We start from the raw sequence: 48090 nt of genomic DNA, 5'->3' as shown, positions 1-48090 counted from the left end.
ACTTCGTTCAGTTACGTATTGCTAAGGTTAAAGAACGACTTCCATACTCGTGTGACAGCCTGGAGAAGCTCGGCGCCCGTCGCGATCGCATCATCGCCGCTGTCCGGGCCGTGCATTAACCAGAATCGTTACGAGGTCGGACCGGACTTCGAAGCAGCCCTACTCGATGGTTGCGCTGACAGCAGCCGCTTTTTGGCGCGCGCTGAACCAAATTCAAAGGCACACTTCGATCTGCCCGGCTTTGTTGTATCGCAACTCGATAAACTCGGGCTCGCTCAAATCGAACGCCAGAGCCCATGCACCTACGTCAACAGAATCGCAGATTTTTCAGCTTTAGGCGTTCTCAGCACCGTTCCGAGGGTGATTACGGCCGTCAAATCTCCGCCATTGTCGTGACCTAATTGCATAATCCACAGTGGCGTTCTCCGTTTCTCCTAGGGTTTGGCGCTTCAATCGACGAATGCTCGGATTCGATCTGGACGCGCTGAAAGTGACTGGTTAGACAGATCTTAGAGGGGTACCGGTCATTAAGGAGTTCAAGGTCGCAAAGTTGGTACGTCGGCCGCCGGAACACACAGCGAGTACTCAACGGGGGAGCGTCACCGTGACGACCTTTGATGCTGCTGCGGCTTGGCATTCAAAAAAGCCAATTACGTCTTGGCGCTGATCGCCCAGGATGGGCGGCCGTTCTGGCCTGGCCGGCTGTGAAACGGCAAATCCGCTGACTTCGCTTTTCGGATCTTCCGGAGGCGAAGCACCAACAGCGTCGGTCGCGAGCCCGCCGCCGATGGCGATGTCGCGATCCGCTCAGTTCGCCGTCGCGCCCGTGATCGGTCCGCCCGAGAGCGTGTCGAGCGACTTGCGCAATCAGCTGATCGCCGATCTCGAACGGCGCAATATCCGCGTTGCAAAAAGCGCCGGATGAGAGAAGAGCCAGGAATATACGCTCCGCGGCCATGTTGTCTCTTCGATCGAGAAGGGCAACAAATCCAAGATTTCCTATATCTGGGACGTCGCCGACGCGAACAGCAAGGCTGTTCACCGTGTCAGCGGCGAGGAAACGGCGCCGAGCGGCAAGAGCAAGGATCCGTGGAACTCGGTCTCGCCAAACGTTGTGCAGACCATCACCAGCAAGACGGTGACGTCGATTTCCGGTTGGATGCCGGGCGCGATGGTAGCCGGAACTGCGGGTGGCATGGTCCAGCAGGCTTCTGCGACCGCCGGCTCCTACGCCCAGCCGACAGCAAACTGCCGTGACCGGCAGCATCGCAGCGGCCGGACCGGTTCGCGCTACGGTGCCGGCTGTAACCGGTGCTCCGGGCGATGGCAGCACGGCACTGCGCACGGCGATCCAGCGTGAGCTGACCCGCAGCGGTGTGGCTCTGTCCGATGCACGGGTGCCGGGCACCTATGCCGTGGAAGGCCCGGGTTGTCATGGGTGCAGCCAATGGCGGCAAGCAGCCGATCAGCATCGACTGGACCGTAGTTGACCCGAACGGCAAGCTGGGCGCTGTCTCCGCCGAGAAGATCAGGTTCCGCAGGGCTCGCTCGACGGCGCCTGGGGCCAGACGGCTGATGCGGCGGCTGCGGCAGCGGCGCAGGGGATCGTTAAGCTTCTTCCGCAGCCAAACCAGCGGACAAGCTCGAGCTAACCTGACGCAAACGCTTGCCGCGTCAAAATTTCGACACACTGGCGGGCCCTCGCCGGATGCACGCGAGGGGCCCTCTTGTTAGAAGCGCCCGCGAACGGCTGTGGAGGCGTATATGCCCTTCGATCCGCGACCTGACGGCCGCAGGCTTGCTGACGATGAAGATTGTTGCCGGGAACTCGAACCGCCCTCTTGCGGAAGCGATCTGCTCACACCTGAAGCTCCCTCTCACCGAGGGGCAGGTGAAGCGTTTTGCCGACATGGAGATCTTTGTCGAGGTTCAGGAGAACGTCCGCGGTCAGGACGTGTTCGTGATCCAGTCGACCTCCTTCCCGGCAAACGACAATCTGATGGAACTTCTGGTTCTCATCGATGCCCTGAAGCGCGCCTCGGCTGCACGCATCACGGCTGTCGTGCCCTATTACGGCTATGCGCGGCAGGACCGGAAGCCCGGCGCGCGCACGCCCATCACGGCCAAGCTGGTGGCCAACCTGATCGAGCGCGCAGGCGCCGACCGTGTGATGACTCTCGATCTGCACGCAGGGCGGATTCAGGGCTTCTTCGACATCCCTACTGACAACCTGTTTGCCGCTCCGGTCATCGTGCGCGACATCCAGGAACACAGCAAAGGCAACAGCCTGATGGATGTGTCGCCCCGACGTCGGCGGTGTGGTGCGTGCCCGTGCACTGGCCAAGCGCATGGATGTGCCGATTGCCATCTGCGACAAGCGCCGCGATCGCCCCGGTGAGTCCGAAGTGATGCACGTGATCGGCGACGTTGCCGGCAAGCGCTGCATCCTGCTGGACGACATCGTCGATTCCGGCGGCACGCTAGTGAACGCCGCCGAAGCGCTGCTGAAGCACGGCGCCATTGAAGTGATGGCCTACATCACCCACGGTGTACTTTCCGGCGGTGCTGTGAGCCGCATTCAGGCGTCGAAGCTGAAGTCGCTGGTCATCACCGATTCAATTCAGCCGACCGCTGCGGTGCTGGCGGCCAAGAACATCCGCGTCGTTTCAATTGCGCCGCTGATCGGCGAAGCGATCCTGCGCACTGCGCGCGAGGAAAGCGTGTCGAGCCTGTTCTGCTAGGCGGACTCCGGCGCAGCCGCCGTGCGATGCGCAATCGATGAATCAAAGAAGGCCGGTGCAGCGAACTGCCCGGCCTTCTTCTTGCTGCAGGTGGGTAGTCAGGAATAGTTGGTTTTGAAATTCGTGCCTTGGTTGAAACTGATAGGTCAGTTGAAACTGATGACACCGAAGGCGCGCACCGATGCGCCCGGCAGATAAACCTCTTCGCGCCGCTTGAACGAACTGTGGTTCAGGATGTCCTGATCGGCCAGGTTCTCGCCGCGCACGCCAACGTGAGCTTTCGTTGCTCCCCTCGCCGACACATCGATCGTCGTCGTGTAACTAATCTCGGCGTTGACCAGCGTATATCCCGGTGTCTCGATCTCGTTCAGGCCGATCTCGTTCTGATCGAACGCATGCAGCAGGCCAACGCGGGCAAACCAGTTCGCGTCGTGATAGTAGACGCCGCCGCCGAGACGATGCGGAGCAATGCGCGGCACGTTCTCTCCGCCCGCAAAGCGCGCACGGACGAAATCATACTGGCCATCGACACCCCAGATGCCGTTCCAGATCGGCGCAACGTCGTACTGCAACGCCAGTTCGGCGCCATAGAACGTCGCGTCGCGCTGCTGGAAATAGACCAGGTCCGACATGTGTTCGCCGTGACCGTGGTCGTCATCGTCGTGATGATGACCGCCGCCGCCACCGCTCGCCACGCAGTTGAACTCGCCACCGCTCATCACCGGATCGCACTGCAACCCCTGCAACGCGCGATAAGATGAAGCCATTATAACGCGTGTAGTAGGCCGAGGCGTCGAAGCGGAATGCACCCGTTGCCTTCTTCAAACCGATTTCAGCGGTGGTTGCCTTTTTCGAGATCGAGAAACGGATTTGCCGACCTCGAACGGCCCGCGTCGCTTCATGCATGCCCTTCGAGAACAGCTCTGCAGCATCGGGTGCGCGCTCGACATACGATCCGGTCAGCCGCGCAACGGTGTCGAACGGCAGCTTGTAGAGCATGCCGAGCACTGCGCGCAGACCGGGCGCGCACTCACGCTCGCCCGAGAACGTGTGCGCATGGAGCAATGACCGTGGTCACCGTGCAGATGACCGTGGAACTCTTCCCCCAGCCAAGGTTGCCATCAACGGTTGTTTGCTCGATGCGTGCAGCCGCCTGCAGGTAAGCTGCCGCCCGTGACAGCCAGTTCTTCTTCGAACTCCGGGCGCAGCCACACTGGTCGTGTGCACCGGCTCCAGCAGCGATTCACCTTCAAAGCTAGTGCCACGGGTGCGCCGGTTATCGACGTGGATGCCGATTGCGCCGAGAATTCACCCAGCGCACTGACGAACGGCAGGTGCTGCACCTCGATGCGCCCTTCCTGCTGTCGGTTGAGGAAGCGCGAACCAAGCGAAAATGGCGTCACGCCATCTTCGTCGTGATCGTCATGGTGGTCGTGGCCATGATCGTCGTCATCATGGTCGTGGTCATCGTCATGCGCGTGGCGGGCGAACTCGGAGTGCTTGTAGTCGGACGCACCGAACCAGAAGCGTACAGTGTCGATGCCGGAATTTCGTACGCGCCATTCGCCCTTCGCCATGAACTTGTTCTGTTCCATGTCGATGCGCGGATCGACACCTTCATCGGCTTCCATCCGGGCACACCGTAAACACTGGCGAAGTGCGTATGTGAAACGCCGAAGAAGCCATCGGTGCCGACAAGCGAGGCACCGACCGATGCGCCCTCCATCTCAACGAAGCTGTTGTGCACGCGTCCGCGCGGCGATGAATAGTCCTGCGCCGACCGTTTGAAGCCATCAGCATGGATCACGACGCCAGCGGTGCCCGCCGTTACGCTCACCGCACCATCCGCGCCTTCATCCACGGATGAAACACCGCCAATAATGCGCGTTTTCAGGCCTCCCTGAAGCATATACGGTGAAGAATGCGCTCGTTCTCGGCGGCAACAACACCGCCAATCGCCTGACTGCCATAGCGCAGCGTTGCTGGCCCACGCACCACCTCGACGCGGTCAACGCCGAGCGGGTCGATCGGGATCGCGTGATCTTCGGAGATGGCCGCCACATCATGCGTGCCGATGCCGTTTTCCTGCGTACGCACGCGATAACTGTCGAGGCCGCGAATGATCGGACGGTTGGCACCGGGTGCGAACGTGCTGCCGGCGACGCCTGGCTTATGCTGAAGCGTGTCGGTGATCGTGGCGCCACCAACGGCTTCAAACTCTCGCGCAGTCGCAACGCTGATGGACGCAAACGTTTCGGCATCGACAATGGAGCCGGGCAACGGCTGGAATTCCGGCGCCGCTATTTCTTCGACCGGCGCCTGCGCAGCGCTCGACGGTGTTGATGCGGAGCTCTTGCGCTTCGCCTTTGGCTTGGCTTTCACAACCGGACTGGCAGTGGTGACTGTAACAGCAGGCAGATCGAATGACGCCTCGCCGCCTGCCGCCGTCTCTTCGGTGCCCGCTGACTGCGCCATGGCAGACACAGCACCGCTCACAAGCATCGCCGCAGCGACGCTCCACGCAACGCATACTCTCACAACAAACGCCCCCAATACGCCTACTGGTGGATGTTATATTATCCAGAATTAACCCTCGTCAAGCGCGGCCTCTCAGGGTGCGAGATACCCAGCGCATTGAAACGAGGAAGCGGTGCGCATTTGCATCACCGACGTTTGGGCGCAGGCCCCGTCGTGCTGGCAGATACTGTAGGTCCTGATGCTTTGACGCGATCTGCACACGGCGGGAAGTCGGCCGAACCGGGCGTGGCGCATATATGTATCGCAATGCGATGCGTCGAGGCCAAGCCAGAAGCGGCCGCACGGGCCGCATTACGTACATAAAAGAAATCAGCGGTCGTGCGCCGAGCGACGTCATCCGCCGGCACAGAAACAAGCGCAAAGTCGCGATTATTGGCTGGCTTATTTGGCTGGCTAACGCCGAGGTTTCAGCTCGGCGCCCGCGCGGTGCATTCGCGGCAACGTCCACGCAACTCCAGCGTCATGCGCTCAATGGCGAACTTGGCCTTTCGCGCCCACCCGGACAGACGCTCAACAGCGGCCGGTTCGTCAAACTCCGTGACGGTGCCGCAATCGCTGCAAATGGCAAAGACGGCCGTGCCCTCATGGCTGGGATGGCGGCAGGCAACGAACGCGTTGATCGATTCCAGCCGGTGGACCCGCCCATCCGCGATCAGCCGATCCAGGGCGCGATAGACCGTCTGAGGCGCCAGGCTGGCCTTGTCACGCAGTTCGTCGATCAGCTCATAGGCGCTGACCAGGCGGCCAACATCGCGCAGGGCGTCGGAGATCAGCTTGTCCTGTTCGGTGGCAGAGCGCCGCTTGACGACTTTGCGGGTCATTTAAAAATCCCAGTTGCGGAAGGCCGCCCCAAGGCGGATCAGCCGGCTTCCTCTTGCGGGGGCAGCCAAGCGGCTGACAAAGCAAAAACTCCTGCTTTCCATACCACAGGTGGGAGCATTTTGCAGCCGCGGCAAGGCGGGTGGCATCCATGCACATCCTGCGCTGGCTCAGGCTGGCCGAACGTGACAGAACCTGCAAAACGGCACCCGATCGGCCTCGCGAGCCGGCTGGAGCCATCATGGTTAACGATGTTCAAGTTGCCGTCCGGTGTCGGGTGGCCTTCGCCTGCCATCGCCGATACGGGTTGCAGCGACCGCCATCAGGCCCAACCGCCGCGCTGCCGGCGTCCAGTGCATTGCCAATCCGCCCCGCCGCAGCTATAAACCGCGCCATCTCAAGCATTAAAGCGTGAGACGGCGCCCGGCACCCTTGGAGGCCGCGCCGCATTATGGGCCGCAAGGCCCTATTCTTATTTGGAGACACGTCCATGGCAGTCATCGAGATGAAAGCCACGGCGCGCCCACGTGCAGGCAAGGGGGCCGCACGTCAAGCTCGTCGTGATGGTAATGTACCAGCAGTAATCTACGGCGCTGGCGAAGCGCCTGACACCATTTCCCTCGACTTCAACGAACTGTGGAAGCAGATCCAGAAGGGCCACTTCACTTCGACGGTCCTTGAGATCGATTGCGAAGGCAAGAAGTCGCTCGTCATTCCGCGCGATCTGCAGCTCGATCCGGTCAAGGATATCCCGCTGCACGTCGACCTGCTGCGCATCGGCAAGGATGGCCGTATTCGCGTTGCGGTTCCTGTTCGCTTCATCAATGAAGCACTGTCTCCGGGTCTGAAGCGCGGCGGCGTTCTCAACATCGTGCGTCACGAGGTTGAGGTCATCTGCCCGTACAATCACATTCCGAGCGTGTTCGAGATCGATCTGGAAGGCGTGGAAATCGGTCGCTCGATCCACATTTCGACGGTTAAGCTTCCGCAGGACGCCGAACTGACGATCAAGGATCGCGACTTCACGCTCGCCACCGTTGTCGGCACCGGCAAGCAGGAAGAAGCCGAAGCAGCTCCTGCTGCGGCTGCACCTGCCAAGGGCGCTGCCAAGCCTGCCGAGAAGAAGAAGTAAGATCAGGTCGGGCGGACGAACGGGCCTTGTGCTTGTCGTCCGCCCCGCCCGCCTCCTGAAGGATCCCCATGAAGCTGTTCGTCGGACTGGGAAACCCCGGGGCGCAATATGCCCGCCAGCGCCACAACGTCGGTTTCATGGCGCTCGATCGCATCGCGGAGGCGCACGGCTTTGGCCCCTGGCGCAAGCGGTTTCAGGGCGAAACATCCGAAGGCACCTTGCGCGGTGAACGCGTGGTGCTGCTGAAGCCCTCCACATACATGAACGAAAGCGGCCGCTCGGTTGGCGAAGCTGCGCGCTTCCTCAAGATCCCGCTGGAAGACATCAGCGTCTTCCACGATGAGATCGACCTCGCCCCGGCCAAGCTCAAAGTGAAATCCGGCGGCGGCAATGCCGGACACAACGGGCTGCGCTCCATCAGCGCCCATCTCGGCAATGACTACGCGCGCGTGCGCATTGGCGTCGGTCATCCCGGATCGAAGGACGCTGTCGCCCACTACGTGCTGCACGATTTCGCCCGTGTCGAATACGACTGGCTCGATCCGATGCTGGACGCGATGGCCGATGCGGCGCCATGGCTAGCGAAGGGTGACGCGGCGCGCTTTCTATCGCATTCCGCCCTCAAGATGCAGGACGGCGCTGGCGAAGCGGAAGCGGCTCCAGCTGAGAAGCCCAAGCCCGCACCGAAGCCGCCGCGCAAGGCAAGTGGTGGTCATCCTGCAGGCGACCGTGCTTCCAAAAGCGCAAATGCTCTCGCCGAGAACCTCAAGAAGTGGCTTGCGGGACGCGGCGACAAGGAATGATTGCGCGCACGGCTTGAACGTAACCCAGCGAGTGCTTATTCCCCCGCCATGAGCGCCATCATATCAATCAAAAATCTGTCCAAGACGTACGCTGGCGGCTTCCAGGCGCTGAAGCATGTCGATCTGGACATCCGTCGCGGCGAAATCTTCGCCCTGCTCGGCCCCAACGGCGCGGGCAAGACAACGCTCATCTCGATCATCTGCGGGCTGGTCAATCCGACGACCGGCTCCGTCACCGTGGACGGCAGCGACATCGTCAAGGACTACCGCCGCGTCCGTGCGATGATCGGCCTGGTGCCGCAGGAACTGACGACCGACCACTTCGAAACGGTTTTCAATGCGGTTGCCTTCAGTCGCGGCCTGTTCGGCAAGGCGCCGAACCCGGCCTATATCGAGAAAATCCTGAAATCGCTCTCGCTATGGGAGAAAAAGGACAGCCGCATCATGACGCTTTCCGGCGGCATGAAGCGGCGCTTGCTGATCGCGAAGGCGCTTTCACACGAACCGACCGTGCTGTTCCTCGATGAGCCTACCGCTGGCGTCGACGTGGAGCTGCGCAAGGACATGTGGCAGGTGGTGCGCGATCTGCGCGCAACCGGCGTCACCATCATTCTGACGACGCACTACCTCGAAGAAGCCGAGGAGATGGCCGATCGCGTCGGCGTCATTACGCGTGGCGAGTTGATACTGGTCGAAGACAAAGCCGAACTGATGCGCAAGCTCGGCAAGAAGCAGCTTATTCTGCAGCTCGACGCGGCGCTGACGGCATTGCCGGAGCGACTTTCCGGCTACGACCTGGAACTTTCGCCCGACGGCAAGCAGCTCACCTTCACCTACGACACCCGCGCCGGGCGCACCGGCATCACCACGCTGCTGAATGACATGCGCGACGCCGGTATCGGTTTCGTGGACCTCGACACCACGCAATCGTCGCTGGAGGACATCTTCGTCGACCTCGTACGGAGCAACCGATGAACCTCTACGCGGTCAAGGCAATCTACAGCTTCGAGATGTCACGCGCCGTTCGCACGCTGATGCAGAGCATCGTCTCGCCCGTGCTGTCGACGTCGCTTTATTTCATCGTGTTCGGCGCGGCCATCGGCACGCGCATCGCCGAAATCGACGGCATTGCCTATGGCGCGTTCATCGTGCCGGGGCTGATCATGCTGCAGCTTCTCACGCAGTCGATTTCCAACGCTGCGTTCGGCATCTATTTCCCGCGCTTCACCGGTACGATCTACGAGCTTTTGTCGGCTCCGGTCTCACCGCTTGAAATCGTGCTCGGCTTCGTCGGGGCGGCGGCCACCAAATCCATCGTGCTGGGGCTCATCATTCTGGCCACGGCGGCGCTGTTCGTCGATCTTCACATCGCGCACCCGATCTGGATGCTGACGTTCCTTGTTCTCACGGCAATCACATTCAGCCTGTTCGGCTTTATTATCGGCATTTGGGCTGATGGATTTGAAAAGCTTCAGATAATTCCGTTGCTTATCATTACGCCCCTCACCTTCCTGGGCGGCACATTCTATTCCATCGATATGCTGCCGCCGTTCTGGCAGAAGGTGACGCTGTTCAATCCGGTTGTTTATCTGGTGAGCGGCTTCCGCTGGAGCTTCTTCGGCGTGTCCGACGTCAACATCTACGCCAGCCTGGGGGCGACGGTAGGGTTTTTGCTGCTTTCGCTTCTCATTGTGTGGCGCATTTTCAAGACCGGCTACCGTCTCAAGACCTGATTTGCCGCTCTCGCCTTGCGCCCGCAACGGCGCCGGTTCACTGTGCAGCCGAAACGGGGGGCACATTACGCCCTGACCATCGATCGACCGCATGGAGGGGCACGTGGCCGACCTAGTCAATTCCATCATTGATTTGCTGCAGAAGGGCGTCGCAGCGATCTTCAATTTCCTTGAGATCATCTGGAAGTGGTCGTTCGGCCAGATCTTTTCGGTTTTCTCGTCCGACATTCAGGCCCTGCCGATCTGGAAGATCGTGGTGCTGATCGTCGCCATGGCGGCCATAGCCTACATTCTGTATCAGGCGGCGCAGGTGCTGTGGACGGGCGTTGTCGCGCTCTATCACGCCTTCGTGGAGCTGCTGGGCAAGTTTGTCACCGTGCTGCCCTATATCGTCATGGCCGGAGCGATCGCGTTCGCGACCGGCTATGTCATCCGCAATGTCAATTTCTGATCGCGCTGACGCCGACTAAAATGCGTGGCCAAACCATATCAAGTGATCTTCCACGGACAGGAAGCTGAGTGATGCAGGAACTGATTGCCAATCTGCCCCTCTATGCTGCGGGCGCGCTTGCCGTTGGTTTCGTCATCGGCTGGATGCTCTGTTACGTGGAACGGCCCGTTGCGGGTGCGGCTGCACTGGCAGCTGCGGGCGCAGCAACGGCCATCGCTACCCAGGATGAGAAACGTCGCAAGGGCTTCTTCGGCTGGCTCTGGCGCGGCTATCGCACCTATGACCGAGGTGCTGGATGGTTTGACCGCATAGGCTGGCTGCTTGGCCTGCTGAAGACCAACGCAGCAGTTTCGGTGCTGGTGCTGGGAACCGGCGCGGCAGTTACCTACAATATGCGCCACGACATCTTCCAGTGGTGGAACGGCCTTGAGACCGCGTCGCTGCCGGATGTGCGGCAGACCACCAACTCCACCGTGTTCGCGATTGACGGCCATGACAAGGCGGGGCGCCGTGGCTCGTTCGACGTCGTGGTGCTGAACAAGAGCTTCCTGTGGGTCGTCGGAAGTTCCGATGCGCTGGAGAAGGACGGCCAGATCATTCCGCGCCATCAGACGGCAAGTGCCGTGCTTGACGATGAAGTGCGGACAGCGCTGGCTGACACACGCGAAGTCATTGCCGTCGGCACCGCATCGCAGGAAGGCAATGCCGCCGACGAAACCGCCCGCGCCCAGCTCCGGGCCCAGCGCGCCGCGCAGCTCGTGATCAACGCCGTTCCCAGCAACGTGCCGATCTGGACCCTGAACCTCGGCCAGTATCGCGATCCGTGCACCGACTGCGAAAGCGGTGGCACCAGCTGGCAGCGGCCGTTCATCGTTATCGGTGTGAAGAGCGCCGAGCCGGAAACGAACATCGGAGAAGCGCTGGCCGATGCGATGACGGGCAGAGACCGCCTGCCAAGCCCGGCCAGCTATTCGACATTCAACCTGCAGCGCTATCGCCAACACAGCCGAGACGCATGTCCTCTCGCCCCCCGTGCGAGAGGACAATCACGCACCGGCGGCCGGCTGCGCGGAGCGCAGTCGCCGGTGCCAGAGAAATACACCGGCTCAGGCCTCAGTCAGCCGCATCAGTTCTTCCCGCAGTTGCTCGGGTGGTCCTGCCAGCAGCGCATCGATTTCATCGTGCGTGCGGCGCCATACATCGATCGCAGCTCCCAGCAGCTTGCGCCCCGCATCCGTAATCAGCAGCCGACGACTGCGGCGATCCTTTTCATCGACCACGATGAGTAACAGCTTGCGCCGCTCCAGCGGTTTCAGGTTTGCGGTCAGCGTTGTGCGATCCATTGCGAGCAATTGTGCGATCTCACCGATCGTCGGCGGCTGCGGCCGGTTCAACGACATCAGCAACGAGAACTGGCCGTTGGTCAGATCGAACGGGCGCAACACGTCATCAAAGCGACGCGCCAGTGCGCGTGCAGCCCGCTGCACATGCAGACACAGGCAGCGGTCGCGCACCTCCAGCGTGAAATTGAACGGCAGTGCTTCGTCGTTGGTTGACATGCTTCTCGTTATGTTGATATCAACTCATTGTCAATTTTGCTTAGTCAGACATAGGGGCGATACCATGCCGGAGATACTGATTTATTTGCTCATTGCGGTGTTTTCGTCGGTGGCGACGGCACTGCTCATCGCAGCAAGGCGGCCGGACGAATTTTACGCCGCCCGCTCCATGGCCATCGCAGCGTCGCCGGGCCGCCTGCACGGACTGATCAGCAATCTGCAGCAAATGAACCGCTGGAATCCGTATGCGCTTAGCGAAGCCTGCGGCACCGGCCATTACAGCGGTCCGGATGCCGGCCCCGGCGCGACCTATCACTTCGCTGGCAATAACGGCACCGGCTCTCTCAGCGTCACCGACAGCGCGCCGGACAAGGTCGGCATGCGCCTGCGCATGACGAAACCGATGAGCGTCGACAACCGCGTCGAGTTCACACTCCGTCCGGCCGCCGACAACGCAACTGAGGTCACCTGGGCGATGAGCGGCAAGCAATCGCTGGTCGGCAAGATCTTCTCACTGTTCGTCGATTGCGACCGCATGCTGGCGCGCGATTTCGACCGAGGTCTGACCGATCTCAAAGCCATCGCTGAAGCCGCCTGATTGCGAGGATTTGCATCCCATGACCATCTCATTCGTCCCCTGTCTCTGGTATTCCGCCCACGTCGAGGAAGCTGCACGGCTTTACACTTCCGTGGTGCCGAACTCGGCCATCACGCGCATCTCCACACTGCCGGTCGACACGCCATCCGGCCCGGCAGGCACGGTGAAGCTGGTCGAGTTCACGCTCGCCGGAGCGCCGATGATGGGCTTTGCAGGCGGGCCGCATCACGATTTCAACGATGCCATTTCGCTCATGCTGATCTGCGACACGCAGGATGAGATCGACCGCATGTGGGACGGTCTGCTGGCCGACGGCGGCAAGCCCGTTGCATGCGGATGGCTGAAGGATCGGTTCGGCGTGTCCTGGCAGATCACGCCGAAATGCCTGGGCGACATGATCGCCAAGGGCGGCGCGGGCGCAGCCGCCGCGACACTGGCCATGATGCAGATGGTCAAAATGGATATCGAAACGCTGGAAGCTGCGTTTGCAGGCGCGGAGAAGTAATCGTTCGGCACCGTTGATAGGGCAGCTTTGCCGTGCGCGCCTGTGTTGATACAGTCATGCCTGCATAATCGCGCAAGGAGACCACCCCCGTGTCAACCGAAGCAGCCGCACCCCCCAATCCGCTCGACAACAATCTGGCCCGTATCATCGGGGAGTTCGCGGCCGATTCCGGCACGATCCATTTCATCGCCGACGACGGGATGCTGCACCTCGCGGCAGCGAGCGCTGGCATGCCGGAGCAGGTGCTGGCGATCATACGTACCATTCCCGTCGGCAAAGGCATGGCTGGTCTTGCGGTTGAGCGCGCGCAGCCGGTCGATGCCTGCAACATCCAGACCGACACATCCGGCGACGTTCGCCCCGGCGCAAAAGCAACCGGGCTGGCCGGATCCATTGTGGTGCCAATCTTCAACGGCGAAAAGGTTGTAGGCGCGCTTGGCGTCGCCAACCGCAGCGAACGGGTTTTCACTGCCGACGAAATTGCGCGTCTACAGGAAGAAGGCCGTAAACTCGCGGCCCTACGCGTTTAGATCGGGCCCTGCCGACACAGGAAGCTATATGCTCGTGATGCGATATGACGTCACGTAATTTAGAAGTTCAGGCGCGTGCATGAAATGCCGGCAGCTCTTGCCCTTTCAGGACAAGGGCCGTCGGCGGCGGCCTGTGCACGCGGGCCGCGCTGGAAGACGTCCGTACCGCTGACCCGAATTTTTTAGGCGTGACGGCCGACATTCTCCAGCTCGATTGCACCGTCAAGATCCCCTACAGCCTCTTCAACGTTCGATGTATCGATCCTGCGCTTGAGCCCGTTTGCCAGCGCCTCGCGATCGAGTTCACCTTCCCAGGCCGCGACGACAATGGTCGCGACGCCGTTGCCGATGAAGTTCGTGAGGGCCCGACACTCGCTCATGAACTTGTCGATGCCAAGAACGATCGCCATGCCCGGCACCAGCACCGGGTTCACAACCGCAAGCGTCGCCGCCAATGTGACGAACCCCGCACCGGTTACGCCGCTCGCTCCTTTTGACGTCAGCATCGCGACGCCGAGTATCACAAGCTGATCGCCGAGCGATAGTTCAACGCCGAGCGCCTGCGCGATGAACAGCGTCGCCAGCGTCAGATAAATATTGGTGCCATCGAGGTTGAACGAATAACCCGTTGGTACGACAAGGCCGACAACGGGCTTGGAGCAACCCAGCCGCTCCAGCTTTTCCATGAGCTGTGGCAGCGCGCTTTCCGACGACGACGTGCCCGCCACAAGGAGAATCTCGTCCTTGATATAGGCGAGAAAGCGAAACAGCGAAAAGCCGGCGAGGCGCGCAATGATGCCGAGAACCACCGCGATAAACAGCGCCGACGTGATGTAAAAGGTGAGCACCAGGCCGAGAAGATTACCCAGAGAAGCCGGACCGTATTTCCCGACAGTATAGGCCATTGCTCCGAAGGCGCCGATGGGTGCTGCCTTCATGATAACCGCGATGACGCCGAAGAAGGCATGCCCCATGTCATCGACGAGCGTGCGAACGCTGCGTCCGCGCTCGCCCATAACCATGAGCGCAAAACCGAACAGGATCGCAATCAGCAGCACTTGCAGGATCTCGCCATCGGCAAATGCTCCAACAAGGCTGTCCGGGATGATGTGCAGAACGAAATCAACCGTTGACTGCTTTTCGGCGCGTTCGGCGTAGGTTGCAACCGCTGCCGCGTCGCCTGCCCCCGAGAAACCATCTCCGGGACGGGCGAAGTTGCCAACCGACAGACCAATAACCAGTGCGATTGTAGAGACGACTTCAAAATAGATCAGCGCTTTCAGCCCGACACGTCCAACCTTGCGTGCATCTTCGATGTGCGAGATGCCGGAAACAACGGTGCAAAAGATGATCGGCGCAATCGCCATCTTGATGAGCTTGATGAAGCCCTCACCCAGCGCTTTCACCCACGGGCTTTCGGCGATTTCCGGCGCTTGCCAGCCGAGAAGAAACCCCAGCACGATGGCAACGATGACCTGCACATACAGGAGTTTGTAAAAAGGTTGCCGCCCTGCTGCATCTACGCGCGCTGACATTGTTCCCCCCAAAGGCTTTCGAGGATTTAAAGCGCAGAGCAATCGCAGGACAATTGTGGAAACCCCCATTATTGCGGTCTTTCCATGCATCACTGGGCGATTATTTCAGCGACCAATTCGGACAGCACCCGTCGCTTCATCCTGCAACATCGGATCTTTCGCGCGCATCGACTCGACATGGGCGATCACCGCGTCCACCTCTTCGCGGGCCAGCCCAACATATCCCTCCGGCGCCAACAGCGTGTCGATCTCTTCGGCGGACAACAGCTTCGCAACCACCGGATCGTTCAGCAGGGCCGTTCGGAAGTCGATGCCGGCTTCAAGCGCCGCGTGAATAAGATCGTGCAGGTGCGCGTCCGCCTCGTCCTTCCCGATCTTCGGCGCCAGAGCGAATGCCACGCGCTGCGTCATGATGAAGCCCTTGGTGCGTCCAAGGTTCTCGCGCATCGCGGTGCTGTTGACATGCAGCGTGCTGATCAACCGCTTGGCGGTGGCTATCGTCGTCTCCATCTGGATTGAGATTTCCCTGAGCGCAACATCGGGTCCGACCGTGCTGTCACGCTCAAAAAAATTCACCACATCGTCCAGCACGACTTCGGCCAGTCGCGGGATGGTGCGCGCACTGTGAATCAGCGCCTCGGATTTGCTGGGGTTCACCTTCTGCGCCATGGAGCTGCTGCTTACCGACGTTGAGGCACGCGACTCGCTGGTCTCAGCAATGTCGGTCATCTGCAGCAAAAACAGCTCCTGGCCGATGGCACCGTATAGCTTACTGGCAAGGGCTAGCGTCAGCGCATAGGAGGCGAACACATCGCGGTTGCCATGCCAGTCATCAGGGTATGGATCGGCCAGCCCGAGTTCACGCGCGAACGAGCGCTCGATCTCCATCGCCTGCGCGCCGAGCCCTGCATACGTGCCAACCGCACCTTTCAAGATCGCTGACCGATCAAGATCGGCGAGCACACGCTTCAAACGCTCGATATCACGCCGGTTCTGGCCAAGCCACGTGCTGACCTTTTTACCGAACGTGATCGGCAAGGCGTGCTGGCCCAGAGTGCGCCCTGCCATGATAGTGCCCTGATGCGCGCGCGCGGTGTCGATCAGTATCAGCTCAAACTCGCGCAGCTGGCCGAGCAGCAGCATGCCCGCACGGCGCAACTGCAATACCAGTGCGGTGTCGTAAATATCGACGGTGGTCGCCCCGTAGTGAACATACTGGCGCGCATCGGCGTCGATGGCGCGGCGCCACACATTGAGAAGCGCGACCATGCGATGCTGGACGAGCTTGCGTTCCTGCTCGATCTCGTCAGCAGGCGCGTAGCGCACATCGGCCTTGGCGGTGATGGCATCAGCTGCGGCCTGTGGAATTGCGCCGTGCGCCGCCTGCGCGCGCGCCATCGCTGCCTCGATGTCGAGAACATACTGATGGGTTTGCGTCGTGCTGAATACCTGCTGCACCGTCGCCGGCGCCGGCACATGCTGTTCTGCGAAAGCAGTAGTCGCAAACGCAGCCGTTACAAATGCTGCAAAACCGCACCTAAACAATTTGTAGTTCATCAGTCCTCCGAGATCCGCAACACGGAGTTCGTCATCTGCCGTTGTCCTTCGCTTATGGCTCGAATGCCCTTTGATCGTCGGCCCGCGCTTGACCTCGAATGCGTCCGGCGAACACTTTGACTAGCCGCACGTAGCTAGCTCGCTGACAGCTTCATCACTCGTGCGATGCCTGATCCGCCTTCTGCCGCTTCAAACGGTTTCAGTTTGAGTTCGCAACACGCGCTCCGGCCAGCACCGCCGCTCCGGCTGGCGCCATGCGGTCAGCCTGATGCGCTACTCCGGGAACCTCACGCACACGCCAGTTGAACGATGCCCCCATGTTCGCCGCTACATCCCGCGACCGCCGGTAAAAGAAGCGTCCGCGCTCGTAACGGGTCTTGCCCTGGCGCAGCGCATCGCGATCGTTACGCATGCGTGCATAGTTTACGTCACTCGTGCCGAGCAACAGCGTAAGATTGCAGCCAAACGCCTTGCCAAGCGTCGCATCACCAATCGGTGCACCACCCAAACCGAACGGAAACTGGAAGCCGCTTTCCGGCATCATGTACCAGCCGGAATTAGCAGCAACAGCGCGATCGATGTGGCGGCAGCCGCTGTGCATCACATAGCGCTGGATGAACTGCGCGCCGGCACCGTGGCCGAACATACTGAACTTCTGCCTGTGGCCGCCGAGGCTGTGGGAGGCAAGACGAAACGCCTCTTCCACTACGTAAAAACTCGTCTGGCGCCAGGGCTTCGCCTGCAGATTTGGGCTGCGCACATTGCCCATGTTGTAAGTCCACGCGCCGGGCCATTTCTCGGCTGTGAATTCAGGCACCAGCAGAATGGCACCATACTGATCCGCAAGCGGGCGCCAGGTGTCGTAGTAGTCGAATGCGAGGTGCCTGTGTTCGTCACGGCGCGTGCCCGGCATGACAACCCAGATAGGACTGGCGCTTGATGCCGACTGCGGCCGGTAAGTGTAAATCGTGACCGGGCCGCGCGAGACGCTGTCAACTTCGAAGACACCGTCACCCGACGGCATTTTCTGTTGGCTCGGATCAAACCAGGTTTCCGTGGCATGTGCGGCTGGCGCTGCGCACAACAGACCAGCCACCAACAGTGTGAATACGGCTCCGCAGCGAAGCAGCGACGTCCGGATGTGTCGATCGTTTGACATCGTGGAAAGCTCCTTCAGCTCAGAACTTGATACGCGCACCAGCGAAACCGAGCATGATGTCGGTCAGCGGTGCTGGAGCAACGGGATAGGTGGTGGCGTTCTGACGCTGAACACCTTCGGTATCGAACTTGAAGAGGCGGATACCGGCGTAAAGATCCATGGACGCCGCGTCGATGTCCTGGTTGATAGCGGCGCCAAACATCTGCAGGCTGCTGTCCGTCACCTCGGCCAACCCGGCCTCACGCAATCCTGTGATCGCATTTTCAACCTGGGCATATTCGCCGTAGACGGTCGTGTCTCCGATCGACCAGTACTGCCGGCGCAAACCGAGCGCCGAGTAATAGTAGTCGAGCGGTGGCCGGTTTGTGCCAGGAGCCGTTACGATACCCGAGGTGTTCTCGCCATAAATCGAGCCCGGAGTACCGGCCGCGTCGAACTCCTCGAGGCCGTGGAAGGTACGGCGCACATAGGCGGCCGTCGCAAACAGGCCCGTCGGAATGTGCAGGATGCTTGCCGAGCCTTTGTACTCCTTACGGTCGCGGAAATACTCAGGATGGCCAGCAACAACGCGGCCCTCGGTTGTATCGTGCAGATAGCCTGCGCCAAATCTGAACCGAAAATCGTTGTAGTTGATGCTGTGTTCAACAGCGACATCCCAGAAGTCGTCTTCGCCCCACGCCACTGACGCATCGATATTTCCGAACTGGCCGGAGACGCGCGGCGCATCGTAGCGAATGACGTTGCGGCGCAGAGTATCGACGCTGCCACCGGCCGCGAACTCGCCAAGTGTCGTGTCCACGCGTCGGTTCGCGTTCGTCACCAGCGCGCCGTCGCCCTGCTCGTACCAATCGGCGCGGCGCACGATAAGACCACCGCCAATCAGCGCAATGTTGGCCGCGCCCGGCATGATGCCGCCGGTGTCCTTGAGGATGATGTTATCGGTTGCACTGGATGTGTAGCCGACGGTCATGGTGCCGTACTTGTTGCTACGCAGCCACCACGCCGAGTGGCGCAAGTCGATCTTGCCTTCGCCGGTGCTTTCCAGCTGACTGAGATCGTTGCTCGCCTGATCGTCCATGCCAAGCGAGAGATAGTAACCCGCGCTCCAGCCGCGGGCGATTTTCGCGGCACCGCGGAATTCTACACGGCTGCGCGAGGAAACGTTGTCGGCGATATAGACGTTGCGCTCTGCGCCATCGTCCCACGCCAGCACCATGCGATTTATCCAGCCCGAGATCGACAGTGAAACGCGCTTGTTGCCTTTGACCGCTGCTGCGTCCTCAAGCTGTGCGATGCGCTCATCAACGTCTTCAGCGCTCATCGCAGAAGCGCTCAGAGAGCTGATCGCAAATGGCGCCAGGCTGTTGCTGAGTGGAGCCGATTGATCGAGATCGATCGTAAGCCCCAGCGAACCACCATAGAAGTAAACGTCGTCCTTTGCGCGCACATCCCGGTCGCCGTTAAAGTTGCCCAGGTGAGCATAGTGCGGCAGCGCCGTGCTGACATTGTTGAGCCAGAGGAACTGGCCCGACGCGGTGAGGTAGGTGCCTTCCGCGATCTTCAGTTCAACACGCGGGTTGATCTCAACGCTCTGCGCAAAAACGCTCTTGCTGTTCGAGTTTTCAAACGCACGGTTATGCAGCGCATTCTCAGACGTGAAGCCTCGGTTGCGATCCACGAAGTTGTTATAGAGGCCACCCTTGACGCTGCCGCCAATGCGCAGACTGTCGCCGATGTCGAACATGTGCTGCAGGCCGAGCTGCAAACCGACAAGCCGGTTATCGACACGAATGGTAGCGTGATCGCGTACGGTGCCGGTCCCGAGACCGGGCACGTTGGCCTCGGGCGGCGTGCCAAGATCCATCGCCGAGGTGCTGAGCGTCTCGCCGAAGTTGATCGCCCGAGCGCCGAGACTTAACGCGGGAATGCCGAAAAGGCTTGTCAGGTTTGCTTCAGCACCGAAGATCCTGGTCTCATGGTGCACGTTGAGACCATAGATACCGTCAGAGTTTGTCATGTTGCCAAGATCGCCAGCCGGATCTGCGTACAGCATATCCGTGTTGGTGCGATCAGCAGCGGGACCGGTAAAAAGGCTCATGCCAAGCTTGGTGTGATCGAGGCGGAACGGCGCTACTCCGAATGCGGAGAGTTCGATACCTTGATCGAAAACCGATGCCCGCAGCGACACGCGCGCGCCGGGCGTGTAATCCATGCCGTTCAGTTCTGACGAGAAGAACTTGACGTACGCATCAGCATTGGGCGGCGCATTCGGAGCGTCACCCACTTTCGTGAACGGCACGTTCGCCAATCCCTTGCGGCGGTACATCAACCCTTCGATCGACAGCCCGCCCGCGCCGGACTGTGTTGCCGACGCCGAGGGAGCGCTCCATCCGTCATCGTCAGCGCCGGTTACATCACCGCCCTGCGATTCTCCCACCTGATCGCTCGCGGCATAGGCAGCCAGACTGAAAGGCGAGGTGGAAACCAAAAGCGCGATGATCGCAGCGCTGAAATGCGGCGCAAACGCAGCGCGGCCGCGCCACGACGCAAGCTTGAAAACACAATTGCCCCCCAATGGACGCGGCATTTACTCAACTCCCACAACGCATACTGTTTTAAGACGCAGATTGAACGCCTGCGTCCTTACTTTCGTCCATTGTGCGCAGCGCTTGCGAAATTGGGATACGAATTACCGGAAGACTCGATCAGCTATTCGCAAGCGACAACATATATTATATATTTTTCATGGTGTTGCCTGATGCAGCAATCCCGCCATCATCCGCGCTATTTTATCGAGCTGTGATGTTTGAGCATCGATTTTTTGGCATTAACCACGACCACTATATATTTTTTGCCGTGCCTCATCCGCAGCGCTGAATACGAAGCATCAGACAAGCGAAATGCGCCGAAACAAAAGAACGGAAATTGTTTGATTGAAAGGAAGTTTCAAGCGGCCATCTGCATCACAGATGCGCGCAGCATCACTGAACTTTTACAGACGCAAATTCCGCCTATTCCAACCGAACCGCAGCGGCGTTCAATGGATCTGCTACGATAAAGTCCGCAATGACCTGACGCACCGCATCGACAAATGCCACGGCGCCGGTCCGCAGCGCTTCACCACGCGGATGCAGAAACGCAAACGTCATCCAGAAATCGGGCTCAAGCGGAATGAATTGCGCACTGCCAAGATGGAGCCCGCGCGCGCTCAACCGGTCAAAGAGCGCAATGCCCACACCATCGCAGGCCATCTGGCACGCAATGAGCGACGATTGCGTCTCCACAAAAGTTTTTGCCGACGCACCGCGATTGGCAAAGCGGCTGATCTGCTGGCCATAGCTCTCTTCCTGTCGCGGGATGATCAGATCCTCGTCAGCCAGATCAGATACCGAGATCGCATTGCGGGAAGCCAGCCGATGCGAGCGTGGCACCACGGCTTCGACACGCACACTGAACAAACGATGCGCTTCCAGATGTGGAGGCACGACCGGCGATGTAATCGGCGCAATCGCGAGGTCGAAGTGTCGACCACCGCTCAGTTCGTCAAGGCCAACATCAGAGATGACGTCAAGCCGGCAACGCAGTTTGCTTCCTTCTCGCTGCAGCATTGCCAGCGCCGGCGACACCACCGCCCTCGCTATGTGCGACCCCGCCAGAAGTTGCAGATGACGGCCGCCATGCTGAATTTCCTTGGCGATGCGCGGAATTTCGTCAACGCCAGCCAGAATGTCCTTAGTGGTGTCGTAGAAGAGCTTGCCTTCCTTGCTCATGGTGAGGCCGCGCCCGGTGCGATTGAAGAGCACAAGGCCAAGCTCGCTTTCCAACTGCGCGATCAGGCGGCTGACCGCAGGCTGACTGAGACAGAGATCGCCCGCAGCAGCCGACAGAGAACCGCGCTCGACAATGAGCTGAAATGCGCGCAGGGACTTAAAATTCATCGGGCGCGACCACCTCTCCGGCGGCATTTGTTGTTTTTCTGAATGGTCTAAATCCTGGCGTTTCAGCGGCTGCATGGCACGCGGCCTGATCAGGGGCTTGCAGGAACCCTCAGCCCGATCTTTCACCGCTACTACTCTGCTCTCAACGCCACTTGCCATAACGCCACCAAAACAAATGCGGACTTACTCCGTTTGACGACTATTAATCCCGTGCACCAACTGTAAACACCTCATCCGCTCCGATGAGCCCGCGAACAGACAATCACTGCGTAGCGCGCGTAACAGCACTGCGAATGGCTTCGATCCGATCCCAACCGATGCGCGCTGCAACGTCTGCGTAAACGGGCTCCAATGCCGCAATCCATGCGTCACGCTCGGCGGCTGTCTGCTGATGAAATTGCGTTTGACCGGCCGCCCTCATGATGGTGAGCGCGCGTTCGTTGTCGGCTTCGGCAACCGCGTTGGTATAGGCAGTGGCTTCATCCATCGCCCGTTCCAGCGCTCGCCGAACATCACTCGGCAACCCGTCCCAGAACGCCTTGTTGACGATAACCGCGTAGCCCAGATAGCCATGGTTGGAGATCGTCGCATGCGATTGCACGTCATGCAGACGCTGGACGAGCATATTCGACGGCGGATTTTCGGTGCCATCGATCATTTCCATCTGCAGCGCCTGGCGCACCTCGGGAAGTGGTATCACCTGAGGCACCACGCCCAGCGCCCGCATCTGCGCCTGCAGCACGCGCGATGGCTGAATGCGCATCCGCAGTCCGGCGAGATCCTCCGGCCCGCGCAAGGGGCGGCTGGCGCTCATCAGCTTGAAACCGTTATCCCAGAACGCAAGCCCCCGGATGCCTTTGCTTTCCAGCCCCTGAAGCAGCGCTTTGCCTATCGGACCCTGCGTAACCGCCCGCAGTGCAGCACGGTCGGAAAACAGATAGGGCAGATCGAAGAGTTCAAACTCCTTGGCGCCAAGCGGCCCGAATTTGGCCAGCGAGGGGGCGACCATCTCAACGGCGCCAAGCTGCAGCGCTTCCAGCTCCTCGAGGTCGCGATAGAGCTTCGAACTGGGGTAGACCTCAACCTCTACTTTGCCGTTGGTGTAGAGCGTGGCGAGCCGGCGGAATTCCTCCGCCCCTTTGCCTTTGGGGGTATCCGGTGCAACGACGTGGCTGAAGCGCAGCTTGATGGGCTCCGCACCGGGGGCGGAACTGAGGCCCATAAGCCCGAGCAGCATCACTGCAGCCAATGTCCCGAGGGTCTTCATCTTAACTCTATGTTCCCCCTCGCATCGCGCTCCGCCCGAATAATCTGGCAAAGATATGCTGGCAGACATGCACCCTGGGCGCCGGACCTGATCGTCCGTAACCGCCTGGGAAACACGTTTTGCGATGCGGCTTACTCCCACTAAGCTGCTTATGGGGGAAAACCGGGCAGGTCTCTATTGTGGAAATCCGCAACACGACGCTGGCTGCCGGATGTAGTTAAGTTCCGAAGCAAAATCGGGGGAAAGCGCAAGCCGGCCATGTCATTCGACGCACAGTCGCGCATGCTCTTGTCGGGCGCAGGCGAACGGTCCGGCTGGCCGCGCCCGTTCTCCGCACCCGCGCTGATGATCGGCCTGCTGCTGTCGTTGATTGGCATTTTCTGCGTGCTGGGGTTGTTGCTCTGGCTCATCGACACCGATGAGCGCGAAGCCCGGCGCGAGGAAATCATCCGCGACGCTCTGTGGGTCGAACACACCCTGCAGTTCCGATTTGGCGCCATCGAGACACGGTTGGCGCGCATGGCCTACGAGCTAGGCAGAGCCGACGTGCCACTCGAAATATTCAATGCGCAGGCCAGCGCGCTCGTACATACCGACCGCGAAATATGGGCGCTGAGCTGGCTGGACGATTCCGAGCAGGCCATCGCTACCGTGCCGGCCACGCGCGATGGCAATGCGCCCCTCGATCCGCTCGTGCGCTCCGCCATCGTCGCCGTTAAGCGCACCGGCCGGGGAACGTTCACAGCGCCCTATGCGCGCGAAACCACATCCGATCACGTTTCCTATGTTGCTCCGATCGTGCAGGACAGCAACGTCATCGGCACACTGCACGCGGAAATTTCCCTCAGCCGTATGCTCAGCCAGCACGTGCCCTGGTGGATTGCAGAAAAGCGCGCTGTGCTGATCAAGCGCGGTGACGAGCGCTTGGCGGCCAGCAGATCCAAGGTTGACCCCGACGATTCCGCGCTGAGCTATACGGTGGAAATCGGCTCGCCGCTAAACGACCTGTGGCTTACGCTGGCCAGCTACCGCAATCGTTCCAGCCTGACGCAGAACGGGCTTGTCATCGCAATGATCGTGCTGAGCTGTCTTGCGGCCGGCGCGCTGATCGCACGCGAACGCCAATTGCGCGGGCGTAAGCTTGCCGAGGCCGCACGCGATGAAGAGTATGCATTCCGGCGCAGCATGGAAGAGTCCCTGCGCATCGGTATTCGCGCGCGGGATCTCGATGGCCGCCTCCTGTATGTGAACGGCGCCTTCTGCCGTATGGTCGGCTACACTGAGGCGGAGCTCATCGGGCAAGGGCCGCCGATGCCCTATTGGGTGCCCGATGAAATTGAGCGCACACAGCGCATTCACGATGCCGTTCTCGCTGGTGCATCGTCCGGTCAGGGCATTGCAGTCAAGTTTCAGCGCCGCGATGGTTCGCGCCTCGACGTTCTCATCTATGAAGCGCCGCTGCTGGATGCTCAAGGGCAGCAGCAGGGCTGGATCGGTTCGGTGCTGGATGTCTCGGATCGCAAGCGCGCGGAGGAACTGGAGCGCGCGCACGCTGAAAAGCTGCAGCACACCTCCCGCCTCATCACCATGGGTGAGATGGCGTCGTTTCTGGCCCACGATCTCAACCAGCCACTGGCCGCAATCCGCAGCTACCAGACGGGGCTGAAAAACATGCTCGAGTCCGGCGCCATGAGCCTCACCGCCGCTACCCCCGTGCTCGATGCGATCGGCAAATCCGTCGAACGCGCAGGCTTGATGATCCGGCGGGTGCACAACTTCGTCAAAAAGAGCGAACCGCGCCTTGAGCCGCTCAATCTTGCTGAGGCCGTGAAAGAGACCGTTGCCCTGCTGGAACCGGAGCTGACGCGCGCGCGGTGCTCCGTAGATGTTGCTCTTGCGCCGGGCCTGCCACCGGTTCGCGCTGATCGCGTACTCATCGAGCAGGTTCTGGTCAATCTCATCCGCAACAGTCTTGATGCCTGCAAGGATCTGGAACCGCACCGGCGCCGCGTGTCGCTCAGCGCAGGCATGCATACCGGCACGATCACCGTCAGCGTCCGCGACTGGGGCAACGGGGTGCCCGACACCGTAGCTTCGCAGCTATTTTCGCCGTTCGTCTCCACCAAGGAAGGCGGCATGGGCATGGGCCTCACAATCTGCCGCTCCATTATCGAGTTGCATGGCGGGCATATCGAATACCGTCGCGAACCCGATGACGGTTCGCGTTTCACCATCATCCTCCCTACCGCTGATCGAGCCGCCAATGAATGAACCCCGGGTCTACGTCATTGATGACGACGCCACGCTACGCGATGCACTTACATTTCTGCTGACATCCCGGAACGTGCACACTTCCACCTTCGCCTCCGCCGAGGCGTTTCTGGAAGTGTTCACGCCGGAACTGCGCGGCTGCGTGCTGACTGATATTCGCATGGATGGCATGTCCGGCCTTGAGCTGTTCTCACGCCTCAACGAAGCCGGATCGCGATTACCGTGCATCGTCCTCACCGGTCACGGAGACGTGCCCATGGCCGTGGAAGCGCTGAAAAAGGGCGCCCGCGACTTCATCGAAAAGCCATTCGACGCCAACGAACTCGTCGACAAGCTCATTCTCGCGATGGCCGATGACCTTGAACGGGCTCGGCAGGACGCGGAACGGCGCACGCATACCGAACGCATGATTACGCTTTCCGAGCGCGAACAGCAGGTGATGCAGCTACTCGTGGAAGGCAAACCCAACAAGGTCATCGCCGACGATCTGGCCATCGCGGTCCGCACTGTAGAAGTCCATCGGGCCCGCATCTTCGAGAAGATGGGTGTGCGCTGTGCGGTTGATCTCGTGAAGCTGCTCGCCTCCATGGATGAAATCCCGAGGCTACCTAACCGGAAAAACAACTAGCCGCCGTGTCCGTGTTGCAGCTTTAACAGCAAACTTTAACCGCCGCCGCAGACCGCAAACAATGCACTGAGATCGCATTTCTGTGATTCTCTACAGGACTCGATCAGACGTCGAAAATGCAGTGATAAAGCGCTAAATTCATCAATCGTCTAAAGAACACACTGCGCAGAAACATCCCGAAAATAGTGACATTAGGGCACCAGCGCTGCAACGCATCCGTTGCACGCGACGATTGTGCGCGGATTTATCGTCGGTGGCGTTGACACCACTCCGCTGCATTCTTTTCAATCGTTGTTCAGTGATCATCATTCACCGCACCGTCTCCGCGCTGAATGTTCTGGAAGTTCTGAGCAATCTGACTGGAGGGCTGTATGCGCGCCATCAAATGTCCGCGCCCGGTGATCTGTTGTCTGCTTGGCATCCTGTTCTCAGCTTCAGCGATAAGCCGCTTACACGCCGATACCTTCACCGTCACCGATCAGTCTGAATTTGACGCCGCCATTGCCATCGCGACCGGCGCGGGGCGTTCAGACACTGTCGTTGTCGACGCGCAGGTGATCCATGCCGGACCGGCGCTCATGCTGCCCGCAGCAGCCACTTCGATCGCAATCGAATTCCACGGTAGTTCCAGCGGCAGCGGCGACAATCCCACGTTCAATGTCGGGTTTGGCAACACTGGAGCGCTCAGCATAGCCGACGGGACAACGCTCGATTTCTATACAGACAACGGCGTCGCGCGCTTCAATGTCGGCCGCAGCGACGGAGTAAATGCGGGCTCTGGCACCGTGACGATGACCGGCGGTTTGATCGAAGCGCGGCCTGCAATTGGCGGTAGCTATTTCGCCATCGATGTCGGGCGCGGCACGGACTCCGTGGGTGTCTTTAATCAAAGCGGCGGCGCATTCATTCTGGCCGGCGGTGCATTTCAGATCGGCGTCGTCGGTGCCACGGGCACCTACACGATGACCAACGACGCATTCGTCGATATGGCGCACGGCACCATTTATATCGGAAATGGCGTCGGCGGCGATGGCACCGTGCACATCAGCGACGATGCCAAATTCGTCATGAACGAGACACCGAGCGCATCCGGTCAGATCTACATCGGTGACAACGGCGGCCATGGAACTGTTGTGCAGGATGGTGCGGGTTCGGTCGTGATCCTGAATTCACCCAACGGCGTGAACCTGGGATACGGCACAACAGGCGGCGGTGTGGGCGAATATTATCTGTCGGCGGGACAGTTGCAGATCGGCGGCGGCACTGGAAGCAACGTCGGGCTAAATCTCGGCCGCTCCGCCGACACTACCGGGCGGTTCTTTCAGTCAGGTGGTGAATTCACGTTGGACCAGGGCCAAATTCGTTTCGGACCAGGAACCGCGCTGCTTGAGATGACTGGCGGCATAATGCGCATTGGCGTTGCCAATCCTTTCGCCGTCAACAACGCCGGTTCATACCAGTTCAATTGGGGCGGCGGCACCATTCAAGCTCTCACCGGCTTCAACGCTGCCGTTGATATCGAGCTGCTTGCGGGATCAGCTCCGGTTTTCGACACAAACGGTTTTGATGTCACGCTCAACGGCGTGCTGTCTGGAGACGGCGCGCTGAATAAAACCGGCGATGGACTTCTCCTTCTCAACGCAGCCAACACCTTTGCCGGCGGCACGCATATCGCTGATGGCATTCTGCGGCTGGGCCCTTCCGGCGCGCTCAATTCCGGCTCGGCCGTCAGCATAGACGCGGGTGCTCAGTTCGATCTGAACGGAGCCGTGCAAACCGTTGGCGTGCTATCCGGCGCCGGTGACATCATGCTTGGTACGGGCTTGCTGAAGACCGATACCGCCATGAATTCAGAATTCTCCGGCATGATATCTGGCAAAGGCGGATTCGAAAAAGCTGGCGCCGGCCGCTTCACAATGTCGGGGACAGGAACGTACACCGGCGACACCATCATCACAGACGGCGAATATGTTCTGGACGGCACTCTGGCCTCAGCCGTTGCCATATCGTCCGGCGCAAGACTATCTGGCAACGGCTCGGCAGCCGCCCTGATTATTGGCGGCGGCGCAACGATCGGACCGGGGCATTCCGCAGGAACCCTTCACGTGACAAATAACGCGTGGTTTTCTTCTGGATCAATCTATGAAGTCGACATAGATCCGTCCGGCATTTCCGACAACATCGACATCGGCGGATCCGTTACGATACAGGGCGGTGAGGCGCGCATCATTGCAGCGCCCGGCTCCTATTCTGCCTTGATGAGTTACACCATCCTGACCGCTGCGGCCGGTCGCACTGGCGAGTTCGACAGTGTTTCAAGTGATTTTCTGTTCCTGACGCCGCACCTCGAATACGACACCAACAATGTCTACGTGCGCTTCGCCCGCAGTGCGGTTGCGTTCGAGGATATCGCTGAGACGTACAATGAGCGATCGGTCGCACGCACGATCGACCAGTTGCCGCCCAGCGATCCGCTATCCCAGCTCATGTCCGGCCAGACCGCTTCCAGCGCCAGGGAAGCGCTCAACGAACTGTCCGGCGAGGTTTATGCCTCCACACAAAACGTGTTCTTCAATCAGGCGCAATTCACACGCGGCATCATCGGCAGCCGGATGGTGCAATCCTCATATGCGTCATTCAATTCCGCAGCAGGCAACGTGGCCTCGGCTGCACTTGCTGCGGGCGGACCAACGACGGTGGCGTTGCGAAGCGGATCATTCTCCGACCCCATGGGACATGGCCCCATGGCGCTTGGAATGGGCGATGCAGATTCAGCCCAGCACACAGCCGCGATGCCCATCCACAGCGACGACCCTGTCTTCTGGGCACAGGGCTTCGGATCCTGGGGACGCTTTGACGGCAATGGCAACGCCGCAACGCTCGACCGCAACATCGGCGGCTTCATGACAGGTATCGATGCAGGCTTTGAAGGCAATTGGCGCGCTGGCATCGCTGCTGGTTACAGCAGGTCAAACGTGAGCGTTGCAGCGCGCACGTCGTCGTCGGATGTGGACAGTTACACCCTCGCCGCCTATGCGGGTGGAGACGTCGGCTCATTTGCACTCCGCGCAGCGGGCGCATGGACCTGGAATGACATCGACGCCAGCCGCATCGTTGCTTTTCCGGGCTTTCTAGGCACAGAAACAGCCGGATACGATGGCGACACCGTGCAGCTGTTCGGAGAGATCGCACACCCGTTCGTATTCGCCACATCTGCAGTCGAACCGTTTGCCGGCCTCGCATGGGTGCACCTCAGCACCGACAGCTTCACCGAAAGCGGCAACACGATTGCATCGCTCCGCGCGAGGGGCCGCAACAGCGATGTCGGGTACTCGACACTGGGCATGCGCGCTGCGACCACATTCGCTGTCGACGGCGTATTGCTGACGCCGCGGGCATCGGCAGCATGGCAATATGCCTTCGGCGACACTAGGCCCGATGCAGCGCTGGCGTTTGCCAGCTCCGGTGCGGCCTTTGGCATTCTCGGTGTCCCACTTGCCAGATCAAGCGCACTACTGGAAGCGGGAGTGGATGTGCAGATCGACGAGGACGTTGTCTTGGGCCTGTCATATGTCGGCCAACTCGCGGGCGATCTACAGGACAACGGCGTGCAGGGCAAGGTGCTCTGGAAGTTCTAAGCCAGTCCCAGCAACAACGCTTTACGCAGCACGTCCGTGCACAGTGGATACGCGCGCATGACCCGCGGCCGCCGGTAGACACTATCGACGGATGGCGCCATCGGCCCACGGCGTCTTCCGGTTGAAGACCTCCATCAGCACAATCGCTACATTGAGGTTCGCTCTATCACTCCATCTCACTGCCCCTCGCTCAATATCGCCTTGCGATTGTTATTTCGCCGCACCTGCTCCGCCACCATGCATCGTTCCTATAACGACATGAGATATTCGTATTTAGAGACCGCGAACCGCGATGGTAACGCTTTCATAGTGTGAAGTTCCAATGGCGCAGCGCATCGCCTTGCTGCTGATCATTAGCGCGCCGCCCTTGTTTCCATCACACCGAAATTCAGACGGGGCTTTTGCATCATCGTCATTCTTATTTTCCCGCGCACATCGTTTGCGCAGGATGATGACGGCTGGCTGAAGCAAGAGCCCAGGGCGTGAGGGCATTCAGAAGATCCCATGAGCAAGACAATTCACTTCAACGCCTTCGAAATGAACTGCGTCGCCCACCAATCCCCCGGCATGTGGCGCCATCCGCGTGACCGCTCGTGGCAGTATAAGGATGTCGAGTACTGGACCGATCTTGCCAAAATTCTTGAGCGCGGGATTTTCGATGCCGTCTTCATTGCCGACGTCATTGGCTACTATGATGTCTATAAGGGCAACAACGACCACGCGTTTCTTGGCGGCGTGCAGATCCCTGTGAATGATCCACTGCAGTTGGCAAATCCGATTGCGTCCGTCACTGAACATCTTGGCATCGGCATTACAGCCTCAACCTCGTTCGAGCACCCCTACACATTCGCGCGTCGTCTATCGACTGCGGATCACCACACCAAGGGGCGCGTGGGCTGGAACATCGTTACGTCATACCTTGAGAGCGGCGCCAAGAACATCAGCCAGACCGGCCTGAAGCGGCACGACAACCGCTATGAGGTTGCCGAAGAGTACATCGAAGTTCTCTACAAGCTTTTCGAAGGCAGCTGGGAGGATGGCGCTGTTATCCGCGATCGGGAAACAGGCGTGTTCGCCGATCCCACCAAAATTCACGAGATCGGCCACAGCGGAAAATACTTCGACGTTCCCGGCTATCACCTCTGCGAGCCATCACCACAGCGCACGCCTGTGCTGTTCCAGGCTGGCGCATCGAGTGCCGGCAAGGACTTCGCCGCCAATCATGCCGAGTGCGTCTTCATTTCCACGCCGACGCAGGAAACCACCCGTGCCTACGTTGCCGACATTCGTCGCCGCGCAGCGATTGCAGGACGCGACCCCAAGAAGCTGCTTATCTACGCTCTCGTCACCATCGTTGTCGACGAAACGGATGCAAAAGCGCACGCCAAGCTGAAGGAATACCAGAGCTACGCATCATATGACGGCGGGCTGGTGCTGACATCCGGCTGGACCGGCATCGACTTCGGTCGCTACGCACCAACGGACAGCGTGCGCAAGGTTGAAACCAACGCCATCATTTCCGCTGTCGAACATCTCGCCGAGGGCGGAAAGACCTGGACCATTGAGGAGCTGGCGAAGTGGGCCAGCATCGGTGGCCTTGGTCCGCTGTTTGTCGGCTCGGCTGCTACCGTTGCCGACCAGTTGCAGCAGTGGATCGAAGCAACGGATCTTGACGGGTTCAATCTTGCTTACGCTGTAGCGCATGAAACGTTTGAAGATGTCGTCGAGCATCTCGTTCCCGAACTCCAGCGCCGCGGTGTTTATCCGCGCGGATACCGCAACGGCACGCTGCGAGAAAAGCTGTTTGGCGATGGCGATTACCTCTCGGCGAACCATCCGGCCGCCCGTTATCGCGACATAGAGCGCGTTAAGCGCGAGCAGAGCAGCCGCCTGCAAGCTTCCAACGGATAGCGCCATGACACATGCATTAGCTTATCGCGCCGACTCGGTTGCACGAGCACGCATTACTGCGCGATCGCTGGACCTTATTGAGAAGTGGGCAACTGAAAAGCCGCGCGCTTGGGCGCTGCTGCATAAGAAATCTGTCTGGCACGCCTATACGTGGCAAGCCGTCGCCAAGCGTGTCGCCGATTTGCGCGGTGCGCTGGCACGGCGGGGCGTCGCAGACGGTGCGCGCTTCGCTGTCAGCGGGCAACTCGATGCGCAACTGCTTCTGGTCGCACTTGCCGCGCATACCAACGGCGCTACCGTCATTCCGATTGACCGTTACTCCGATAAAGCCGCCCTTGAAGCGCTACTGCAAAGCATAAGCATCACGCACGCCTACGTTCCAGATCGCAAAACACTCGCGACATGGCTGTCCGTTCGCAACGGCCAACGCACGCCAGTTCCGCTGTTTTCGGCGCATACTGCGACAGGGCTTCATCCCACCTGGAACGTTCAGCAACTGCCACATGACCTGGCAACGCTAGCGGAACCAGCGAACCATCAGTCTCGCGCCCGGACCAAGTCCCGGCCGCTTCAGCCGCAAGCCGGAATATGGGTTGATGAGGGCACAGAATGGAATGACGGTCTGGCAGACGTTATCAGCGCCTGGCTCGAAACCGGGAACGTGCTAGCCGCGCCCGAGACGTCACTCTCCGCCACCCGCGACCGATTTGAACTGCAGCCTGCTCGCATCATCGCTTCCAACGCCCGCAAACGGCGCATTCAGGCTGAATTAAACGCCCGCCTATATCCGCCCGGCACATGGTTGCGCACGATCGCCGATGTCGGATTGCGCAGCTCCGCCAATCCGCTCACCGCGTGGATCGGCAAGCGCATCGCGCGTCTGAACGGTCTGCCTTCCGATGTAATCCAGACAAGACATGTTGGTCTGTCACCGTCGCCAAACGCTCTGCCGTCAATCGCGAGTGACCCGACATGACTGCCAATTCTGCGGGTGCTGGCGATCAGGATGCGATCCTTCGGGTGCGAAACATCTCGCTATCCTTTCAAGGCATCAAGGCGATCACCGACCTGTCGTTTAATGTCCGGCGTCGCGAGATATGCGCACTGATTGGCCCTAACGGTGCCGGAAAAAGCTCGCTGCTTAACGTCGTCAACGGAGTTTACACGCCTGACTCCGGTGAGATTCAGTACGGCAATGAGACATTCCGAAGGCTTAAACCGCTTGATGCTGCCCGTCGCGGCATCGGTCGCACATTCCAGAACAACGCGCTGTTCAAGAAAATGAGCGTGCGTGACAACATCATGACCGGGTTGTCGCGTCACTCCCGCACCAACTTCATCGAACACGCGCTACGTCTGCCGCGCGCCCGCAGGGAAGAAGCTGACTTCACGCGACGCAGCGAATCCGTACTGGAATTTCTCGATCTCAGAGCGCACCGGCACACGCCTGTCGGCAGCCTTGCCTACGGCGTGCAGAAGCGCGTCGAACTTGGCCGCGCGCTTGTTTCGGACCCAACTCTTCTTCTCCTTGATGAGCCGATGGCCGGCATGAATGCACAGGAGAAGGCTGAGATGGCAGCGTTCATCAAAGACATCAACCAGCACCTGGGCATCACCATCGTCCTCATCGAGCACGATGTCAGCGTCATCATGAATCTCTCCGACCACGTGGTGGTGCTCGACTACGGCCGCAAGGTCGGTGACGGCACGCCTGCTGAGGTTCGTGCAAATCCTGCAGTCATCGCCGCCTACCTCGGCGCAACCCATTAAATCGGATCGCCAACGTGACACTGTTTCTCGAAACATTGATCGGCGGGCTGCTTGCCGGCACCATGTATTCACTGGTCGCGATCGGTTTTGTGCTGATTTACAAGGCCAGCGGCGTTTTCAACTTCGCGCAAGGGTCGATCCTGCTCTTTTCCGCGCTGCTATTTGTGACGCTGCTTGAAGCCGGAATACCCTTCGCACTTGCGCTGATACCCACCATCGCTGCCATCGCGATCATGGCCGTTTTGATCGAATGGTGGGTGTTGCGACCGCTTACCAACAGAAGCGCCATGACGCTGTTCATGGCCACGCTTGGCCTTTCCTACGTCGTGGAGGGCGTGGCGCAGGGTGCCATGGGCGCCAATGTTCACGCGCTTGATATCGGCATTCCCGATCTGCCTATCTTTGTCGGCGATCTTCTTATCAGCCAGTTCGACCTTGTCGCCGCCATCACCGCTATCGCACTGGTCGCGATTCTAGCCTTGATATTCGACAGAACGCGCATCGGCATTTCGCTCCGTGCGGTGGCTGATGACACGCGCGCCGCGCTGTCCGTTGGCATCAACCTCAATCGCATCTGGCAGATCGTGTGGACCGTCGCCGGCATCACCGGTCTCGTCGCCGGTTTGCTGTGGGGCGCACGTCAAGGCGTTCAGTTTTCTCTCTCGCTCGTTGTGCTGAAGGCGCTTCCGGTGCTGATCATTGGCGGCTTTACGTCGATCTTCGGTGCAATCATTGGCGGCCTTATCGTCGGCGCATCCGAAAATCTGGCCGAGGCATACATCGGGCCCTACATCGGCGGCGGCATCACGTCGTGGTTCGCATACTTCCTCGCCCTGCTGTTCCTGTTCATCCGCCCCACCGGAATATTTGGTGAGCGCACGATTCAGCGCGTTTAGGGGGAGGCGATAATGACCGACACCACGCTGACGCTTGACCGGAACATCTCGCAGCCAATCGTCGTTCGTGAACGTAAAAGTGGGCAGTACTGGTTGTGGCTGCTGCTTGCCGGCGCATATCTCGCGCTACCGACATTCGGCAACGAATACTGGCTCAACGCCATTGTTGTACCGTTTCTCATTCTGTCGCTCGCCGGTATCGGCCTGAACATTCTGACCGGCTATGCGGGCCAGACATCGTTGGGCTCCGGCGGCTTCATGGCCGTCGGCGCATTCGCAACGTACGCCTTTCTGCTGCACCTTCAGCTCACATTTCCCATCGCGCTTTTTCTGGGCGGCCTGATCGCAGCACTGGTCGGATTCCTGTTCGGATTGCCGAGCGCCAAGATCAAGGGCTTCTACCTGATGGTAACAAGCCTCGCCGCGCAGTTCTTTCTGGAGTGGCTGTTTCTGAAGGTGCCGTGGTTTTACAATTATAGCTCGTCCGCCACCATCTCAGCGCCCCGACTTGATACGTTCGGCATCAACCTGAACAACTCGCTGGGCAAATATTATCTCGTGCTGACAGTTGTTGCGGTGCTGACCTGGGTCGCGCTCAATCTTGTGCGCAGCCAGACCGGACGCAACTGGATGGCGGTGCGCGACATGGATACCGCCGCCGCTGTCGCCGGCATTCGCATCAATCACAGCAAGATTCTCGCGTTTGCGATCAGCTCATTCTATCTCGGCGTTGCTGGCGCGCTCTGGACATTCGCATACCTCGGATCCGCAGGCGTGCAGAGCTTCGGTCTCAGTCGCTCATTCCAGATCCTGTTCATCATCATCATCGGCGGCTTAGGCAGCATCAGCGGCTGCTTCATCGGCGCGGCATTCATCAGTCTGCTGCCGCTCGCTCTCGACGTCATCGCGCAGACGCTGTTTGCCGGTCGCGTCGACGCTGGCCTGCTGCAAAACATTCAGAAAGCCATCTTCGGCGCGCTCATCATCTGGTTCCTCATCAAGGAACCGGACGGCATGGCGCGCCTGATCTCCAGTTGGCGCAGCCGGCTCTCAATCTGGCCACTGCGTTTCTAGCCATCACAGTTCGTTTTTGAGGAGCTCAAATGTCACGTAGATCGTTCGCCTCCCGGATGCTGCATGGCGCGGTATTCGCCACCGTCAGTCTGGGCATGGTTGCCGGCGCAGCCATTTCGACCGCCAGCGCCACCGAGCAGTACATCCCCTTGCCGACCTATCGTGTCGGCCCGTACGCATCGAGCGGCTCGCTCTGGTGGGCCGGGACGATCGACTACTTCCGCTACATCAATGAAGTTGAAGGCGGCATCGACGGCATCAAAATCAACTTCGAAGAATTCGAAACCGAATGGAGCCCGGACCGTACGGTTGAAGTCTACGAGCGCGTCAAGAACGGCAAGAACGGCTCACCGCTGGCGTTCTTCTTCACCCATGGCACACCCGCAACCTACGCTCTGATCGAGAAGGCCGCGGCTGACAAGATTCCGCTGATCGACCCTGCTGGCGGGCGCACGGAATCGATTGACGGCACTGTGTTTCCCTACGCGTTCCCGCTGCTGTTCAGTTACTACAGCCAGGCTTCCACCGGCATCAACTACATTGCGCAGAAGGAAGGCGGCCTCGACAAGCTGAAGGGCAAGAAGATCGTCACCGTCTATCACGACTCTGCTTACGGTCGTGCGACGCAGCCCGCTGTCGAACTGCTCGCCGAGAAGTACGGCTTCGAAAACATCCAGATCCCCGTTGCCGATCCGGGCAACGAGCAGTCACCGCAGTGGCGCCGCGTTCGCGAACTGAAACCCGATTGGATATTCCTGCGCACTTGGGGCGTGTCGACCGTCGTTGCCATCAAGACGGCGCAGCGCTTCGGCTTCCCGGCTGATCGCATCATTGGCGACGTGTGGGCGGGATCGGAATCTGACGTCATCCCCGCTGGCGATGCCGCAAAGGGATATCAGGCGTTGGCACCCTATCCGGGCGGCACCGGTTTCGAGATCCATGATCGTCTCAAGAAGCACATCCTCGATGCAGGCAAGAGCGATCTGCGCGACCACGAAGTACTTCGGCGCGGTCAATTACAACATCGGCCTAGTGAACGCCGTGCTCGCGGTTGAGGCATTGCGTGCCGGTTACAAGAAGTTCGGCGCGCGCGCACTCAATGGCGAAGAAGGTCGCTGGGCATTCGAGCATCTCGTCGTCGACGATGCACGCCTGAAGGAGATCGGCTTCCACGGGCTGCTGCAGCCATTGAACATCACGCCATATGACCACGAAGGCGGCGGCGCTGCTCGCATTCAGCAGTGGGACGGCGAGAAGTGGGTGCTGCAGACCGACTGGATCAAAGCGGATCACGAATTGCTGCGCCCACTGATCGAAGCCAAGTCCGCTGCCTACGCCAAAGAGCATGGCATCACGCCCCGCAATCCCAAGTCCGAGGAATAAGACACATGCGTTTGAATTCACTCAAGGCCCTGGCGATTGCTTCTACCCTCGCCATCAGTGCCACCGTTCTGTCCAGCGCCAACGCGCTGGACGACCCGGCCCGGCCCTGACTCTGACAAGCAGTTTCTTCCCATCGCCAGCTATCGCATCGGCGCCTATGCGCCTGCGGGTGTGCAGATTTGGGCTGGCCGCATCGACTACTATCGCTATCTCAACGAGGTCGAAGGCGGCATCAACGGCGTCCAGATTGTGTGGCAGGAATGCGAGACCGAATGGACCGCCGAAAAGGGCGTCGAATGCTATGAGCGCAACAAATTCGGCCTGAACGGCGCTCCTGTGCCGTCATATTTTCCGAACGGTGCACCGGCTGCTTACGCGCTTTCCGACCGCGCGCTGCAGGACAAGATCCCTCAGGTGACGCTGGCCTATGGACGCACCGAAGCCGCCGACGGAACTGTATTCCCTTACATCTTTCCAGTCGTGCTGACGTTCTACAGTGAAGCTTCCGTGCTCATCAATTACATCGCCCAGCAGGAAGGCGGCCTCGACAAGCTCAAGGGCAAAAAGATCGTCACGCTCTATCACGACTCCGCTTACGGCCGCGAAACCATCGAGCCGCTGAAACTGTTGTCCGACAAGTATGGCTTCGAAGACATACAGATTCCGTTCGCCGATCCCGGCAGCGAGCAGTCGGCGCAGTGGCGCCAGATCCGTCAGATCAAACCGGATTGGGTGTTCATCCGCACCTGGGGTGTTTCAACGCCGGTCGCGATCAAGACCGCGCAGCGCTTTGGCATTCCCGCGAACCGCATCATCGGTGATGTGTGGGCCAGTTCGGAAGAAGACGTGCTGCCTGCCGGCGATGCGGCGAAAGGCTATCTGGCTCTGACGCCATATCCCGCCGGCGCCAACTTCGAGATTCACAAGCGGCTTAAGCAGTACATCATCGATACCGGCAAAAGCGATCTGCGCGACACCAAGAACTTCGGCAGCGTCTATTACAATTCCGGTCTTGTCGATGCCGTGATCGGTGTTGAGGCCGTACGTCAGGCGCAAAAGAAGTTCGGCAATCGTCCGATCACCGGCGAAGAAGGCCAGTGGGGGCTTGAAAACCTCAACATCGACGATGCACGCCTGAAGGAAAACGGCTTTTACGGTCTGCTGCAAAATCTGAAGCTGTCGTGCGCCGATCACGAAGGCGGCGGGGCTGCAAAAGTTCAGCAGTGGGACGGCACCAAATGGAACCTAGTCAGTGACTGGGTCCACGCCGACAGGGAACTGCTTTGGCCCCTCATCAAGGCCAAGTCTGCAGCCTACGCCAAGGAGAAAGGCATTACTCCGCGCGACTGCAGCAAGGAGCAGTGAGCATGACGGCTTTCAGCGAGGTACACCGCGCGATTGATTTACTGCCCACCGGATCGCGCGGTCAGCAGGCCCTATTGCACGTCGACGATATTGAGGTCGTCTACGAAGATGCGATCCTCGCTGTCAGCGGCATCTCGCTTGAGGTTCCGTCCAACGGTGTAATCGCTCTGTTGGGTGCCAACGGCGCTGGCAAAAGTACAACGCTGAAAGCTATCTCTGGACTGTTGCAGGCTGATCGCGCACGGGTGACCCGCGGAGGCGTTCGCTTCCGCGGCCAATCAACCGCAGGCGTGCCTGCAAACCGCCTGGTGCGTGATGGCATCGTGCATGTGCTTGAAGGCCGCCACGTGTTCTCGCATCTCACCGTTGAAGAGAACCTGCACAGCGGCGCATACGTGCGCCGTATCAGCGGCAAAGATCTGCAAGCCGGACTGGAACGCATCTACGAATGGTTCCCTCGTCTGCGCCAGAAGCGCAAGGTGAAGGCCGGTTACACGTCCGGCGGCGAACAGCAGATGCTGGCAATAGGCCGCGCACTGATGACAGCGCCAAAACTGGTCCTGCTGGATGAACCATCAATGGGCCTCGCCCCGCTGATCGTGCAGGAAATCTTCGAAATCGTGGATCATCTCAATCGATCCGAAGGCGTGAGCTTCCTCATCGCGGAGCAGAACATTCCGGTTGCGCTACAGCATGCCCATTATGGCTACGTGCTCGAAAGCGGCCGGCTGGCGCTGCATGGCAGCGCGCACGAGTTGCGCAACAACAGCGCGCTGCAGGAAGCCTACCTGGGCAAGAAACAATAAAGCACCTCGGAGCTGCACACGATGACCTCCCCCTCTGAACAGGCCTGGGGCACGCCGCCCAGCGCCCGTTATGATTCCGTCGCTGAAAATTTCCGGCATCTCTTTCGCGACATCGCCCAGGACGCAGCCCTGCGTGACACCGAGCGACGTCTGCCTTTTGAGGAGATTTCAGCGCTACGCGAGGCGGGCTTTGCGGGCCTGCGCGTGCCGCAGTCGCATGGTGGCAGCGGTGTATCCCTGCCGGAATACTTCAGCCTGCTGGTCGAACTGGCGGAAGCCGAACTCAATCTGGTGCAGATCATTCGCGGTCACGCGGGCTTTGTCGAAAACGTCCTCAACTCGCGCGATGAGGCTTTCCGCGAGCGTTGGCTCAATCGCATCGGACGCGAAGGTGCGTTCGTCGGACCGGCATGGACAGAGCCCGGCGATGCACCGCAGGCATTGTTCGCCACAACGGTAAGCCGCGAAAATGATGCCTACCGCTTGAACGGCACCAAATTCTACACGACCGGCGCGCTGTTCTCCGACTGGATCGACGTTGGATCAACCAACGATGACGGTGTGCTTGTTTCAGCTGTCGTGCGCCGCGATGTAGCTGGCGTCGAGATCGATGACGACTGGAACGGGTTTGGCCAGAAGCTGACCGCCAGCGGCACAGCGCGGTTCACCAATGCTCTGGTCGAAAACGGTGACGTCACGCTTGCCGACGATGGCTTCCGCTACGCAACCGGTTTCTTCCAGCTCTTTCATCTGGCGGCGCTGGCCGGCATCGGGCGGCGCCTCACCAATGATATCGCCCGTGCCGTGCGCGAACGGCGTCGCAACTTTAGCAACGCCAACGCGGTTCTTGCCCGCAACGATCCGCAAATCTTGCAGGTCGTGGGCAAGCTGCGCAGTTCTGCGTACGTGTCGTCAATCATCGTCGAGAAAGGCGCCGAAGCTTTGCAGCGCGCCTATGATGTGCGCTTCCAGGATCAGCCGGAGCGCGAAGATGCCATCAACGCGATCGCTGAACTTGAAATCAGTCAGGCGCTCAGCGTCATCAGCACGCTGATTCTGGATGCAACGACCATTGCATTCGACGCACTCGGCGCTTCAGCGACCTTCAAGGATCTGGCGCTCGACCGCTTCTGGCGCAATGCGCGTACGTTGACGTCGCATAATCCGCGCGTGTTCAAGGAGCGGGTCATCGGCGATTACGCCGTCAACGATACGCTGCCGCCGTATCAATGGCGTATCGGCGTTGCCTAGGCTGCGGACGTTTCCACGCCACGACATCTTCCGGCAACTTGTCTCGTTACAGGCCCCATCAACGCACGGCGCCGGATGGCGGCGCAGCACCGTACGTCCAGTGACAAAAGCGGCGGAGCAGTTACCTGCTCCGCCGCTTTCATATTCATCGCAACATATTGCCGATGTTATTCGGCAGCAGCTCGCGCGGACTCGACAGCCGCATGTGCTTCCTCTGCGCTCTCGAAGATATGCGGACGCAGACCGCGCTTCGACAGCGCCTCCTGCATCTTCAGGCGCATGAACGAGCTGGTCGAATAGCGCGCTGTCGACTGATAGTGATGCTTCATCATGTGCTGGATCATATCGGCGTAGGCCTCGTAGAGGTCTTCCGCGATCCGGCAGCCATCATGATTGACAACCGAGTTGACCCGACGCCCGGCCTTCTCGCATGCCTCGACCAGCACCTTCTGCAGATCGGCAACATCGGCCTTCTTGCGCACGCTCCAGCCCTCAAGATTGAGGAACAGGATGTTGCGCTGCGGATCATACGAAACGCGCTCGCACAGGTTGAGGTTGGTCAGCTCATCCATCAGACCCATCGGGTCTTCGCGGAAGATGCGTTCGTCCATCAACATCGGACGACGATTGATGATCGGCGCGAAGTCCATATGCGCAAGGATATCACGATCGATATCGACGCCCGGCGCCACTTCGATCAGCTCCAGGCCATCCGGCGTAAGCTGGAACACGCAGCGCTCGGTAACGTAAATCACCGGCTGCGATTTCTTGGCTGCGTAGGTGCCGCTGAAGGTGATCTGCTCAACCGCCTTCACGAACTTACGCGCGCGTCCTTCCTGCACGATCTTCAGCTTGCCATCCTCGACGGCAATCTTCAGGCCGCCGGCTGTGAACGTGCCCGCAAACACCACCGCGCGCGAGTTCTGCGAGATGTCAATGAAGCCGCCGCAGCCGTTGAGACGGCCACCGAAGCGCGAGGTGTTGACGTTGCCATGCTCGTCAACTTCGGCCACGCCGAGGCAGGTGAGATCCAGGCCACCGCCGTGATAGAAGTCGAACATGGTGTTCTGATCGATCACGCTGTCGGCATTGGCCGATGAGCCGAAGCTCGATCCGCCTGCCAACACACCGCCGATCGCACCGGCTTCCGTCGTCATCGTCAGGTAAGGCGTCACCTGCTCTTCAGCCGCGATAGATGCAACGCCATCGGGTGCACCGACGCCGAGGTTGATTGCACCGTTCAGCGGCAGCTCGAACGCAGCGCGACGAGCAATGATCTTGCGCTCGTCCAGCGCCATGCGCGGCATGTGATCAACCGGCACGCGGATGGCGCCCGACAGCGCCGGATTGTACTGCACGCCGTAGTTCATGCGGTGCATCTCAGGCGGATCGGCCACCACGACGCAGTCGACAAGAATGCCCGGCACGCGCACATCCTTCGGCTTCAGCGAGCCGTGGGCAACGACGCGTTCAACCTGGGCAATGACGATGCCGCCGTTGTTGTGCGCGGCCATGGCCTGCGCAAGGCAGTCCAGCGTCAGCGCCTCTTTCTCCATGCTGAGGTTGCCGGAGGGATCGGCGCTGGTGGCGCGGATGAGCGCGACGTTGATCGGCGTGGCCTTATAGAACAGCCATTCCTCGCCATCGATTTCCAGGCGCTTGACGATATCTTCCGTCGTCACCTCGTTGACCTTGCCGCCGCCCAGACGCGGATCGACATAGGTGTGCAGGCCAACCTTGGAGAACAGACCGGGCGAGCCAGCAGCGCACGAACGGTAAAGCTTGGAGATGATGCCCTGGGGCAGGTTATAGCCCTGGATCTTGTTCTTTTGTGCAGCTTCCGCAACCTTCGGCATTCTGCCAAAGTTCGCAGCGATGACACGCGAGAGCAGCCCCTCATGGTGGAGGCGTCCGGTACCCAGGCCCTTACTGTCGCCAGCACCGGCGCACATGATGAGCGTGAGGTCCTTGGGCGATTGCGTATCGACGTACCGCTGCTCCAGCGCAGCGTGCAGCAGCTCGGGAATGCAGCTCTGCACGAAGCCTGTGGTGCAAACGACGTCCCCATCGTTGATGAGTGCGATGGCCTGATCGGCCGTGATGACCTTGTTCTTCATGTCAGAGGTGTGTTCCCCGTGCGCGGCCCCTTGAAGGACGTGCTGGCTGTGGGAGCCACTGCACATCCTTTTCAGGATCTGAATTTTTTAGACCTACAAAACTAGACGCAGCTTTCGACGCCTGCAACGGCGATAGATGTCCCATGCGCGGTGCAACTCTCTTGCGACGCAGCAAATGCACATCAAACCTGCGATGTACACCTAAGCGGATTCAATCCGATCAACGATTTGCTGCGTTTGTTCATGCCGCGACGCACAAACAATTCCGCACACGTCTGGTGTGGACGACGCATAAGCCGCACCCGTAAAACCAGTTTGGATGCGTTGTTCCGCCTCGGATGACGAGGCCGAAAACTGATCGAAATCACGACGCCAATTCAGCCCCATCCGCATGGATAGTTTTAAAACTGCCCGATTGTCGTTATCTGCCCCACCCATTTGAGCGCATGCGGCAACGGCGGGCTTCACATTAGGCCCGCAACCGCTTAGGCATGCGGCAAACGGGCCCGGCATTCTCCGGCGCCCATCACCCTGTAAAACGCTAAAGCCGTTCCGCTTTTGGTGTAATCCCAAAACGGCTGTAGCCATCCGTTCAATCGTGCTCTCGGCAGCACCCAAGGCAGAGGCATCTATGGGCTTCAAATGCGGCATCGTGGGGCTACCGAACGTCGGCAAGTCCACCCTCTTCAACGCCTTGACGCAGACGGCGGCGGCGGAAGCTGCCAACTATCCGTTCTGCACCATCGAGCCGAACGTCGGTGAAGTCGGCGTGCCGGACGAGCGTCTGGACAAGCTGGCGGCGATCGCAGGCTCAAAGCAGATCCTGCCAACCCGTCTCACCTTCGTTGACATCGCCGGTCTGGTACGCGGCGCATCGAAGGGCGAAGGCCTCGGCAACCAGTTTCTTGGTCACATCCGCGAAGTGGATGCGGTGGCCTATGTGTTGCGCTGCTTTGAGGACGACGACATCACCCACGTTGAAAACCGCATCGATCCGCTGGCAGATGCCGAGGTGGTTGAAACCGAGCTGATGCTGGCCGACCTCGAAAGCCTTGAGAAGCGCCGCACCAACATTGAGAAGAAAGCCAAGACCGGCAACGACAAGGAAGCCAAGGCGCAGCTGTCCGTCATCGACAAGGCTCTGGAAGTTCTGCGCGAAGGCAAGCCCGCACGCGTGGCTGCAATCACTGCCGAAGAGCAGCCGATCATGGATGGGTTGCAGCTGCTGACATCCAAGCCGGTGCTGTACGTCTGCAACGTCGATGAAGGCTCCGCCGCCGACGGCAACAGCTTTTCAGAGGTCGTTGCCAAGCGCGCGGCCGAGGAAGGCGCGGGCTGCGTTGTCATCTCCGCCAAGATCGAAGCCGAATTCTCCAGCCTTTCGCCGGAAGATCGTACCGAATTCCTGAAGGAGCTCGGCCTGCCGGAAGCTGGTCTCAACCGCCTCATCCGCGCGGGTTACAGCCTGCTCGATCTCGTCACCTATTTCACTGTCGGCCCTAAGGAAGCACGCGCCTGGACGATCAATCGCGGCACCAAGGCACCACAGGCGGCTGGCGTGATCCACACCGATTTCGAGAAGGGCTTCATCCGCGCCGAAACCATCGCCTATGACGATTACGTCACTCTGGGCGGCGAAGTGGGTGCGAAGGAAGCCGGCAAGATGCGTCTGGAAGGCAAGGAATACGTCGTCAAGGATGGCGACGTGATGCATTTCCGTTTCGCGAACTGAGTTCAGCGCCGCACTTCCATTCAAATTTCAGACAGACGCGCACCAATTGTCAGGAAGCGGACTTCCGGCCATTGGCGGCGCGTCTGTGCGCGCCTATATGACCTCCACGCCCGTCAATCGCGCGGGCAATCGCACACATGGAGGATTTCGACATGCAGGCGATGGATATTCATGAGACAGCACGCAGATTACGCGAAGCCAAAGGCGAGAGCGCACGTGCATTAGCTGCACAGAAAGCGCGAGCTTATGAGGACGAGGGCAATCTCGCCGAAGCCCGCAACTGGCGCCGGATTGAAGCCACTCTCGACCGACTACAGGGCCCGCGCATGACCTGACCGAGAGCATGACCTGACAGGCACGCTGGGCTGCACGCAGCAATCTACGAACAGCGTTCTCCCGGCTTGCTCTGCAGGAAACACACGGCTTTCAATCATTTTGTCTGTCGGCGTACGATTGAAGGCCGTTCTACTGAAAACGACATTATTCCGCCCACAAAGGGATCACAATTTTCCCATGGCCGACCAAATAACCAGATCCGCTTTTAATCAGCACCGGCATCCTCGCCCGCGCAACCGGGCATGGAGTGCTCCCGCTAGGGGCGCATTGCTGCTCGCTGCCACGCTTGCGTTAGCGCCGATTGGTACAGCGGCCTTTGCTGACACGCATATTCCAGCAGCAACGGCTCAGTCGAAAGCCACAACGAAGGCGGACGGCAAAGCCAGCGCTGTCGCAGCAGCCGACGCTACCGGCGAGAGTACATCCGTCACCACCGGCAGCATCAATCAGGAGCCGACCTACGCCCAGCGCATGGCCGAGTGCGTCCAGATCTGGGATCGCGGCACGCATATGACCAGGAAGCAGTGGCGCCGTTCGTGTCAGGAAACGCTCCGCAGCCTCAAGTGGTAAGCGGCTCCGCCTGACTGCAATGCCACCCTGTCACCAGGGCTGATCAGGGACGCCGCGCTGTGCAGGCGTCCCTTTTTATTGCGCCTTAGGCGTTAGCGCGTGCCGCTGATAATCCCGGCATGCGTTTGACGGCTGCGATCTGTGCGCCAAGCTTGGCAATGCGCTCAATGGCTTCCGGCAGCGTTTCGGCTGCCACCTGCATGTGGTGGGCGTTGGCATGCACCAGCGTGATGCTGTCGGCCATGATGCCGACGTGGCCCTTCCAGTAAATGAGATCGCCACGCTGCAGACCGTTCAGCACATCGGAGATTTCCACTTCGGTGCCAAGCTCAGCTTGCTGCATATCGGTATCGCGCGGAGCTTTAAAACCGCACGCTTCCAGCGCCACTTGCACCAGTCCGGAGCAGTCGATGCCCATGCGCGTGCGCCCGCCCCACAGGTACGGCGTGCCGATGAAACGCTCCGCCACCTCGACAAAATCGGGCTGGAAACGATTGATCTCCGCGACGTGCCGCGTCACGACAAATCCGCCGCCGCTCAACATCATGAAGCGGTCGTCGCCCTCGGCAATGTTCAGCCCCGCATTCATGCTGAGATGCATGATCGGCGGCGATTTGATGTCGGGCACCGGATAAACGAACGTGCCGAGCGAGCGAACCTTGTGCGTCACCGGTTGCACATCCGGCGACAGCGCCTCAGTTGGCACGTAACCGACGTAGCGATCGCGCGCGAGCTGTATCCACGACCAGCCATCGCGGTTTTCGTAAACCGCGACCTTCTCACCGAACAGTGCCTCGGTTTCAAAGCCGTTTGAGGGGGAAGGGCTGATGCGCAGCGGCACGGACGACCGCACGATCTGCGCAGGAACCGCCTCGGCGTAACTCGGCGCGCTGACCCGGCCATAGAGCGTTTCGGCTGCAAGATCAGGGCGGAAGGCGTTGCGACGCGGATCGAGCGGCGCCGCAGCTCCACCGGAACCGGATTTTTTTTGCTCTGCGCCTGCGCTCATGCGATCAGCTCCAGCTCTTTGGCGATAACGGCGCAGACAGCGCGTGCTGTCTGTGGTTCGCCGCCACGCGGACCCAACGCGTTGGCGACCGGGCGCCATCCGAACAGATCGAAATGCGCAAAACGCTGCGCACGCTTGGCAAAACGCTTCAGGAACAGCGCCGCGGTGATGGAACCGGCAAACGGCGATTCCCAGACATTGTTCATATCAGCGACGGGACTTTCAAGCTTGCTGTCATAGCCGGCCCAAAGCGGCAGCCGCCAGACAGGATCACCGATCGCCGCCGAGGTTGCCACCATCTCGGCCGCGAACGCGTCGTCGTCGGTGAACATTGCCGGCAGGTCTGGCCCCAGCGCAACGCGGGCGGCACCGGTCAGCGTTGCAAACACATAAAGACCTTGCGGTGCGTCTTCGTCGGCCAGCGCGATAGCGTCAGCCAGCACGAGACGGCCCTCAGCATCGGTGTTGCCGATCTCCACCGTGGTGCCGGCCCGCGATGTCAGCACGTCACCGGGGCGGAACGCATCGCCGGAGATGCTGTTCTCCGCCGTGGGGATGAGCACGCGCAACCGTACGTCCAGCTTCTGCCCCATGATCATATGGGCCAGCGTCAGCGCGGCTGCCGAGCCGCCCATGTCCTTCTTCATCAGCAGCATGGCGCTGGCGGGCTTCACATCGAGGCCGCCGGTGTCGAACGTGATGCCCTTGCCGACCAGCGTGACGGTGCGCGCGCCCTCGCGGCCCCACGTCAAATCGATCAGACGCGGTGCACGCGGACTTGCGCGACCGACCGCATGGATCATCGGGAAGTTCTTTTCCAGCAGTTCATCGCCGACGATGACCGAAATGTTCGCGCCATGGCGCGCAGCCAGCGCGCGGGCTGCGGCTTCAATCTCGGCCGGACCAAGATCCGATGCCGGAGTATTGATGAGATCGCGGCCGAGCCGCACCGCCTCAATGGTGTTGAGCGCCGCGTCGCGATCGGCGCCCTTGGGCAAACGCAGGCATGCCGCGCGTGATGCGCCATCGCCGTTGTTCTTGCGCGCCGACGAGCGATAGCGGTTGAACCGGTAAGCGCCCAGCCCCCACGCAATGGCCGCAAGTGTCGGATCGCGCGGTGCGGCGGCAAGGTGATAGCTGCCAGCCGGCAGCGACTGGGCCAGCTTGCCGAACAGCAGTTCCGATGAACCGCTCGGCTCGCCCGCAGCGTCGTCGCCCATGCCGAACAGCACCGCCGCGATGCGGCCGTCAGCGTCCGGCAGCAGAGCGTGCTGCTTCGCGCTGCCCTTGAAGTTCATCGCCTCTGCCCATGCGCGTTGCGCGGGCAGCAGCGGAAGCGCATCCAGGCTGGTATCCTTCGCCACCGCCCAGATCGGAATGTCGGTCCCGTCCTGCCCGCCCTCGACCAGAATTTCATCGATGGCGGACGTGTCGAATTTTATGCTTTCGTCGCTCATGTATATTCGCTCGCTGCTGGCAAGCGGCGTGCCGATCGGGCATGAATAGCTCCGCTCGGGCAGGCTTGCGCGGGGAACAAGACAGGATCACGCAGGGCAAGGCAAGACCATGGCCACAAATCGATATCAGCTGGTGATAGGCAACAAAACATGGTCGAGCTGGAGCTTGCGCCCGTGGCTCGCGATGCAGGCGTCGAGTCTGCCGTTCGATGAGATCAGTATTCCATTGCGGCAGCCGGAAACCAAGGCCGCCATCCTGCGCTATAGCCCCTCCGGCTTCGTTCCGCTGCTGATTGATGGGGATACTCTGGTCTGGGACAGCCTCGCCATCATGGAGTATCTGGCCGACGCGCATCCGGAAGCAAGGCTATGGCCCTCTGACCGCAAGGACCGGGCCCTGGCCCGCTGCGCCGCAGCCGAAATGCACTCCGGTTTCAAGGAATTGCGCAGCGTCTGCCCCATGGATGTGCTGGCATCAGCGCCGCTCGATCCGGTGCCGGAGGCAGTGGAGAACGACGTCCGCCGCATCGTTGCGCTGTGGCGCCAGTGCCGGGCCACCGATGCCGCAAAGGCCGGGCCGTTTCTATTCGGCTCTTTTACCGCCGCAGACGCGATGTTCGCGCCGGTCGCATCGCGCTTTCGCACCTATTTGCCGGACCTCAAGCGGTTCGGCGACGACGGCACGGCGGCGGCCTACATCGATGCGATCTTCGCCATGCCAGAAATGCAGCGCTGGCTCGATGGCGCCAGAGCCGAAGTTGCAGCAGCTAGCTAACAGACAATAGCCTGGCATAGCGGCTCAAACCTCTTCTCCGCACCTGCTGCCACAACGCCCGCTGCATCCAGTTTTAACCCCCGGTTAGCGAGGCTTAATCGTTTATTGAGAAGTGTCTCACAACCTGACGCTCAAGAAGCGGTGATTCGCATGGGGCCCGTTCCCCGGTGCCGCTCGACAGAGTTCAGGGAGACGACAATGGCGTTCGCTTCGCACAGGCATACTTTGGCAGCGCG

Annotated in this window: 43 protein-coding genes and 1 pseudogene; 29 read left to right on the top strand and 15 right to left on the bottom strand. The window is 60.1% G+C overall.

Annotated features, from left to right (window positions below; genetic code table 11):
* The 4 genes and pseudogenes from QEZ49_RS01870 to QEZ49_RS01855 form a co-directional block, all read left to right on the top strand.
* A partial coding sequence (locus QEZ49_RS01870; protein ID WP_280383670.1) for a laccase domain-containing protein occupies positions 1-396 on the top strand: 396 nt, incomplete at its 5' end.
* Positions 397-787: 391 nt separating this feature from the next.
* Positions 788-925, top strand: coding sequence for a hypothetical protein (locus QEZ49_RS01865; RefSeq protein ID WP_280383668.1), 138 nt, complete (start codon positions 788-790; stop codon positions 923-925).
* Between the two features lie 328 nt (positions 926-1253).
* On the top strand, positions 1254-1490 hold the full coding sequence (locus QEZ49_RS01860; protein WP_280383666.1) for a hypothetical protein: 237 nt from the start codon (positions 1254-1256) through the stop codon (positions 1488-1490).
* Between the two features lie 317 nt (positions 1491-1807).
* A pseudogene (locus QEZ49_RS01855) lies at positions 1808-2741 on the top strand (ribose-phosphate pyrophosphokinase).
* A 146-nt stretch (positions 2742-2887) separates the two neighbouring features.
* Here QEZ49_RS01855 and QEZ49_RS01850 read toward each other — a convergent pair.
* The 5 genes from QEZ49_RS01850 to QEZ49_RS01830 form a co-directional block, all read right to left on the bottom strand.
* Positions 2888-3460: a TonB-dependent receptor gene (locus tag QEZ49_RS01850; RefSeq protein ID WP_280383664.1), complete on the bottom strand. Its 573-nt coding sequence runs from the start codon at positions 3458-3460 to the stop codon at positions 2888-2890.
* Entirely contained in the window at positions 3396-3806 is a 411-nt protein-coding gene (locus QEZ49_RS01845; protein ID WP_280383662.1) for a TonB-dependent receptor, read from the bottom strand. Before QEZ49_RS01845 ends, QEZ49_RS01850 begins: the two co-directional genes overlap by 65 nt.
* Before the next feature lie 56 nt (positions 3807-3862).
* Positions 3863-4372 carry a hypothetical protein gene (locus tag QEZ49_RS01840; protein ID WP_280383659.1) on the bottom strand — a complete coding sequence of 170 codons (510 nt, stop codon included), beginning with the start codon at positions 4370-4372 and terminating at the stop codon, positions 3863-3865.
* Positions 4373-4631: 259 nt separating this feature from the next.
* Positions 4632-5216 (bottom strand): Plug domain-containing protein, encoded by a 585-nt coding sequence (locus QEZ49_RS01835; protein ID WP_280383657.1) that lies wholly within the window; start codon positions 5214-5216, stop codon positions 4632-4634.
* Positions 5217-5686: 470 nt separating this feature from the next.
* Entirely contained in the window at positions 5687-6100 is a 414-nt protein-coding gene (locus tag QEZ49_RS01830) for a Fur family transcriptional regulator (protein WP_280383655.1), read from the bottom strand.
* Between the two features lie 488 nt (positions 6101-6588).
* On the opposite strand from QEZ49_RS01830, the gene QEZ49_RS01825 reads away from it, so the two are divergent.
* The 5 genes from QEZ49_RS01825 (at position 6589) to QEZ49_RS01805 (ending at position 10217) form a co-directional block, all read left to right on the top strand.
* Positions 6589-7230: a 50S ribosomal protein L25/general stress protein Ctc gene (locus QEZ49_RS01825; protein WP_280383653.1), complete on the top strand. Its 642-nt coding sequence runs from the start codon at positions 6589-6591 to the stop codon at positions 7228-7230.
* 68 nt (positions 7231-7298) lie between these two features.
* Positions 7299-8033 (top strand): aminoacyl-tRNA hydrolase, encoded by a 735-nt coding sequence (gene pth, locus QEZ49_RS01820; protein WP_280383651.1) that lies wholly within the window; start codon positions 7299-7301, stop codon positions 8031-8033.
* 48 nt (positions 8034-8081) lie between these two features.
* A complete protein-coding gene (locus tag QEZ49_RS01815) occupies positions 8082-9008 on the top strand; it encodes an ABC transporter ATP-binding protein (RefSeq protein WP_280383648.1) in 927 nt (308 codons plus the stop codon).
* Complete coding sequence (locus QEZ49_RS01810) at positions 9005-9766, top strand: ABC transporter permease (RefSeq protein WP_280383647.1); 762 nt, start codon at positions 9005-9007, stop codon at positions 9764-9766. Before QEZ49_RS01815 ends, QEZ49_RS01810 begins: the two co-directional genes overlap by 4 nt.
* 103 nt (positions 9767-9869) lie before the next feature.
* The gene (locus QEZ49_RS01805) at positions 9870-10217 is read left to right on the top strand and encodes a hypothetical protein (RefSeq protein WP_280383645.1); all 348 of its coding nucleotides are present in this window, start codon (positions 9870-9872) and stop codon (positions 10215-10217) included.
* Positions 10218-11323: 1106 nt separating this feature from the next.
* Here QEZ49_RS01805 and QEZ49_RS01800 read toward each other — a convergent pair.
* Entirely contained in the window at positions 11324-11776 is a 453-nt protein-coding gene (locus tag QEZ49_RS01800) for a MarR family transcriptional regulator (RefSeq protein WP_280383643.1), read from the bottom strand.
* A 64-nt stretch (positions 11777-11840) separates the two neighbouring features.
* Here QEZ49_RS01800 and QEZ49_RS01795 point away from each other — a divergent pair, with 64 nt between their 5' ends.
* The 3 genes from QEZ49_RS01795 (at position 11841) to QEZ49_RS01785 (ending at position 13409) form a co-directional block, all read left to right on the top strand.
* Complete coding sequence (locus QEZ49_RS01795) at positions 11841-12374, top strand: SRPBCC family protein (protein WP_280383641.1); 534 nt, start codon at positions 11841-11843, stop codon at positions 12372-12374.
* A gap of 19 nt (positions 12375-12393) precedes the next feature.
* Complete coding sequence (locus QEZ49_RS01790) at positions 12394-12879, top strand: VOC family protein (RefSeq protein WP_280383639.1); 486 nt, start codon at positions 12394-12396, stop codon at positions 12877-12879.
* A gap of 89 nt (positions 12880-12968) precedes the next feature.
* Positions 12969-13409, top strand: coding sequence for a GAF domain-containing protein (locus QEZ49_RS01785; protein ID WP_280383637.1), 441 nt, complete (start codon positions 12969-12971; stop codon positions 13407-13409).
* A gap of 182 nt (positions 13410-13591) precedes the next feature.
* Here the strand turns inward: QEZ49_RS01785 and QEZ49_RS01780 are convergent, their stop codons facing one another.
* The 6 genes from QEZ49_RS01780 to QEZ49_RS01755 form a co-directional block, all read right to left on the bottom strand.
* Positions 13592-14944 carry a dicarboxylate/amino acid:cation symporter gene (locus tag QEZ49_RS01780; protein ID WP_280383634.1) on the bottom strand — a complete coding sequence of 451 codons (1353 nt, stop codon included), beginning with the start codon at positions 14942-14944 and terminating at the stop codon, positions 13592-13594.
* A 105-nt stretch (positions 14945-15049) separates the two neighbouring features.
* The gene (locus QEZ49_RS01775; RefSeq protein WP_280383632.1) at positions 15050-16501 is read right to left on the bottom strand and encodes a lyase family protein; all 1452 of its coding nucleotides are present in this window, start codon (positions 16499-16501) and stop codon (positions 15050-15052) included.
* Between the two features lie 199 nt (positions 16502-16700).
* Entirely contained in the window at positions 16701-17660 is a 960-nt protein-coding gene (locus QEZ49_RS01770; RefSeq protein ID WP_280383630.1) for a hydrolase, read from the bottom strand.
* Positions 17661-17679: 19 nt separating this feature from the next.
* On the bottom strand, positions 17680-20247 hold the full coding sequence (locus QEZ49_RS01765; protein WP_280383628.1) for a hypothetical protein: 2568 nt from the start codon (positions 20245-20247) through the stop codon (positions 17680-17682).
* A gap of 424 nt (positions 20248-20671) precedes the next feature.
* Complete coding sequence (locus QEZ49_RS01760; protein ID WP_280383627.1) at positions 20672-21598, bottom strand: LysR family transcriptional regulator; 927 nt, start codon at positions 21596-21598, stop codon at positions 20672-20674.
* Positions 21599-21860: 262 nt separating this feature from the next.
* Complete coding sequence (locus QEZ49_RS01755) at positions 21861-22865, bottom strand: DctP family TRAP transporter solute-binding subunit (RefSeq protein WP_280383625.1); 1005 nt, start codon at positions 22863-22865, stop codon at positions 21861-21863.
* A 258-nt stretch (positions 22866-23123) separates the two neighbouring features.
* Between QEZ49_RS01755 and QEZ49_RS01750 the strand changes: the two genes are divergently transcribed.
* The 13 genes from QEZ49_RS01750 to QEZ49_RS01690 all read left to right on the top strand — a co-directional run bounded on the left by QEZ49_RS01750 (position 23124) and on the right by QEZ49_RS01690 (position 39858).
* Positions 23124-25136: a PAS domain S-box protein gene (locus tag QEZ49_RS01750; RefSeq protein WP_280383624.1), complete on the top strand. Its 2013-nt coding sequence runs from the start codon at positions 23124-23126 to the stop codon at positions 25134-25136.
* Entirely contained in the window at positions 25129-25764 is a 636-nt protein-coding gene (locus tag QEZ49_RS01745) for a response regulator (RefSeq protein WP_280383622.1), read from the top strand. The genes QEZ49_RS01750 and QEZ49_RS01745 overlap by 8 nt, the downstream gene beginning before the upstream one ends.
* A 371-nt stretch (positions 25765-26135) precedes the next feature.
* The gene (locus tag QEZ49_RS01740; protein WP_280383620.1) at positions 26136-29402 is read left to right on the top strand and encodes an autotransporter domain-containing protein; all 3267 of its coding nucleotides are present in this window, start codon (positions 26136-26138) and stop codon (positions 29400-29402) included.
* A gap of 504 nt (positions 29403-29906) precedes the next feature.
* Entirely contained in the window at positions 29907-31313 is a 1407-nt protein-coding gene (locus QEZ49_RS01735) for an LLM class flavin-dependent oxidoreductase (protein WP_280383618.1), read from the top strand.
* Positions 31314-31317: 4 nt separating this feature from the next.
* Positions 31318-32289: an AMP-binding protein gene (locus QEZ49_RS01730; RefSeq protein WP_280383616.1), complete on the top strand. Its 972-nt coding sequence runs from the start codon at positions 31318-31320 to the stop codon at positions 32287-32289.
* Positions 32286-33083 carry an ABC transporter ATP-binding protein gene (locus tag QEZ49_RS01725; RefSeq protein ID WP_280383614.1) on the top strand — a complete coding sequence of 266 codons (798 nt, stop codon included), beginning with the start codon at positions 32286-32288 and terminating at the stop codon, positions 33081-33083. Before QEZ49_RS01730 ends, QEZ49_RS01725 begins: the two co-directional genes overlap by 4 nt.
* A gap of 14 nt (positions 33084-33097) precedes the next feature.
* A complete protein-coding gene (locus QEZ49_RS01720; protein WP_280383612.1) occupies positions 33098-33979 on the top strand; it encodes a branched-chain amino acid ABC transporter permease in 882 nt (293 codons plus the stop codon).
* 12 nt (positions 33980-33991) lie between these two features.
* Complete coding sequence (locus QEZ49_RS01715) at positions 33992-35053, top strand: branched-chain amino acid ABC transporter permease (RefSeq protein WP_280383611.1); 1062 nt, start codon at positions 33992-33994, stop codon at positions 35051-35053.
* A gap of 29 nt (positions 35054-35082) precedes the next feature.
* Entirely contained in the window at positions 35083-36108 is a 1026-nt protein-coding gene (locus QEZ49_RS01710) for an ABC transporter substrate-binding protein (protein ID WP_280383609.1), read from the top strand.
* Complete coding sequence (locus tag QEZ49_RS01705; protein ID WP_280383607.1) at positions 36086-36436, top strand: hypothetical protein; 351 nt, start codon at positions 36086-36088, stop codon at positions 36434-36436. Before QEZ49_RS01710 ends, QEZ49_RS01705 begins: the two co-directional genes overlap by 23 nt.
* A gap of 57 nt (positions 36437-36493) precedes the next feature.
* Positions 36494-37801 (top strand): ABC transporter substrate-binding protein, encoded by a 1308-nt coding sequence (locus tag QEZ49_RS01700; protein WP_280383690.1) that lies wholly within the window; start codon positions 36494-36496, stop codon positions 37799-37801.
* A 2-nt stretch (positions 37802-37803) separates the two neighbouring features.
* On the top strand, positions 37804-38607 hold the full coding sequence (locus QEZ49_RS01695; RefSeq protein ID WP_280383605.1) for an ABC transporter ATP-binding protein: 804 nt from the start codon (positions 37804-37806) through the stop codon (positions 38605-38607).
* A 21-nt stretch (positions 38608-38628) separates the two neighbouring features.
* The gene (locus QEZ49_RS01690) at positions 38629-39858 is read left to right on the top strand and encodes an acyl-CoA dehydrogenase family protein (RefSeq protein ID WP_280383602.1); all 1230 of its coding nucleotides are present in this window, start codon (positions 38629-38631) and stop codon (positions 39856-39858) included.
* 167 nt (positions 39859-40025) lie between these two features.
* Here the strand turns inward: QEZ49_RS01690 and QEZ49_RS01685 are convergent, their stop codons facing one another.
* The gene (locus tag QEZ49_RS01685; protein ID WP_280383600.1) at positions 40026-41975 is read right to left on the bottom strand and encodes an acyl CoA:acetate/3-ketoacid CoA transferase; all 1950 of its coding nucleotides are present in this window, start codon (positions 41973-41975) and stop codon (positions 40026-40028) included.
* 631 nt (positions 41976-42606) lie between these two features.
* Between QEZ49_RS01685 and ychF the strand changes: the two genes are divergently transcribed.
* From ychF to QEZ49_RS01670, 3 genes are all read left to right on the top strand, one after another.
* Positions 42607-43707, top strand: coding sequence for a redox-regulated ATPase YchF (ychF, locus tag QEZ49_RS01680; RefSeq protein WP_280383598.1), 1101 nt, complete (start codon positions 42607-42609; stop codon positions 43705-43707).
* A gap of 137 nt (positions 43708-43844) precedes the next feature.
* On the top strand, positions 43845-44042 hold the full coding sequence (locus tag QEZ49_RS01675; protein ID WP_246274729.1) for a hypothetical protein: 198 nt from the start codon (positions 43845-43847) through the stop codon (positions 44040-44042).
* A 268-nt stretch (positions 44043-44310) separates the two neighbouring features.
* A complete protein-coding gene (locus QEZ49_RS01670; protein ID WP_280383592.1) occupies positions 44311-44613 on the top strand; it encodes a hypothetical protein in 303 nt (100 codons plus the stop codon).
* 85 nt (positions 44614-44698) lie between these two features.
* Here QEZ49_RS01670 and QEZ49_RS01665 read toward each other — a convergent pair whose 3' ends face one another.
* Positions 44699-45622 (bottom strand): NlpC/P60 family protein, encoded by a 924-nt coding sequence (locus QEZ49_RS01665; protein WP_280383590.1) that lies wholly within the window; start codon positions 45620-45622, stop codon positions 44699-44701.
* On the bottom strand, positions 45619-47079 hold the full coding sequence (locus QEZ49_RS01660; RefSeq protein ID WP_280383588.1) for a leucyl aminopeptidase family protein: 1461 nt from the start codon (positions 47077-47079) through the stop codon (positions 45619-45621). Before QEZ49_RS01660 ends, QEZ49_RS01665 begins: the two co-directional genes overlap by 4 nt.
* A gap of 109 nt (positions 47080-47188) precedes the next feature.
* On the opposite strand from QEZ49_RS01660, the gene QEZ49_RS01655 reads away from it, so the two are divergent.
* Complete coding sequence (locus QEZ49_RS01655; RefSeq protein ID WP_280383587.1) at positions 47189-47854, top strand: glutathione S-transferase family protein; 666 nt, start codon at positions 47189-47191, stop codon at positions 47852-47854.
* Positions 47855-48090 lie beyond the last annotated feature (236 nt).

Origin of the sequence: Hyphomicrobium sp. D-2 (genome assembly GCF_029872155.1) — a bacterium.
In the GTDB taxonomy this organism is placed as follows: domain Bacteria; phylum Pseudomonadota; class Alphaproteobacteria; order Rhizobiales; family Hyphomicrobiaceae; genus Hyphomicrobium_A.
This window is presented reverse-complemented; position numbering and strand designations above follow the sequence as displayed.

Excerpts from the sequence above, each read along its gene's own strand:
- QEZ49_RS01865 (WP_280383668.1), top strand. The coding sequence starts at position 788 with ATGGCGATGTCGCGATCCGCTCAGTTCGCCGTCGCGCCCGTGATCGGT.
- QEZ49_RS01850 (WP_280383664.1), bottom strand. The coding sequence starts at position 3,460 with ATGAGCGGTGGCGAGTTCAACTGCGTGGCGAGCGGTGGCGGCGGCGGT.
- QEZ49_RS01840 (WP_280383659.1), bottom strand. The coding sequence starts at position 4,372 with ATGGAAGCCGATGAAGGTGTCGATCCGCGCATCGACATGGAACAGAAC.
- QEZ49_RS01835 (WP_280383657.1), bottom strand. The coding sequence starts at position 5,216 with ATGGCGCAGTCAGCGGGCACCGAAGAGACGGCGGCAGGCGGCGAGGCG.
- QEZ49_RS01830 (WP_280383655.1), bottom strand. The coding sequence starts at position 6,100 with ATGACCCGCAAAGTCGTCAAGCGGCGCTCTGCCACCGAACAGGACAAG.
- QEZ49_RS01825 (WP_280383653.1), top strand. The coding sequence starts at position 6,589 with ATGGCAGTCATCGAGATGAAAGCCACGGCGCGCCCACGTGCAGGCAAG.
- pth (WP_280383651.1), top strand. The coding sequence starts at position 7,299 with ATGAAGCTGTTCGTCGGACTGGGAAACCCCGGGGCGCAATATGCCCGC.
- QEZ49_RS01815 (WP_280383648.1), top strand. The coding sequence starts at position 8,082 with ATGAGCGCCATCATATCAATCAAAAATCTGTCCAAGACGTACGCTGGC.
- QEZ49_RS01810 (WP_280383647.1), top strand. The coding sequence starts at position 9,005 with ATGAACCTCTACGCGGTCAAGGCAATCTACAGCTTCGAGATGTCACGC.
- QEZ49_RS01800 (WP_280383643.1), bottom strand. The coding sequence starts at position 11,776 with ATGTCAACCAACGACGAAGCACTGCCGTTCAATTTCACGCTGGAGGTG.
- QEZ49_RS01795 (WP_280383641.1), top strand. The coding sequence starts at position 11,841 with ATGCCGGAGATACTGATTTATTTGCTCATTGCGGTGTTTTCGTCGGTG.
- QEZ49_RS01790 (WP_280383639.1), top strand. The coding sequence starts at position 12,394 with ATGACCATCTCATTCGTCCCCTGTCTCTGGTATTCCGCCCACGTCGAG.
- QEZ49_RS01780 (WP_280383634.1), bottom strand. The coding sequence starts at position 14,944 with ATGTCAGCGCGCGTAGATGCAGCAGGGCGGCAACCTTTTTACAAACTC.
- QEZ49_RS01775 (WP_280383632.1), bottom strand. The coding sequence starts at position 16,501 with ATGAACTACAAATTGTTTAGGTGCGGTTTTGCAGCATTTGTAACGGCT.
- QEZ49_RS01770 (WP_280383630.1), bottom strand. The coding sequence starts at position 17,660 with ATGTCAAACGATCGACACATCCGGACGTCGCTGCTTCGCTGCGGAGCC.
- QEZ49_RS01765 (WP_280383628.1), bottom strand. The coding sequence starts at position 20,247 with ATGCCGCGTCCATTGGGGGGCAATTGTGTTTTCAAGCTTGCGTCGTGG.
- QEZ49_RS01760 (WP_280383627.1), bottom strand. The coding sequence starts at position 21,598 with ATGAATTTTAAGTCCCTGCGCGCATTTCAGCTCATTGTCGAGCGCGGT.
- QEZ49_RS01755 (WP_280383625.1), bottom strand. The coding sequence starts at position 22,865 with ATGAAGACCCTCGGGACATTGGCTGCAGTGATGCTGCTCGGGCTTATG.
- QEZ49_RS01750 (WP_280383624.1), top strand. The coding sequence starts at position 23,124 with ATGTCATTCGACGCACAGTCGCGCATGCTCTTGTCGGGCGCAGGCGAA.
- QEZ49_RS01745 (WP_280383622.1), top strand. The coding sequence starts at position 25,129 with ATGAATGAACCCCGGGTCTACGTCATTGATGACGACGCCACGCTACGC.
- QEZ49_RS01740 (WP_280383620.1), top strand. The coding sequence starts at position 26,136 with ATGCGCGCCATCAAATGTCCGCGCCCGGTGATCTGTTGTCTGCTTGGC.
- QEZ49_RS01735 (WP_280383618.1), top strand. The coding sequence starts at position 29,907 with ATGAGCAAGACAATTCACTTCAACGCCTTCGAAATGAACTGCGTCGCC.
- QEZ49_RS01730 (WP_280383616.1), top strand. The coding sequence starts at position 31,318 with ATGACACATGCATTAGCTTATCGCGCCGACTCGGTTGCACGAGCACGC.
- QEZ49_RS01725 (WP_280383614.1), top strand. The coding sequence starts at position 32,286 with ATGACTGCCAATTCTGCGGGTGCTGGCGATCAGGATGCGATCCTTCGG.
- QEZ49_RS01715 (WP_280383611.1), top strand. The coding sequence starts at position 33,992 with ATGACCGACACCACGCTGACGCTTGACCGGAACATCTCGCAGCCAATC.
- QEZ49_RS01710 (WP_280383609.1), top strand. The coding sequence starts at position 35,083 with ATGTCACGTAGATCGTTCGCCTCCCGGATGCTGCATGGCGCGGTATTC.
- QEZ49_RS01695 (WP_280383605.1), top strand. The coding sequence starts at position 37,804 with ATGACGGCTTTCAGCGAGGTACACCGCGCGATTGATTTACTGCCCACC.
- QEZ49_RS01690 (WP_280383602.1), top strand. The coding sequence starts at position 38,629 with ATGACCTCCCCCTCTGAACAGGCCTGGGGCACGCCGCCCAGCGCCCGT.
- QEZ49_RS01685 (WP_280383600.1), bottom strand. The coding sequence starts at position 41,975 with ATGAAGAACAAGGTCATCACGGCCGATCAGGCCATCGCACTCATCAAC.
- ychF (WP_280383598.1), top strand. The coding sequence starts at position 42,607 with ATGGGCTTCAAATGCGGCATCGTGGGGCTACCGAACGTCGGCAAGTCC.
- QEZ49_RS01675 (WP_246274729.1), top strand. The coding sequence starts at position 43,845 with ATGGAGGATTTCGACATGCAGGCGATGGATATTCATGAGACAGCACGC.
- QEZ49_RS01665 (WP_280383590.1), bottom strand. The coding sequence starts at position 45,622 with ATGAGCGCAGGCGCAGAGCAAAAAAAATCCGGTTCCGGTGGAGCTGCG.
- QEZ49_RS01660 (WP_280383588.1), bottom strand. The coding sequence starts at position 47,079 with ATGAGCGACGAAAGCATAAAATTCGACACGTCCGCCATCGATGAAATT.
- QEZ49_RS01655 (WP_280383587.1), top strand. The coding sequence starts at position 47,189 with ATGGCCACAAATCGATATCAGCTGGTGATAGGCAACAAAACATGGTCG.